This window comes from Corynebacterium kozikiae (assembly GCF_024580965.1).
Classification (GTDB): domain Bacteria; phylum Actinomycetota; class Actinomycetes; order Mycobacteriales; family Mycobacteriaceae; genus Corynebacterium; species Corynebacterium kozikiae.
In genome coordinates this window covers 1-56,839 of the sequence record NZ_JANIKJ010000001.1, presented here as the reverse complement: position 1 = coordinate 56,839, position 56,839 = coordinate 1, and the positions used below count along the sequence as shown (strand labels likewise).

Genomic DNA, 56,839 nt, shown 5'->3' with positions numbered 1-56,839 from the left:
ACCGTCCACCAGGTCTCCGTCGTCCTCGCGCCACCACAGCAGGACAATGTCGCAGGCCTCGTCAGTGTCCTCATCCAGCAATTCGGAGCCGATGATGTCCTCGATGGCCTCACTGATGGAGCTATCTGCATCCTCGTCCCAACCAACTTCCTGGACGAGCAGACCTTCCCGCACACCCAAGCGATGCGCGAGGTCCTCCACCGAACTTTTCTCCTTGTTACGTTGTGCGTTCATCACCAACGAAGAATATTGGAATCAACCCAACTTGTCCATGCAATCTGCACCCCAAGCCATGCATTCGGGGAGGAATCACCGAAACCACCCAAGCGCGCGTAAACTGATACCGAAACTGTGCCCCCAGCACCCCTGCGGGCAGATAACCACTATATGGAGGTGTGGAATGGCTGATCCCAACTTTGGAAAGCGCACCGGAGACACCAACTTCGCGATGATCCGCGACGGCGTGGCGTCTTATCTCAACGACTCTGACCCAGAGGAAACCCGCGAGTGGATGGAGTCCCTCGACGGCATGCTGGAAGACTCCAGCCCCGAACGCGCACGCTTCATCATGCTGCGCCTCCTCGAGCGCGCCTCCGCAAAACGCGTGCCACTGCCGCCGATGACCTCCACCGACTACGTCAACACCATCCCCACCACCATGGAGCCAGAGTTCCCAGGTGACGAAGAAATTGAGAAGCGCTACCGACGTTGGATCCGCTGGAACGCCGCCATCATGGTCCACCGCGCCCAGCGCCCAGGCATCGGCGTAGGCGGCCACATCTCCACCTACGCCGGCGCCGCCCCACTTTACGAAGTGGGCTTCAACCACTTCTTCCGCGGCAAGGACCACCCAGGTGGCGGCGACCAAGTGTTCTTCCAGGGACACGCCTCACCAGGCATGTACGCCCGCGCCTTCATGGAAGGCCGCCTCACCGAGGACGACCTCGACGGATTCCGCCAGGAAGTATCCCGCCCACAAGGCGGCCTGCCCTCCTACCCGCACCCACACGGCAAACCAGACTTCTGGGAATTCCCAACCGTCTCCATGGGCCTCGGCCCCATGGACGCCATCTACCAGGCACGATTCAACCGCTACCTCCACAACCGCGGCATCAAGGACACCTCTGACCAGCACGTCTGGGCCTTCCTTGGCGACGGCGAAATGGACGAACCAGAGTCCCGCGGCCTCATCCAGATGGCTGCGCTGAACAACCTGGACAACCTCACCTTCGTGATCAACTGCAATCTGCAGCGTCTCGACGGCCCCGTGCGCGGCAACACCAAGATCATCCAGGAGCTCGAGTCCTTCTTCCGTGGCGCAGGCTGGTCTGTGATCAAGGTTGTCTGGGGCCGCGAATGGGACCAACTCTTTGAAGCAGACAAAGACGGCGCCCTGGTGGAACTCATGAACACCACCCCAGACGGCGATTTCCAAACCTTCAAAGCCAACGACGGCAAGTACGTCCGCGAGCACTTCTTCAACCGCGACCCACGCACCGCAAAACTCGTGGAAGACTGGACCGACGAAGAGATCTGGCGCCTGCCACGCGGCGGCCACGACTACCGCAAGATCTACGCAGCCTACAAGCGCGCCTTGGAAATCAAGGACCGTCCAACCGTCATCCTCGCCCACACCATCAAGGGCTACGGCCTTGGCCACAACTTTGAGGGCCGCAACGCCACCCACCAAATGAAAAAGCTCACCCTGGATGACCTCAAGCATTTCCGCGACAAGCAGGGCGTGCCAATCACCGACGAAGAGCTGGAGAAGGATCCCTACCTGCCGCCGTACTACCACCCAGGCGAAGACTCCCCAGAAATCAAATACCTGCTCAAGCGCCGCGAGGAGCTCGGCGGCTTCCTGCCGTCCCGCCGCGAGCAGTACAAGCCACTGAACAGCCCAACCCCAGACGCGCTGCGCAGCCTCCGCAAGGGCTCCGGCAAGCAAGAAGTGGCGAGCACCATGGCTGTTGTCCGCGCATTCAAGGAACTGATGCGTGACAAGGAACTGGCCAAGCACTTCGTGCCAATCATCCCCGATGAAGCACGCACCTTCGGCATGGACTCCTGGTTCCCCACCCTGAAGATCTACAACCCACACGGTCAGAACTACGTGCCAGTGGACCACGATCTCATGCTTTCCTACCGCGAGGCGGCCGACGGCCAAATCATGCACGAAGGCATCAACGAGGCCGGCTCCACCGCCGCCTTCATTGCCGCAGGTACCTCCTACGCCACCCACGGTGTGCCGATGATCCCGCTGTACATCTTCTACTCGATGTTCGGCTTCCAGCGCACCGGCGACTCCTTCTGGGCCGCCGGCGACCAAATGGCACGCGGCTTCATCCTCGGCGCAACCGCAGGCCGCACCACCCTCACCGGCGAAGGCCTCCAGCACATGGACGGCCACTCCCAAATCCTGGCCTCCACCAACCCGGCCATCGTGTCCTACGACCCCGCCTTCGCATACGAAATCGCGCACCTTATCCCAGAGGGCATCGACCGCATGTACGGCGAGGGCCGCGGTGAGAACGTGATCTACTACCTCACCATCTACAACGAGCCAGTGCACCAGCCAGCCGAGCCAGAAAACCTCGACGTAGAAGGCCTCCACAAGGGCATCTACCTCTACGAGAAGGCCGAGGGCGACCTCCAGGTTTCCCTCCTCGCCTCCGGCATCGGCATGCAGCAAGCCCTGCGCGCCAAGGAGATCCTGGCCGAGGACTACGGCGTAGCCGCAAACATCTTCTCCGTCACCTCCTGGGTTGAGCTCGCCCGCGAAGGCGCAAAGCTGGAAAAGGAGCACCTGCGCAATCCCGGCAAGGAGCAGCAAGAGGCGTTTGCCACCAAGCAGCTCAAGAAGGCCGAAGGCCCATACATCGCAGTCTCCGACTTTGCCACCGACCTCCAAGAGCAAATCCGACGTTTCGTCCCCGGCGATTACACCACCCTCGGCGCCGACGGCTTCGGCTTCTCCGACACCCGAGCAGCCGCCCGCCGCTACTTCAACATCGACGCCGAATCGGTAGTAGTAGCAGCCCTCAACGGCCTGGCCCGCGCCGGCAAGCTTGACCGCTCAGTGGCCGCCGAGGCCGCCGAGAAGTTCAACCTCACCGACCCAACCAAGGCCTAAGGGCCTTAGAGCCCCTTGGGGAAGTCTCGGGGGAGCGCTGCGGCGCTCCCCCTTTTTTGGTGCCCAAGGACGGAAACCAGGACACCTTTGACAAAACTACGGCGCCGCGGGGGCGAAAGTGTCCTGAAAACCGGCGCTGCCCGCGTCGGAAGCGGCTCTTAGGACGGAAACCAGGACACCTTTGACAAAACAATGGCGCCGCGGGGGCAAAAGTGTCCTGGAAACCGGCGCTAGCGAAGCGCGCTCAAGATCGCTTTGTTGACGAGCGCGGGTTGTTCGAAGATGAGCATGTGGCCGGCGTCGCGGGCGAATTGGAGACCGCAGCCCCAGAGCTCGGCGATGCGCTCGGACTGCTCGGGCTCGGTGACGGCATCGCGCGTACCTACCATGACCACGCCTTTTATGCCGCGGAGGGCCTGCGCGCCCTCCACCTCGTTGTGGGACTGGAGCTCGTCCAGGAAGCCAACGTAGGTGTCCAGCGGCGTGGAATGGATGAGTTTCGCGTGAAAATTGATCACACTGGTGGGGAGCGGTGTCTGGAAGACGGTGGTCGCGAGCGTGGGCGCAACCAGACGCGAAATGCGCTTACGGAAACGAGCTACGTCCTTCGGTGAGGCTTCGGCGGCGTCGCGGATCTTCTCCACGATCGGCAACGCGAGGACCTGCGGAATCCCCTGGCTCGCAATCGAATCCACCGCCGTAGACACCAGGATCACACTCTGCACCCGCGCCCGCAGATCAGGGTAGCGCCGCAGCAAGTTCATCACCACCATGCCGCCCAACGAATGCCCCACGAACACCAAGGGCCCATCGACGCCTGCGTGAGTGAGTGCGGTGAGGACGTCGTCGGCGGCGCCAGTGATCGTGCACTCCGGGACCGGCCAGCGCCCCGTCTCACCGTGGCCGCGCAAATCCACCGCCAGACATCGAGCATGCGGAGCGACAGCCTCTACCTGCATAAACCATGCAGAAGCCGCCAGTGTGAAACCGTGCACGAACACCACGGTCGCAGGAGAATCGGTGGAAAGGCCGTACTCAAAGTAATGGACCCCATCGCCGCGCCCTTCGCGGTCAGGCGTCGGCAGCGAGGGCAAATCCTCCTCCTTGCGCTCCCCCAGCAGCGCGCGAGCACGGTCCAACCAATCCATTCACTCGATGATACCGATGCGGGTGTGCGCACATCAAAAGTGAACGGGTGCAAAATCCTGGAGAATCACATGCCAACGCCACACAGGATTCGGGCTGAGCTCAGGCAGGCGGCGCCGTGGATACCGGCTCCTGTGGTCCAAAATGCGCTTGATCGCGTCAATGAATGTGGACTCATGGATAGGTAAGCATTGATCAGTAATCCGCAAGGCAATCCAGCCGGAGGCCTGCGCCTCATTGGTTTTCCAGCGATCTTCAATGAACGGCTTCACACCGGGATCGAGGTGGAACTTCTCAGAATCAAGGTCAATCACGACCCTCGCCTTAGGGAAGCCGACATCCCACCGATACCCAGCGACCATGCACTGCGGCACAGGATTCAGGCCGGCCTTGCGCAAAGAACGCACAAACCGGCGCTCAAAAACACTGTCCGCCCCAATCACAGCATCCTCCTTACAAAAGCGCTTGACCTGCGCCTTCGCCGCCCGCCCCATTTCCTTCAGATCCTTTGCCAGGCGCTTTGGGCCAAACTTTCCGGCATAGGAATCATCCAACAACCCCATACACGTGCCATCCAGCTCGGGCGCGCCCTGCGCAGCATCGACCGGCAACACCACCGGCAAGCCCTCTACCAGCTCATAAGCCTTCAGCCTTGTGCGGCGCAAGCGTGCCACATGAGCAATCCCTTTCCGCAGATTCCCACTCCTCACCCTGGCCCGAAGCGGAAGCGTGACCTCCTGACCTCGGTAGAGCTCGATCGCCGTCCTGCCTTCAAACACAATGTCCGGGCGCACCAGCACACACGCAAACGCAATGACCAGCGGCGTCACCGGCACATCCGCGTATACGCCTCTGAACACCCGAAACAGCCTCTGCTTCCGCAGCGAGTGGCGAATCTTCGACTCCGTCCACCCCTGCCGCAACAACTGTGCCGTAGTGACCACATTGAAATCACGACCCATACCTTTCTTTGACTGCCGCGGCCAGCATTTGGTTCCACGCTTCCAAAAATCGGCCGGGAGTCAACGAGGTTGGGGCTTGTTTCGAAGGCGTTCCGACGGAAACCAGGACACTTTCCGGCCATATAGGGTGCTGCTGAGGTAAAGGTGTCCTGAAAACCAACCCTGTAGGTGCACCAGCCAGGGGAAAAGCCACCCAACGACGGAAACCAGGACACCTTCCGGCCATATAGGGCGCTGCTGAGGCAAAGGTGTCCTGAAAACCAACCCGGAGGGCAGGTAGGCTTAACCTCGTTGGCAATTGGCCAGGAAGCACAGCGGAAAGGACACTGATGGCGTCGTTGCAGGAGCAGCTCGCGGCACTGACCCAACACCAGCACCAGCAGGCCAGTCAGCAGGCCAAAGAGCAGACGGGCCGGGAAGATGTTGCGTCGGGGGAAGGAGGGGGCCGGAAGGCGGAGGCGGAGACGTCGGTACGCTTGCGGGCGCTGCTGCCGGAGGAAGTTTCGATGGGGGTGCCCCTGGAGGAGGCGGGGCTGGATTCGCTGGAGAGGATTGAGCTGGCCGTGCGCGTGCAGCAGGAGTTTCAGATCAGGATTTCGGAGGAGGAGTTTCTGGGGCTGAGGTCGCTGGATGAGTTGTGCGAATTGATTGATCGGCGAGGAGAGGGACAATGACGATCGCGTATTTGACGGACATGGATGGCGTGCTCATTCGTGAAGGGGAGATGATTCCTGGGGCGGATGCGTTTATTGGTGCGCTTGAGGAGCATGGGATCGAGTTTTTGGTGCTCACGAACAATTCGATCCACACGCAGCGCGATTTGGCCGCGCGCCTGCGTCGGACGGGATTGGACATTCCGCCGGAGCGGATTTGGACCTCGGCTACAGCAACGGCGGTGTTCCTTTCGCAGCAGGCCAAAGATGGCACCGCGTATGTTGTAGGCGAGTCCGGGCTGACCACCGAGCTGCACGATCACGGCTTTGTGCTCTCGGATTCCAACCCCGATTTTGTGGTGCTCGGCGAAACACGCACCTATTCTTTCGAGGCGATCACCACCGCGATCAACCTGATCAACGCCGGCGCGCGCTTCATTTGCACGAACCCCGACGTCACCGGCCCTGCCCCGCACGGCGTCCTGCCTGCCACGGGTGCGGTCGCGGCCCTGATCACCGCCGCCACCGGCAAGGACCCGTACTACGTGGGCAAGCCGAACCCGGTGATGATGCGCTCGGCGCTCAACGCGATCGGCGCGCATTCGGAGCATTCCGTGATGATCGGCGACCGCATGGACACCGACGTCCGCTGCGGCCTCGAAGCCGGCATGCGAACCATCCTCGTGCGCACGGGCATTTCCGACGAACACGAAATCAACAAATACCCCTACCGCCCCACCGACGTAGTGGATTCCGTGGCCGAGCTCAGCACGCGCATTCTGGACCCCTTCAGCGACGGCCACTACGGCCACAGCGCTTAGGCTGCTGCTGCGTCGAGAAAGGAGAGCTCGCAGCGAAAGCCCATGGCGTGGGCGAGGTCGGCGAGGGCGTCGTCGAGGAGGCGTAGCTCAGCCGGCGTTGCGTACAAAGGCTGGGTGCACGCTATCCGACGCGGCCAGCGCCCCTGGACTTCCCAACGGCAAAACGCCGCGTCCCACACCGAAGGGGCAAGAGAGTGGCTGCCACGAGGGTCCGGTGCGGTCGCGAAAGCAGCGCCCAAAGCCAGCGGCGGGGTGCTGCGCAACGTTGCGGCAATCGCGGCTTCAACCGCAGGGCGCGCTGCGGCAGGCGCATCTGCAATGGTGAGCAGCGCGCAGGAGAGCAACTCCATGGGGTGGCCCCTTTACTGAGTACCAACAGCAAAAACTGTGCTGTTGAGACGAGTTTCGTCTTCCCCAACGCCTCGTGCTTCAGCGGGAACATCCGCGGGAACATCCCTAGTGTTGCCCGCGATTCTGCCCCCTTGCGCATTCCCCCATCAACTCTCAATCACCACTTCACACCCCCATTTGCTCAAGTGCTCGTTGAAAGTTCTAGCCACTATTGGGTGGCGGTGCGCCACAGTTCGTCATTGGTGTCCGCCCACAGGGGCTTGGCCCAGTCGCCGAAGGCGCGGTCGGTGAGCACCACCGCGGCGTGCCCTGCCTTGGGCTCAATCCACAGGTACGTCCCCGACTGCCCAAAGTGGCCCACTGTGCCCTCCGGCATTTGGGTGCCGGTCCAGTGCGGCGATTTGCTCCCCTTAATTTCAAACCCGAGGCCCCAAGGGCAGGGCTTCTGATTACCGTAACCTGGTACAACGCCGGGGAGGTCGCCACCGTGGTTTTGTATGGCATTTCGCACGGTGCTGGGGTGCAGCAAAGTTGGGCGCAGCACCTCCTTGGCAAAAAGCAACAGGTCATTGGCCGTGGAGCGGGCCTCGTGCCCAGGCGAACCCCACAGTTCGGTGCGCCCCATCCCGAGCGGCTGGCACAGCGCCTCGTCGAGGTATTGAGCAAAAGGCATCCCCGCAGCCTGCTCGAGGTGCTCTGCGACTAGTTCGAAGCCATAGGAGGAGTACACCCGGCGCGTATTCGGCTCCCTCGTGCTGTCCTGGCGTTGGAATCCCACCCCGCCGGTGTGGCTGAGCAACTGAGCGACCGTCGCGTTAGTGGGGCCAATGCGATCCTCCAGGGCAATTGCTTCCTCTTCCACCGCAACGAGCACCGCGTACGCGCTGAGCAGCTTGGTCACGCTCGCCAGCTCATACACCCGATCCAGCTCGCCGTAGTGCACCCCAAACGTGCTCGCCGCGCTCACATGTTCACAGGGCCATTGCGCAAAGTCCGTCATGTGTGCCCATCATAGTGCCACCGGGTTTCTCGCTCGCCCCTCCCTCGCGAAACGCGCGTGCCGACGCCGCCGAAGTTCGCACGCTGGCAGCGTCGGCAGGCGCCTAGCGGCGTTCCTGGGCGCGGACCTTGGATGCGCACCCCAGCCAGTAGCCAACGAAACCAATGATCAGAGCAATGATCACGCCAATGTTGCCGTAGGCCCATTCGCCTTCCTTGCCGCCGATGAGGAAAAGGAGATACCCCTGCCAGTCATTGAAGGGTGCGTCGGAGTAGGTGTTGATCACCAGGCCCCAGCCAACCACGCACGCGATGGCCATCAGCGCCAGGGACACGCCGTTGAACGCGCCGTAGCGGCCCTCGCTGTCAAATAGTGCCTGTTCGTCGTAGGGTTGCTTGCGCAGAGCGATGTCCGCCATCATGATGCCCGCCCACGCCGCCAGTGGCACACCCAATGTGACCAGGAAGGATTGGAAAGGACCAATGAATGTTGGAGAGAAGAACACCACGTAGATTGTGCCGGCGGTGAGGATGAGGCCGTCGATGAGGGAAGCCAGCGGGCGCGGAACTTTGATTCCCAAGGTGAGAAGCGTGAGGCCTGAAGAGTAGATGCCGTTGATCGCACCGGAGAGAAGCGAAAGGATCGCGGTAAGCAGAAACGGCAGAAGGAACCACGTAGGCAGCAGCGCAGAAAGCGCACCAATAGGGTCCAGACCCACGTTTTCCGCAAGCTCACTTGAGGACCCGGCCAGCAGCAAACCGAAGGAAATCAGCACCGCAGGCCCCAGGGAGCCGCCAAAGGTATTCCAGAACACAATCGACGAATCCTTGGTGCTGCGAGATTGATACCGCGACCAATCCGCAGCGATATTCACCCAGCCCAGGCCGGTGCCGGTCATGACCAAAGTCATTCCACCGATCATGCCTGGCAGCGAACCAGATTCCATGCTGCCTACGGCCTGCCAGTCGATTGCCGGGAACACCAAAATCACGTAAATGATCGTGGTGAAACCCGTCAGCCATGTGAGCACGGACTGCATCCGCATAATGACGTGATATCCCGCCACCGCACCGAGGACGATCAGCACGGCCACTGTTACCGAAGCGATGACGTTCAGCAAGGTCATACTGTCCGTCATCCAGCCGAGGCGCTCAAAAATCGTTGCCGTAGCCAGCACCGCCGTAATTGCAAGTGAGGTTTCCCAACCAATCGAAACCAGCCAGGAAACGATGCCCGGAATCTTCGCTCCCTGCACACCAAATGCAGAACGCGACATAACCATAGTTGGCACCGACCCACGCTTGCCGCCGAGCGCAATCACACCGCACACAACAAACGACAAAATCACACCAAGCACCGCCACCACCGTGGCCTGCGCAACCGAAATGCCGAACCCCAAAACCCAAGCGCCATAGCTCATGGTGAACACCGAAATGTTCGACGCAAACCACGGCAAAAATAGCTGCCTCGGCGAAGCAGTACGCTGCTCCTCCCCCACAATCTCAATGCCAGTGCGCTCAATCGCGCCGACCTGAACCTGCTCCATGTTGCTACTGCACCTTCGCACTCAAAAACTAGGGACATTTACGCCTCCAGGCAGGCAGTTCCTCCCTAGCCCTTCGGCATTGCACAAAGCATAGCCCCTACCCCGGACACGCCCTCATCCGAGCCCGGCCCCAGGGGGTAGTACGGGGTTCGTGTTTTGGCGGGCACGACGGTTTTCAGGACACCTTCGGCCTGATTGCGCCATCTAGAACCGAAAGGTGTCCTGAAAACCTACCCTGGTGCCTCGCGGGGCTAGTTGTTGCACGTTCAACGACGGAAACCAGGACACCTTTGACAAACCCACGCCCCAAAATGGCGAAAGGTGTCCTGAAAACCGTCGCGAAAGCAACCCCTTAACCGGCGATGAGGCGATTGATGAGCCGCGCGAGTCGTTGCGGGGCGAAGCGCCCGGCGGTGGCCAGGAGGCGGTCGGTGAGGCTCACTCCGTAATGGATTTGGGTGCGCTGCCAGCGATTGGCCGGGTGGACTGCGCCCCAGACCGCGTCCGCAACTTGCTCCGGGGTGATGCGCACGCCGAGGCGCCGGGTGGAGCCAACGTCTACCTGCGCCAATGCGGTTTTGGCCCACAGCGGGTTGATGCTGACCACGCGGATGCCACGCCGGCGCCATTCCAGGTCGAGCGCCTCGGTGAGCCCTTGAACATAAAATTTGCTCGCGGAATACGTCGCGATTCCAGGCTGGCCGTAAATCGCGGAGGCGCTCCCCATGTTGACTAGTGTGCCGCCGGCCGAAAGGTACTCGCTCGCCGCCCGCGCGCCCAATGTGAGCCCCAAACAATTGACGTTGATCTGCAGCGCAACCTCATCTGGGCTCAGCTGAGCCAAGTCGCCAGCAACCAGGACGCCCGCATTGTTGTGCAGTACGTCAATGGGCTTGCCCGTCTTCCCCGTGAAGTCGGCGAGCGCTCGCTGCCAACCTTCGGCACTGGTGACGTCGAGAACTCCTGTGATCACCCGAGCCCCATGCTGCGCTTGGAGGGCTGTGACCTCGGGGGATTCGGGCGTGACGTCGTAAATTCCCACTGTCCAGCCCTCTTGGGCGAAGCGTTTGGCCACCGCCGCTCCGATTCCGCGGGCGCCTCCGGAAATAAAGATCGTGTGCATGGGGGTAATCCTAACCACGCGTGTCATGGGTGTGTTCTAGCCTTGTTTTCATGAGCAGCGCTGAGATCATCATCACGAATCCTCGCACCGGAGAGGTGCTGGCCACGGTGCCTTCCATGGGCATTTCCGACGTCGACGTCGCCTTCTCCCGGGCGCGGGCAGCAGCGAAGCGGTGGGCACAGACTAACGTGCGCGAACGCGCCGCGGTGTTTTTGCGGCTGCACGACCTGTTGCTCGAGCACCGAGACGAGCTGCTGGAGACGATCGTGTTGGAAACCGGCAAGAACCGAGCCAGTGCCTTTGAAGAGGTCATGGACACGGTGATCAACGCTCGCTACTACGGCAAAAAGGGCCCTAGCCTGCTGAAACCCCGGCGGGCCAAGGGGGCGCTTCCGGTGATCACGAGCACCGTTGTGGAGCATGTGCCTGTGGGCGTGGTGGGAATCATCAGCCCATGGAATTACCCGCTTACGCTCACGCTTTCGGACGCCATCCCGGCGCTTCTAGCGGGTAACGGTGTGGTGATTAAGCCGGATTCGCAAACTCCGATGTCGCTTCTTCTCGCCGAACGGCTCCTGCTCGAGGCCGGCCTGCCCGAAGACCTATTGCAGGTGGTCACGGGCCCGGGCAGCGTGGTCGGTGACGCAATTGCCCGCCAATGCGACTACCTCATGTTCACCGGCTCCACCGCAACCGGACGGGTCCTCGGCGCAATTGCTGGCGAGCGCCTCATTGGCTACTCCGCGGAGCTCGGCGGCAAGAACCCGCTGATCATCACCGAGGACGCCAACATGGCAAGCACCATCCGCGGCGCACTCAACGCTTGCTTTTCCAACTCGGGGCAACTGTGCATTTCGATTGAACGCATTTATGTTCACCAGGCGCGGTACCAGGAGTTTTTGGAAGGCTTCGTGGCCGCCGTGCGCAAGATGCGCATCGGTACCGGCGGATGGGCCGAGGACATGGGCTCACTTATCTCCGCCAAGCAGGTGGATGCCGCTATGGACTTTGTCAACAACGCCATTGACTCCGGCGCCACCCTGCACTGCGGTGGGAGGCTGCCGGACCTGGGGGCGTCGTTCATGGCCCCAGTGGTGCTCAGCGGCGTGAGCGAAACCGCCGACGTCCACAAACAGGAAGTTTTCGGGCCCGTGGTCTACGTTGAGCCCTATTCAAACGTTGAAGAGGTGATCTCTCGCGCGAACGCCACCGACTACGGCCTCAATGCATCCGTGTTCGGCAAGCCGGCCACCGCGAAGGCCATCGCGCGTCGCATTATGGCAGGTAGCGTCAATATCAATGACGGCTACGCCGCCACCTTCGGCAGTATCGACGCCCCCATGGGCGGCATGAAAGCAAGTGGGCTGGGGCGCAGGCACTCCAGTGTGGGGCTGCTGAAGTACACGGAAGCGCGCACCACAAGCATCCAGCGACTGACCCCAATTCAAGGGCCGGAAGAACTCAATCGCGAGCAGTACGCCAAACTGGTGAGCAAAGCACTCAAATGGGGCAAGCACCTCTTGTAGCTCGCTCAACACCCTCCGAGAAAGGCAAAACCCCTGGTCATGGGGCCAGGGGAAATGTGGTTTGTGGGGCCACCGGGGCTCGAACCCGGGACCAACGGATTATGAGTCCGCAGCTCTAACCGACTGAGCTATAGCCCCACGCCAGCGCGCTTAAACGATTACCACCGTTCGTGTCTACAACGACATTATGCAGGCAGGCTGTCTCAGTATAGGGCAAAGCGTTTGGCATTCCGAAACCCCACCACCGCCACCCTCGTTCCCGGCCCTGAACTGCCGGTTTGCGAAAGTTCGATGCATGCAGATATAGTTTCTTTTCGTTGCAAGGCGCAAGCACAAAGCAAGCGCAGAGCATCACATTCCGCCATAGCTCAGTTGGCAGAGCATTCGACTGTTAATCGAAGGGTCACTGGTTCGAGCCCAGTTGGCGGAGCAAAACAACCCACCTTGTTGCGGCAACTACGCAGCCGGGTGGGTTTCTTCGTGGATTGAGGCCGATTGCGACGGAAATCAGGACACCTTCCGCCCGGCCGCGCCCCACAACCCTCAAAGGTGTCCTGAAAACCCACCCAAGGCACACCCCACCACCAAGCCCACAGCCAACCACGACGGAAACCAGGACACCTTTCACAAAACCACTCCACCGAACAACCAAAGGTGTCCTGAAAACCTACGCGCAATACGCCCCAACCCGTGCCTCACTACGGAACAAGGCCTCGGGGCCTCGGGTACAGTGGAGGCGTCGTAGATGGGACGTGGATTGAGCGCAGCGGAGGCCTCCAGGTGCGCGAAGGCATCGTTCAGCAGGCATCGCTGGGCAGGCATCGCTGACGCAGACGTCACGGAACAGACATCGCAAGGCTAAGGAGAGCATTTCGCTGTGATTCAGTTTGTTGTGGGCGCCGCCGCTGGGTATGTCTTTGGCACGAAGGCCGGGCGCAAGCGTTATGAGCAGATTAAGAAGGGCTATAAGCTGGCGGTGGAGTCGCCGGTGACAAAGCAAGCTGTGAAGTTCACCCGCCAGACCTTGGCAAACAAGTTGGATCCGCAGCCTCGGATGAAGGAAGTCCGGAACCTGAAGCAGGATGATGGCTCCACGGTGCTGGAGCCCGACCAAGACTAGCCCCTAACATCGCGCACGTACTTCCATCACGGGGGTACGTTTTGCGTGAAAGTCCCCCAATCTAGTTGGCAGCTCACGTAGAATCTTTGGGTATGCGTGGGCGGCTTGCCTGCCCCCGATTCATCCGTTTTGCACGCTTGACTCTGTGGAAAGGTTGGAAGGCCCTTATGGCTTACTCCCGTCGTCGTTCGTTGACTTTGGCTGGTGCCGCACTCGTTGTTGGCAGCGCCCTCGCTGCTTGCCACCCACCAAGCGAGGTGGATTCCGAGTTGAAGGTAAACACCGCCACTGGTGTTGCCGCACCAACTCAGGCCTCCACCACCACTTCCGCTGAAGCCGAAGCCGAAGCTGAAGAAAACGTCGAGATCTCCCTGCCAAACGCGCAGCTCACGGAGGGCCAGCAGTTCAGCTTCACAGTCACAGGCCTGCTGCCCGACGGTGGCTACTATGCGGCGATTTGCTCGGCAGAAGATTCCGACGTCCCCGCGTGCACCGGCATCCAAACTGATCCAGCGAACCAGGCTTGGCTGAACAACGCCAGCGGTAACGTCGCGATTGACGCCACCGGCGCCGCTGCCGTCACCCTCACCGCAACAGCCACTGGCGAGGACCTCGACTGCACCACCGATGATTGCGTGCTCAAGGTCTTTGGCGACCAAAACAACGACTTCGAGCCAAAAGCGGAGGTCCCAGTCACCTTCACCGCCTAAGCAGGCGCTTATTTAAACACTCTGTCAAGGAGTTCGCGGCGGGCCTGCTCGAGTGCGATGAGGTCGGCAAACATGCGGTTGTACGTTTGCTCATCCTCGCTCGGGCGCATCCGCTGTAATTGGCCCTTCAGTAGTGCGATCTGATTGCCCACGCGCTGCTCATGCAGACGCGAGAGGGTGCGGTCAGTGTGCACGCGAAGGGCCTCATCTATCCCCTCCTCCAGGTCCATCTCTAGGTGGATTTGTTCCACCGCAAGCTCGGAGACCACGGACTGGGCGATCATGTCCCGCAGGCGGTCGTTCACTGCCGAAATCCACCCAGCCCCAGCGCCATTCACCGCGGCGGCGCAGCCACCCGCCTGGGCAATCGCGCCGCGGATCGCAGCGTAGGTGGGGTGGGTGAAGGCATCATCGGGGAGGCCGTCAAAGTAGTCCCCCGCTGCGGCCGGCTGCTGCAGGGCAAGTTTGAGGGCCTCGCGCTGGGGCCAGAGCTTGGGGTCGCGGCGGTCAGGCATCGGCAGCAGCGCCTGCGCCGTGGGAGTCTGGGCCGCGTCGGTACGCATTGCACGGCGCCGCTGCTCTTTGGGGCGTTGGCTGGCGGCGCGGACTTGCTGGAGGACCTCGTTGGGGTCAGGCCAGCCCACCAAGCCGGCGAGACGACGGGCGTATTCGGTGCGCAGGGGGACGTCCTTGATGTCGGCGACGATGGGGACGGTGCGGCGCAGGGCTTGGAGGCGGCCTTCGGCGGAGTCGAGGGGATAGTTGGCGATCATGCTGCGCAGCACGAACTCGATCATCGGTTGGCGGCGGGCCACGAGTTCGCGCACGGCGGCGTCGCCTTTGGCAAGGCGCAGGTCGCAGGGGTCCATGCCGTCAGGCGCGATGGAGACGTAACTTTGACCGGTGAATTTTTGGTCGCCTTCGAAAGCGCGCAGGGCGGCTTTTTGGCCGGCTTCGTCTCCGTCGAAGGTGTAGATGAGGGAGCCGGCGAAGAAGGTGTCGTCCAGCATGTAGCGGCGCAGGATCTGCAGGTGTTCCTCGCCGAATGCGGTGCCACAGGCCGCAACGGCGGTGCGGACGCCAGCCGCATGCATCGCCATGACGTCGGTGTAGCCCTCTACCACCACCGCTTGGTGTGACTCAGCAATGTGCCGCTTGGCGGCATCCAGGCCAAAGAGCACCTTGGACTTCTTGTAGAGCAGCGTCTCTGGGGTGTTCATGTATTTGCCCAGTTTGTCGTCGTCAAACAGCTTGCGTGCGCCGAAGCCGATCACATCGCCAGAGACGTTCTTGATGGGCCACAGCAGGCGGCGGTGGAAACGGTCAATCGGCCCCTGGCGCCCCATCGTGGAAAGCCCGGCGGCCTCCAGCTCCTTGAACGCAAAGCCTTTACGCTGCAGGTGCTTAGTCAGGGTATCCCAGCCGGCGGGGGCAAACCCGCACTCGAACTCGTGGATGAGGTCCTTGGAAAAGCCGCGGTCCAGCAGGAATTGGCGTGCGGGGGCGGCCTCTGCGGTCTCCAACTGCTCACGGTAGAAGGCGTGGGCAGCCCTGTTCGCCTCGATGAGGCGCTTGCGCGTACCGGGTTCCTCGCGCCGCCCGCCGGTGGTTCCGCCCTGGTAGTTGATCGTGTAGTTGATCTTTTCCGCTACCGCCTCCACGGCCTCTGGGAACGTCAGGTGTTCGACTTCCATGAGGAAGGTGAACACGTCGCCGCCCTTGCCTGTGGAAAAGCAGTGAAAATACCCATGGTTCGGGCGCACGTGGAAGGAGGGCGTCTTTTCGTCCTTAAACGGTGAAAGCCCCTTGAGGGAATCGGCGCCAGCCGGCTTGAGCTGCACATACTCCCCCACAATTTCCTCAATGGGGGCCTGTTCACGAATCGCCTGGATATCGCTGTCCGGAATCCTGCCCTTTGCTGCCATACCGGATATCGTACCGCCGCCGTCAAGCTTCGCGCCGCGCACGCAAAACGACGCCGCCAGGAGCGGACCTTGGCGACGTCGGCACGCGGGCTTGCGGCACTACTCCACAGTTACCGACTTTGCGAGGTTGCGTGGCTGGTCAACGTCATAGCCCTTGACCGTTGCCACCGCGCAGGCGAACACCTGCAGCGGCACGGTAGCCAGCAGCGGCTGCATCAGCGTGGGGGCCTGGGGGACGCGAATGACGTGGTTGGCGTATTGATTGACGGCGGTATCGCCTTCCTCCGCAATCACAATGGTCACGGCACCGCGGGCGCGCACTTCCTGGATGTTTGACACCACCTTGGAGTGCAGGGAATCGCGGCCACGAGGCGAAGGAGCGATAATGAACACCGGCTGCCCCTCCTCCACCAATGCGATCGGGCCGTGCTTCAACTCGCCGGCGGCGAAACCCTCTGCGTGCAGGTAGGCGATCTCCTTGAGCTTTAGCGCACCCTCCAGGGCAACTGGGAAACCAACGTGACGACCCAGGAACAGCACCGAGGAGGCATCCTTCATATTCTCTGCGAGCGCCTTGACCTCATCCTCGCGGTCGATGACCTGTTGCACCTTCTCCGGGATCTGGCGCAACTCGGCGAGGACGGCGTTGACTTCATCCGCGAACATGTTGCCACGCACCTGCGCGAGGTAGAGACCAAGCAGATAGGTGGCGGTGATCTGGGCGAGGAAGGCCTTGGTGGAGGCCACTGCGATCTCCGGGCCGGCGTGGGTGTAGAGGGAGGCGTCGGCCTCGCGCGGGATCGAGGAACCGTTGGTGTTACAAATGGCGATCACCTTTGCGCCCTGCTCGCGGGCGTGGCGTACGGCCATGAGCGTGTCCATGGTTTCACCAGACTGCGAAAGGGCTACAACAAGCGTCTTTTCATTCACAATCGGGTCGCGGTAGCGGAACTCATGCGCAAGCTCGACCTCGGTGGGGATGCGGCACCAGTGCTCAATCGCATACCGGGCAACCTGCCCGGCATAGGCAGCGGTGCCGCAGGCGATCACGATGATCTTATCGACGCTTCGCAGCAGCGACTCATCGATGCGCAGTTCATCGAGGGTGAGCTTGCCGTTTTCATCGAAGCGGCCCAGCAAGGTATCGCGGATCGCGGCTGGCTGATCGTGAATTTCCTTGTCCATGAAGGAGTCAAAGCCATCCTTCTTGGCGGCCTGCGCGTCCCACTCCACCGTGAAGGGCTTCCCCTCGGCTGGGTTGCCGTCAAGGTCCGTGATCTCGTAGCCCGCTGCGGTAACGGTGACCACGTTGTCATTGGCCATTTCCACGGCCTGCTTGGTGTAGTCAATGAACCCGGAGACGTCTGAGCCGAGGAAGTTCTCCCCTTCGCCAACGCCGATCACCAGGGGCGAGTCACGACGTGCCGCCACAATCCGGTCCGGTACATCCGCATGCACGGCGAGCAGCGTAAACGTGCCCTCGAAGCGCTTACAAACCGCGCGCATGGCGGCGGAGAGGTCACCGAGCTCCCGGTACGCCTCCGCGAGCAAAGCGGCCGCAACCTCGGTATCCGTCTCAGACACAAAGTTGTGTCCCTTAGCCACCAGCTCGGATTTCAGCTCAGAAAAGTTCTCAATGATGCCGTTGTGCACCAGGGCGAGCTTGCCACCATCTACAACATGGGGGTGAGCGTTGGCGTCGGTAGGCCCGCCGTGCGTAGCCCAGCGAGTATGCCCGATGCCCAGCACGGAATCCGGCAACGGTGCGGCCTCGATCTCCGCCTCGAGCATGGCTACCTTGCCCGCCTTCTTGCGGAAAGCAACCTGCTCATCGGCCACCACTGCCACACCTGCGGAATCGTATCCGCGGTATTCCAAGCGCCGAAGGCCCTCAAGCACGACGTCAAGCGCGAAGTAGCTGCGAGCCACCTCACCTGGGGCGGGTTGGGTACCTACAAAACCTACGATTCCACACATGTCCTAAAGCGTACATTGGTGTGTCAAGCCCCCACCGTTGCGCCACAGCTTTGCCTGCTTACGGGGTAAAAATGGGCGTGTCTTGCCCGTGTGCAACAATGTTGCCATGCCTTCAGAATCCGCATCACAACCCTCACCCCCAAAGGGAATCAAGACCCTCCTCGGGACGATCCTGGCCATCATTGGCGCCAGCATTGGCTTCGGCATTGGTTGGCCGCTGGGCGGGGAGGATTCCGCGCCTACCTCCAGTGCTGCCACCAGCACCTCCCCCAGTGCCGCTGCTTCCGCTGGGACGACTTCGCGCGCCGCTGCCGTGACGGACGGTGACACCTGCGCCGTGGATACCCTGCCCGCCGAGGCCACCGAGACGATCGAGGACATCCTCGCAGGCGGTCCCTATGACTACCCCGAGAATGACAACCGGCGATTTGGCAACTACGAGGGCCACTTGCCGCAGGAATCCCGCAACTTCTACCGCGAGTACACCGTGGAAACCCCTGGGCTGCGCCACCGCGGGGAACGCCGCATTGTCACCGGAGGCGGTACGGAAACCGATCCCGAAGTCTGGTACTACACCGATGACCACTACGAATCCTTCTGTGAGATCCCCGATGCCGAGTAACCGATTGATCGTGACCAACCCCCGCAGCACCGCGGACTTCGGCGCGAGCTTCACGCCCCAAGCGCGCAATATCGATGCGCTTATCGACGCCCTCCGGCAAGCGCAGGTGGGCACCGTTGTGATCCGGGGGCTCACCGAAGCCACGCCCCAAGTGCAGCGAGTTTGCGCCGCGCTGTGGGACAGCGGGCTGAGCGTGGAGCTGGAAATAGAGGACTGAGCCTAAGTGATGTGGCCAAAGTGCGGTGGCCTAGGTGCGGTGGCCTAGGTGATGTAGCCGACGAGCCCTGCTGCCTGCCCCACCAGGCGCTCGAGGCGGGATTCAGTCATGGAGGCGATCTGGTCCACCACCACTCGCTCGCGCTCCAAGTCGGTGTTCGCCTGCTCCCACCACAGGCGGAACATTGGGTCGAGGGCTCCGGGGGCGCCGCCCATGAGGTACTCATAGGCGATGGCGATGCGGTCGCGCTGGTGATCCTGCCGCTGCAAGTGAATGGGGTTGTCCATGACGTACAGCACGGCGATGGTCTTCAGCAAAGTGACCTCGGCGAGCACCTGCTCCGGGACCACCAAGTTGCCCTGAATCCGGCCGATCTGCCCAGAGTTCGCCTGGCGGGTGGCCTCCACCACCGCGCCCACGTAGCGCCCCACCAGCTCGGAGGTCATTGCCTTCACGTTCACAAAGCCGGTGAGCGTGGCATCAAAATCGGCGGCGCGCCCCACTACCTGCAGCTCGCGGAGGCCGTCTGCGGCAGCGATGAGCTGTTCCGGGGTCACGCCACCAAACGCGCGCGCACCTTTGTCCGCCAGCTCAGCCAACTCAACAAAGTCCCACAGCACGGACAGGTTGATGCGCCCGGAAACAATGCCGTCTTCAACGTCGTGGACGCTGTAGGCGATGTCGTCGGAAAAGTCCATGGCCTGGGCTTCCATGCTCGGGCGCTCGTCGCTGTGCCCTTGGCGGATCCAGCTGAGGATTTCTGCGTCTTCGTCGTAGCAACCGTACTTCCTGTTCACCTGCCCATCGGCGGCCGTGCGTGTGCGCGGATACTTGCAGGCCGCGTCCAGCGCCGCCCGGGTGAGGTTCAACCCAAACGACTCCGCCTCCAACCCCTTCCCCACCAGTACCTTTGGCTCCAACCGAGTCAGAATCCGCAAGGTTTGGGCGTTGCCCTCAAACCCGCAGTCGGAAATCTGATCCAGCGCCTTCTCCCCGTTGTGCCCATACGGTGGGTGGCCGATGTCATGCGTCAAACCAGCCATTTCACACAAATCAGCGTCAAGGCCGAGCCCTTGGCCAATGCCGCGGGCGATCTGCGCTACCTCCAGAGAGTGCGTGAGCCGCGTGCGCGGGGTGTCGCCATCATGCGGGCCCACAACCTGCGTCTTGTCCGCGAGCCGACGCAGCGCCGCCGAATGCAGCACCCGGGCGCGATCGCGCGCGAAAGGCCCCCGCCCATCGCCGCCTAGCCCACCGGGGGTGACCAGTTGCGAACCCTTCGGTCCCTCCTCGAACCTCCGCTGCCAATCCTGCGGCCCATACACAGCACTCATACCTTAATACTTGTTACCCTTCGCTCTGCTGAGACGTGCTGTGTTGCGCCTTGAGCACGTCGTAACGCTTCTGCCGCCTCGGCCACAGGGAAGCGGCGAGGTCGCGTAAACCAGACTCCACCATAACCCGCGCCTGCGTGCCAAAGACCCACGCCACACCCACCGCAACCATGCCGCCGCTTTCATGGAGGAGGTCTTTGAACCAGCGGCGGCTCAGCGGCTCCACCGGCGAAAATGGCGTGGGTGAACTGCGCACGCGGAGGCCTTCTTGGGCGCCGATGGCCTCGCAACGCAGTGCGTGGAGCGGGTCCGAGATCACCAGCAACTTCGCCCCAGGCTTACCCACCTGCTCCAGGTGCTTGCGCACGGCATCGAAGGAACCGCGTGTGTCATTGCCGACGGGCAACGCCGTGATCGCCAGCGGATCCACATGCTCGGTGATCAAAAACTCGCGCGCGACCTCGGCCTCCGTGTGGACGTCACCAGGCAATTTGCCCCCAACAGTGATCACTTCCAACCGACGGCACCCATCCCACAGCCGAGCCGCCCACTGCAAACGACCCGCAAACTGCTGCGAGGGGCGCCCATTGTATTGCGCCGCACCCATCACGACCAGCGCATACGTGTCCTTCCGCGGCCGGGAACGATAGGCGCCACGAGCGATCACAGCCAGCGCGGGGCTCAACAGCACCAAGGCAGCGAGCAGCGCGGCCCGGGTTTGGCTTGTTGAGCGCGGTTGGGTTTCTGCCGGGCTGGAGATGTTGGGGAGGCTGAAAAGCTTCATGCTCCAAAGTGTATGTGCGAAAAACCAGGCGCGCGACGACAACCAGGACACCTTTGCTGCTGGGGCGGCAGGAAATCATAAAAGGTGTCCTGAAAACCTACGTTATTGGCCACTGTCCTGGTCAACCACCAACCACGACGGAAATCAGGACACCTTTACCCAAACCGCGACGGGCAACAGCCAAACGTGTCCTGAAAACCTACGCTATTGGCCACTGGCCTGGTCAACCACCAACCACGACGGAAATCAGGACACCTATGCCCAAACCGCGGCACCCCAATTCAAAACGTGTCCTGAAAACCGTCGTGGATACGGCCAGCGGAGAACCACCCCAACGGACTGATAAGGCGAGCCGCTAAAGTGGTGGGCATGAAACTTTCGCGCTTTGCTGCTTCCGTCGCGCTCGCTGGGCTTCTGGGCGTGCCCGCCTTGGGAGCGTCGTTAAGTCCTCTCTTGCCGCAGGCTGCCGCCTATGAGGATTTGGCGGCATCGAACATTCCGGACCTCAGCCAGGCCGTGACAGATGAGGCTGGAGTGCTCAGCGGTACAGATGAGACTGAGATTGCGGCAGCCATCAATGAGCTGCAGAGCGAGACGGGCCTCATCCTGAGGGTGGTGTACCTTGATTCTTTCGGCGGGATTTCGCCGGAAGTGTGGGCTAACCAGGCACAAAGTAGCATGGGCACGCAACAGGGCGCAGTGTTCGTGGTGGCGGTGGGCGACCGCGAATTCGGTGTCAGCGGCGGCGAGGGGTGGTCGTCGGCGGCCCTGGACGCGGTGTACGACGAGTCGCAGCCGCTGCTCGGGGACTCGAACTGGGCCGGCGCCGCACTCGCAGCCGCGAGCGCACCCATCGGCGCAGGGAATGCAAGCGTCACGACGTCGCCCCAGACCTCAGTTGACGGCGGTGACCTGGCGTGGCTCGGCGCGGGCGGGGCGGCGTTGGTGGCTGCCGGCGGCGGCGCCTGGGCATACACCCGTAACCGCCGCAAGAAGCAGGATCAGGCCACGCTCGAGCAGGCACGTGCCATTACCCCAGGTGATCGGCAGTCGCTCGCAGCCCTGCCCACCACTACACTGGAGACGCTCGCGCAGGAGGAGCTGGTGTCCACGGATGAGTCGATTCGCGGCGCGCGCGAAGAGCTTGAGATCGCCGTGGCCGAGTTCGGCGCCGAACGCACCCGCAACTTCCAACGCGCCATGAATCACTCCACCACCACCTTGCAAAAGGCCTTCGCCGTGCACCAGCAGCTCGCATCTGGCCAGCACCAGGGCGAGCAGGAAAAGCGGATGATGCTCATTGAGATCATTTCCAGTTGCGCATCCGCCGACGACGCCCTGGAGGCCGAGTCCGCAAACTTTGCCAAACTGCGCAATCTGCTTATCAACGCGCCGCAAGCACTGGATACGCTGGTGGCCCAAGTGGTGGACCTGCGCTCGCGCCTGCCCAAGGCAGAAGCGGAACTACAACAGCTCAAGGCACAGTATTCGGAGTCCATGCTGAGCTCCATCGCGAACAATCCGGAGATCGCAGCGGCCGCGATCGAGCAGGCAGAACGCAACATCGACGCCGCTCGCGCCATCCAATCCAAGCCGGCCGGCGAGCAGGGTGCGATCGTAGACCTCATCCGCGCCGCCGAATCCGCAACCACCAACGCAGCAAAGCAAATCGCCGCGATTGAGAACGCCCAGGCGAACATCGCCGCCGCGACCGCAGGCATCGAACCACTCATCGCGGAGGTCCAAGCGGAAATCACCGAGGCCACTACCCTGCGCGAACAGGGCATGCACCAAGGCGCGCAGATGGATTGGAGTGCTCTTGACTCCGCCCTGGCCCACGCCCGCGAAGCCCTCGCCACCGCGCAAGAGACCAAGGGCAGCGACCCACTCGGGGCATGGACAGAGCTTACCGACGCAGACACCGACCTCGATGCCCAACTGGACCTCCTGCGCGATGCCGCCAATACGCAGCAGCGCCAACTCGCGCTCTTCCAGCAACAAGTGCAGGTGGCTCAAGCACTGATTCAGCAAGCCGCGGATTATATTGATACCCGCGGCCGCGTGGTGCGTTCCGGGGCACGCGGCCACCTGGCCAACGCACAGCGCCTGCACGCCCAGGCACTTCAAGATCAAACCAGCAACACCAAGGCAGCCACTGAATACGCACGCCAGGCAGCAGCAGCCGCCCGTAGCGCTCTACGCGCTGCCGAGCAGGATTTCAGCACCTACCAGCGCAACAACACCCCGCGCGGTGGTGGCTCGAACATGGGAGGAATCATCACTGGCATGGTCATCAACGAGATCCTGAACGGATCCGGCCGCGGCGGCGGTTTCGGCGGCGGGGGCTTCGGCGGCGGGGGCTTCGGCGGAGGTGGTGGTTTCCGCGGCGGCGGCTTTGGCGGCGGCGGTGGTGGTTTCCGCGGCGGATCCTTCTAAGCAAAAATGAGGCCGAAAGGCCTCATTTTTTATATCCGCAGCACCCGGTTTGGGGTATCCACCAGCATCGCGCCGTAGGTGAGGAATACGAGGTCAATGGTAGGGATGCTAGGGGCGTTGGGAGCCTCCGGGAGTTCGGCGAGGAGGGTGCCGTCGGTAAGCGCGCGGAGGCGGAAGACTACTTGATCGTCGGCGTCGAGGACGTCGCGGACCTTGCGCCAGGGGCTGGTACGCACCAGGCGGTAGCTGCGGCCGGCGCAAGAGGCGGCAAGTTCGTGGACGGTGAGACTCACTTTGTGAATAGTGAAGACCTCGCCGGTCATGCTTGTGGCGCGGGCACGGAAGCCGATCACCGTGCCTTGGGAGGTTTCCAGGAGGAGCCGTTGGTCGCCCACGTGAAGGATTTCGGCGCGGACAAAGGCAAGCACGCCGGAGGGGCCGTGCATTTCCTGCCCGCGCCACGTGTAGGTAGTCATCAGAGCAGCATAAACAGGATGATTGGGGTGAGCAGCAGAAGGCTCACCGTGAGGACCAGCGTGGACCCGCCCAGCTTTGCCTCCATCACGGTGCGCGACACCAAAGAGAGGAAGGCGGCTTGTTCAGGGCTCAGCGGCACTTCTTGCTCGAACTCGGTATAGGAGTTGCGGGCGCCGTTGTTGCCACCGGAGAATTGGCCCACTTTTTGGTCTGCGGCATCGTTGGTGGCGTATACCCAGTCCATGCGCTGCTCATTGATTGCTACGACGGGAATGCCCACGTTGATATCAATGCGGTGGGCTTTGCCGAAAGGCTTATCCACAGCCGCGGCCGTGTACACCGAGCCGTCTGGGAGGGTTGCGGTGAGCTGCTGTTTGGTGGCGTCGATACGCCACTGCTGCCCAAGCACGGTGACGTCCTCGCTGCCCAGCAAGTCCCTGGGAAACGTGCCCATGGTGAGAGACTTGGCGTCGTGGAGGTCTACGAGTACGCGGCCTTGTTCTTTGCGGCGATTGGTCCAGCCGGTGTAGGAGAGGTCGTACATCACTAACAACCAATCAGGCGTGCAGCCAGGTAGGACTGCAGGTCCTCAAGCTTCACGCGCTCCTGGGTCATGGTGTCGCGCTCGCGGACGGTCACGGCGCCGTCCTCCATGGTGTCAAAGTCCACGGTCACGCAGAACGGGGTGCCCACCTCGTCCTGGCGGCGGTAGCGGCGGCCGATGGCACCGGAGGTGTCGTAATCCACGTTCCAGAACTGGCGCAACTGCTCGGCCAGCTCGGTGGCCTTCTCCGTGAGCGGCTCCTTCTTGGAAAGCGGCAGCACGGCCACCTTGATTGGGGAAAGGCGGTAGTCCAGCTTGAGCACCACACGGGTATCCACGCCGCCCTTGGCGTTAGGTGCCTCCTCTTCGTGGTAAGCGTCCACCAGGAAGGCCATCATGGAACGACCCAGGCCAGCGGCGGGCTCAATAACGTAAGGGATCCAGCGCTCGCCAGATTCCTGGTCAAAGTAGCTCAGGTCCTCGCCGGAGCCTTCCGAGTGAACGCGCAGGTCATAGTCGGTGCGGTTGGCCACGCCCTCAAGCTCTCCCCACTTGGAGCCCTGGAAGCCGAATGCATATTCCACGTCCACGGTGCGCTTGGAGTAGTGGGAAAGCTTCTCTTGAGGGTGCTCGTACAGGCGCAGGTTCTCAGGGTTGATGCCGAGGTCCACGTACCACTGGTAGCGGGCGTCAATCCAGTACTGGTGCCATTCTTCGTCGGTGCCGGGCTGTACGAAGAACTCCATCTCCATCTGCTCGAACTCGCGGGTGCGGAAGATGAAGTTGCCTGGGGTGATCTCGTTGCGGAACGACTTGCCGATGTTCGCGATACCAAAAGGTGGCTTCTGACGCGAGGAGTTCAGCACGTTCTTGAACTGCACGAAGATGCCCTGAGCAGTCTCTGGGCGCAGGTAGTGCAGGCCCTCCTCATCATCCACGGGGCCAAGGTAGGTCTTGAGCAGGCCGGAGAATGCCTTTGGTTCGGTCCAGGCGCCTGGCTGGCCGGTTTCTGGATCGGGGATGTCTGCAAGGCCGTTTGCTGGTGGGTGGCCGTGCTTTTCCTCGTAGGCCTCAATCAGGTGGTCGGCACGGTAGCGCTTGTGCGTATGCAACGATTCCACCAGTGGATCCGTAAACACCTCAACGTGGCCGGAGGACACCCAGGTCTGGCGCGGCAGAATCACCGACGTATCCACGCCAACCACATCGGGGCGCGACGTCACCATGGAACGCCACCACTGACGCTTGATATTCTCCTTGAGCTCCACACCGAGCGGACCGTAATCCCAGGCAGAACGAGTACCGCCGTAGATTTCACCACTTGGGTACACCAGTCCGCGGCGCTTACAAAGGTTCACTACGGTTTCAATCACATTCTTAGCAGCCACGGGGGTCCACCAACTCCTTGCACTTCAACGATTCCTGTTCAGCGCCCGGCTGGCCCACACGCACGGCCCTGCCCAGACGCCTTCAACATACAAAGCCCTAGTGTAGCGTGCGCTTGCAGCTTTTCGCGTCTGACCGACCCCGGTACCTTTGGTGAGCATGTCCGACGCCGCCAGCACCCCAACGTCCCCAAGGTAGACCGCGGCGAAGCACCCTCGAGGTTGCCGGAGATTGCAGCGTTGTAGCTCTAGGGGAGTCCTAAGAATGGCTCGACGACCCCTTACTGAACATCATTTGACAACGCCAAAAAATGAGGATAAATATCGGCCCACCGCTGCCTTGATGTTCCGCTTGCAAGAATTTGCAGTACTCAGGCGAGGCGTTGAAGGAGTAGCATCCATCCGCGCCGAGCAGGACATATTCCTCCCCAGCACGCCCCACTCCGCGCGCCTATTGCAAGTTTTTGCAAGAATTTCAACCCTGCCCACTACACACTTAAATTCCCGAAAAGGGCCGATTCATGCACCATATTTCCCCCAGTTCCCCACGGTGATTTATAATTTTATTCATTAGATTTGTTTACTTATCCCAAAAACTGGGAATGTTGCCCAGAATATGGGTTCTTAATGGAAAAGGGCACGTTATTCACAGTACCCCAAAGTCATTACTGAGAAGCCTTAACTCATTTTCCTCAAATTCACCACAGTTCACGGGCTTCGCTTTTAGTTTTTCCATAGCCAATTTCATAGTCGTTCGTCCTAGGGTAAGCACCCGTAGAGAACTCCCAAGTCCCTAGTTCTGGGGTCTGGCATCACGGGTTTTCATGATCACGCACGTCCGTACCGTCCGTACCGTCCGTGCTGTCATGAACCGTTCATGTTGGGTGTCCGTCCGGCTCCTAAGAGCGCCGGTCGCGTCCCTCATTCCCGATGCCGCCAGGTCCTGGCACCCGCGCCACTTTGCAGATCCAGCGCAAGGTGCAGGTTTTCGGCCGCTTTGGCAAGATATTGGGAAAGAATTTGGAAGGTTGTTATGCCTCGATCAACGGATCTATCAGTACCCAAGCTCGGTGTACGGAGTACCCGCCAGCGCACCGCAGTGGTGAAGGTGTTGCGTGAATTGGACAATTTTGCGTCTGCAAAAACAATCCACCACGAACTCACGCGGCGTGACCAGCGAGTGGGCCTGACAACCGTATACCGCACCCTGCAATCTCTGGCAGATATCAAGGCAGTAGACGTATTGCACATCACCGGCGGGGAAACCCTGTACCGGCACTGCATCTCCGAGGATCACCACCATCACTTGGTATGCACCAATTGCGGTCGGACCGAAGAAATCGACGGTGGCCCAGTGGAACAGTGGGCCAAGGAGGTGGCTAGCCAGTTCGGTTACACGCTGACCGGCCATGACGCCGAGATTTTTGGGCTTTGCACCCAGTGCTCGGCCCGCCTTGACACCACCAGAAGCTCAACCGAATCGCACTAAGCCGCTCCCTCACCACCGCTAACCCACCACGGTGCCGAAGGCCAATCCCAAGAGATAGGTCACCACGGAGGCGCCGATACCAATGGCGAGCTGGCGCAACGCCCGCTTCAGCGGCGACTTACCCGACAATATGCCGGTGATCGAGCCGGTGAGCATCAATGCCAGGCTCACGAGCACCAAAGCGATCATGCCCGCAATTGAGGTGGCCAACCCGAACAGGAACGGCAGGATTGGGATCAGCGCCCCTGACGCGAAAAAGCAAAAGCTCGATACTGCCGCCGACCACGCACCACCCATTCCCCCGTTAGCCCCACTGAGGCCCTTGCCAAACTCCTCGCGGGAAATCTTTTGGCTCTGCTCAATCTGATTGAACAGCTTGGCGGCCTGAATTTCCGCCTCAATCTCACTCATGCCACGAGCGCGGTATACCAGCGCGAGTTCGTTCGCGTCTACATCAAGTTCCTGGATTGCCTCTGTAGCTTCTGGGTGCGGGCGAGAAGCCTCCAAGAGTTCATTTTGACTTTTCACAGAAATAAACTCACCGGCTCCCATTGACAGTGCGCCGGCAAGCAAACCGGAAATGCCGGTAAGCAACACAACGTTGCTCGGGACGCCGGAGGCCATCACACCCAGGACGAGGGCGAGGTTGGACACCAAACCGTCGTTGGCGCCGAACACCGCCGCGCGGAAGTCGCCGGAGATCTGCTCGCGCCCCCGCGCGGCGAGCCCTCGAACCACCTCGGCGTGGATGGCTTCGTCGGCCTTCATTTGTTCGGTGGCGTCCTCGTCGGAGGCGTAGGGGCTACGCGCCTCCGCGGTCTGCATCATTGCAAGGACAAACACGGAACCGAACCTGCGCGCCATCCAGGCCATAGCCCTGGTGGAGCGGTCGGGGCGAACCGGCATGCCCACCTCTGGGCCCAGGAGCTTCAGCCAGTGCTGCTCGTGGCGCGCCTCCGCATCAGCGATGCCCAGCAGAATCTCGCGCTCCTCGCCTTCCTTGCGTTTAGCCAGCTCACGGTACACCGCGGCCTCCGCACGCTCATTGGCTAGGTATTGCCGCCACCGCTTTATCTGCGCGTTTGTGGGGCCTTCAACTTCCCCTTCCCCTTCACCGCTATGAGCGATCACTTCACACCACCAAAACGTCGGTCTCGTTGCGCATACTCCAGCACCGCCGCACGCAGGTCTGCCGAGGTGTAATCCGGGAACAGTTTGTCCTGGTAGACCATCTCCGCGTAGGCCGACTGCCACAAAAGGAAGTTCGAGGTGCGCTTCTCCCCAGAGGGTCGCAGGAAGAGGTCTACGTCTGGCATATCCGGCTCGTCGAGGAACTGCGCGAAGGTCTGTTCGGTGATCTCCTCGGGCCGCAACTCGCCCGCGGCGGCTTTGCGAGCGATCGCCCGGGCTGCGTCGACAATCTCAGCCCTGCCCCCGTAGTTCACGCACATTGCGAGCGTCATGTTGGTGTTGTGCTCGGTGAGCTGCTCGGCGGCTTCGAGTTCGCGGATCACGGAGCGCCACAGACGGGGGCGGCGGCCTGCCCAACGGACTCGGACGCCGCGGGAATGCAGGTAGTCGCGCTGGCGGCGCAGGACGTCGCGGTTGAAGCCCATGAGGAAGCGCACCTCGGAGGCGCTGCGGCGCCAGTTTTCGGTGGAGAAGGCGTAGGCGGAAAGGTAGGGTACGCCCAGCTCAAGGCAGGTGTCCACCATGTCCAGCAGCACGGCCTCGCCGCGTTTGTGCCCCTCGGTACGCGGGAGCCCCCGCTCGGTTGCCCACCTGCCGTTGCCGTCCATCACCAGCGCGATGTGGCGCGGCAGGAACTCTGCAGGAATCTCGGCAGGAATCTCGGGGTTCGTTTGAGCATTCACCCCAGCAATTCTGCCACTTTAGGCTTGGTCAAGCACATTCAAGCTCAGCATCCGCCGCTCGCTGTGCCAGTGCAGATGATCGCGCACCATCTTCTCCACCTGGGCCAGGCGGGTGGGCGTGACCAGCGCTGCGGCAGCCTGATCCGCGCCCTGGAGAAGCAGCCACATGATGTGCAGTGCCTCCGGGTCGACTTCCCGGGTGCCCGCCGGGCGGCACATTACGCACACCGCCCCGCCAGCATGGGGGTGAAACGCGTGGTGTGGGCCCTCCGCGCCGCACTGCGCGCACTGATAGAGGCTCGGTTCCCAGCCGGTCACGGCCATCGCTCGAAGCAGAAAGCTTGCTACGTGGAGCTTGGGCATTTCCGACGCGCGCAGGGCTTTCAGCGCCCCTACCGCAAGGTCATAGAGCGCCGCGCTCTCCGCACCTTCATAAGCCAGCTTTTCCACGCCTTCCAAGACGGCGCAGCCTGCGGCGTAGCGGGCGAGGTCGTCAATAAGCTCCGCGCCGAAGAACTCCACGGTGTCAGCCTGCGTGATGGTGGACAGGCTTTTGCCCTGGTAAAGCTGCACGCTGAGTTCCACGAAGGGCTCCAGCCGGGAGCCGAAGCGGCTCTTCGCACGCCGCACCCCCTTGGCCACACCTCGCACGATGCCGAACTCCCGGGTGAGCAGCACGATCACCCGGTCTGCCTCGCCAAAGTCATAGGAGCGCACCACAAGAGCACGGGCGTGGACGCTTTGCCTGCGCATGACGCCTCCTTAGAAGCCCAGGCGCCCCAGGGACTTCGGGTCTTGCTGCCAGTTCTTCAGCACCTTGATCCGCAGGTCCAAGTAAATGTTTTGGCCCAGGATGTCAATAATCTGCTGCCTGGAGTTGTGCACGATCCGGGAAAGCCTGCGGCCCTGGTGGCCAATGATGATGGACTTTTGGCCGGGGCGTTCTACGTAGATCACGGCGTGGACGTCTAACACGCCCTCGCGGTCCTCGCTCGGTAGAATCTCATCCACCTCCACGGCCACTGAGTGCGGGAGCTCGTCTTTCAGGCCGGACAGCGCTGCCTCACGAATGAGCTCGGCGATGCGGGTGTTCGCGTCATCATCCGTCACGTGATCATCTGGGTAGAACTTTGGCCCCTCCGGCAGGTGTTGCACGATCACGTCCAGCAGCACGTCGCGCTGCTCACCGGTGACCGCGGACACCGGGACCACCTCGGACTCGCCGCCAAGGAGTTCGTGCAGCGCCATGAGCTGCGCCGCAACCTCGTCCCGCGAGACCTTATCCACCTTGGTCACAATGCCAAGGATCGGGGTCTTGGGGGCAAAGCGGCGCACCGCGTCCAAAATCCACCGATCACCTGGTCCGATCTTCTCATCGGCCGGGATGGTGAGCGCAATCAGATCCATGTCTGAATACGTTTCCTTCACCACCTCGTTGAGGCGCTCGCCCAACAGCGTTCGAGGGCGGTGCAGCCCTGGGGTATCCACCACGATCACCTGGGCATCCTCGCGGTGCACAATGCCGCGGATAGGGTGGCGGGTGGTCTCCGGCTGGTTCGCGGTGATCGCAATCTTTTCCCCAACCAGCGCGTTGGTGAGGGTTGATTTACCGGTGTTGGGCCTACCAACAAAACTTACAAAGCCAGAACGAAAGCCTTCTGGGGTGGCAGCAAAATCAGTCATTAGCGCCAATCCTAGCCCTGCTGGCAGGCAAAAAGCCAGTACACGCGGTTTCTCTTAGGCGATTTGCTCCACCGCGAAGGTATGGCGTGGCGCCACATACTGCTCCTGGGAATCCACCAGGGTAAGCTCGCGGGAGTCGGCGTGGAACGTGTCTTCAATCAGACCGAACACGCTTGCCGCCGTGTTGCCTAGGGCCTTGGCGGCGTCGAAATCGCGGATGTAGTGGCCGGTGAACAGGGCCGCAGTAACATCGCCGGAGCCGTTGCGCTTGAAGTCCAGGAATGGGGTCTGCACAATCCAAGCGCCGGACTCATTGACGGCGATCATTTCGATGGTGTTCTCCGGTGCGTCGGGGCGCAGTACCGACGTCACCAGCACGGTCTTCGGCCCCATTTCTTGGGCAGCCTTCGCGGCTTGAAGGGTCGATGGGATGTCGTGCGCCTCGATGCCGGTGAGGTAGCCGAGCTCAAACTGGTTCGGCGTGATGATGTCTGCAACCGGAACCACGCGGTCGCGCAGCAGAGGCGGGATGAGGTCAGACACAAAGCAACCGGACTTCGCGTTACCCATCACCGGGTCGCAGGCATACACAGCGTTGGGGTTTTCGGCCTTTACCCGCTGAACGGCGTCGATGATGACATCCGCGATGTCCGCCCCACCCTGATAACCGGAAATGACCGCGTCCACCTTGGGAAGTGCCCCGCGGGCGTCGATACCATCGATCACCTCGCGCACCTGCTCGGCCGGGATGAGCTCCCCACCCCATTGGCCGTAGCCCGTGTGGTTGGAGAAGTTCACGGTGTGCACCGGCCACACCTCATGGCCGATGCGCTGCAGCGGGAACACCGCCGCGGAATTGCCCACGTGGCCGTAGGAGACGTGCGACTGGATGGAGATGATATTCATTTAGTCTTCTTCTTGATCTTGTTGTTCCAATACCGTCACGAGCACACTGCTCACGCGGATTCTGCCACGGCGGTCGCGGCCGCCATCTGCACGCAGGCGCAGCCCGCACGTTTCTACCGTAGTCCCCGGCAGTGGCACACGCCCCATTTCATACGCGATGAGGCCGGCAACCGTGTCTACCTGATCCTCGATGTCCTCTGTGAACTCGATGTCCACGCCGAGCTCCTCGCGCAGATGCTCCACCAGGTCCTCCAAAGAGAGGCGCGACACCACGCGGTAGGCCGGTGGCTGATCCTCGATGCGTTCGATCGGGGCGATCTCGCGATCATCGTATTCGTCTGCGATCTCGCCCACGATTTCTTCCAGAATGTCCTCAATTGAGATCAGCCCGGCGATGCCGCCGTACTCATCCACCAGCATGGCGATGTGGTAGCGGTCGCGTTGCATCTCGTGGAGCAGGGCATCGAGGTTTTTGGAGTCGGGCACAAAGGTTGCCGGGCGCATCACCTCATCCACCGTGACGGACTTGCCGCCATCCGTGGAGTAGTACGTACGCTGGACCAGGTCCTTCAGGTACACCACGCCTAGGATTTCATCAACCGTCTCACCGATAACCGGCAGGCGAGAAAACCCGGAACGCACACACAAACTGGTGGCCTGGCCTGCGGTTTTATTGGATTCAATCCACACCATTTCCGGGCGCGGCACCATCACGGAACGCGCAGTCTGCGAGGCCAGGTCAAACACCGACTGAATCATCCGGCGTTCCTCAATCTCCACCACGCCGTGCTCTTGGGCGATGTCCACCATCTCCCGCAGCTCAACTTCGGTGGAATAAGGGCCGTCGCGAAAACCGGGCCCCGGCGCGATCACGTTACCAATCTTGATGAGCACCTTGGGGATGGGGCCCAAGAATAACGCAAACACGTTGAGTAAACCAGCGCTGTACTGGGAGATCGTGTAGGGATTCTTCTTGCCCATGGTGCGTGAAAACACGCCGATCACCGCGAAGGTAATCAACGAAACACCAGCGATCGCCGCTACTAATGCCCAGCGCTCATCCTGGACGAATTCCAAGGCGAACACCGCAGCGAATACGGCGGCGGTGACGTCCAGAATGGTGCGGAAAAACACCAGCAGGTTGATGTGTTCCGCGCGGTGGTCCAGCACCTTCAGCAGACCGCGCGCCGCCGGGGCGTCCTCTTCCTTGGCCATGTGCTCCACGCGTGCGCGGGACACTTGGCTCACCGCGGTTTCCACGGTGGAGATCACTCCCGACGCCAACAGCGCGACCATAGTCACCAGCGCCACGATCAAGGGGCTCACCGCTGGCCCCGATCAATCTCCCCGATGGCGGGGATCCCGCCGCCAGCACCGTGAGCACCGCCAGCACCGTGAGCGCCGTCCCCGGAAGAATCGAGCACCCGCTTGTCCAGCTCCGCGCGCTCCGCCGCCGAGGGAAACGCCCCAGGGTTGGAGGGCCGAGATCCGAAGTTGATGCCCTGGCGCTCGTTGTCTGCGTACCAGTCCCGCAAAAGCTCGTTTTGCAGGGCGAACATCTCCTGCTCCTCCCGCGGCTCAATGTGGTCATAGCCCAGGAGGTGGAGGCAGCCATGGATGGTGAGCAGGGCGAGCTCATGGCCAAGATCGTGGCCGGCCTTCTCCGCCTGCTTAGCGGCGAACTCGGGGCACAAGATGATGTCACCAAGCATCGCCGGGCCCAAAGGCTGAGCGTCGGGGCGGCCCATGCCCGGGGTCAGCTCATCCATGGGGAAACTCATAACGTCGGTGGGGCCCTCCAGGTCCATCCACCGCACATGCAGGTCACTCATAGTGGGGATATCCACCACGGAGATGGTCACCTCTGTATCGGGGTGGACATCCATCTCTTGCAGGGCGAACGACGCCGCGCTGATCAACGCCTCCTCGTTAACCCCATCAAAACCGGACTCGTTGATCACCTCAATGCTCACTGCGAATCCCGCCCTTCTTCCTTCACTGTTTGCTCTTTACTCCGCCGCGCCTTTTCCTGCTGCTCCTCGTAGGCGTCATATGCATTCACGATGCGCCCCACAAGCTGGTGGCGCACCACGTCCTGAGATCCCAGCTCGCTGAAGTGCACTCCCTCCACGCCGCGGAGAATGTGGCGCACCAGGCGCAGCCCAGACTTCTGCCCGCCGGGTAGGTCTACCTGCGTGATGTCGCCAGTAACTACCATCTTGGAACCAAAACCAAGGCGGGTGAGGAACATCTTCATCTGCGCCGGGGTAGTGTTTTGGGCTTCGTCGAGGATCACGAAGGCGTCGTTCAGCGTGCGCCCGCGCATGTATGCCAGCGGCGCCACCTCAATAATGCCGGCTTCCATGAGCTTCGGAATGACCTCCGGCTCCACCATGTCCCGCAGCGCGTCGTGCAAAGGGCGCAGGTAGGGGTCGATTTTCTCATTCAACGTGCCGGGCAGGAAGCCCAGCTTCTCCCCCGCTTCAACGGCTGGGCGGGTCAAGATGATGCGGCTGACCTGCTTCGCCTGCAGGGCTTGGACCGCCTTGGCCATCGCCAGGTAGGTTTTGCCGGAGCCCGCGGGCCCGAGGCCGAACACGATCGTATGCTCATCAATGGCGTCCACATATTCGCTCTGGCCGAGCGTCTTGGGGCGAATCACCTTGCCCCGGCGCGCCAAAATCTCACCAGCCAGGATCTGTTCCACCGAATCTGGCGCCTTCGTAGTGACCACCTCCAGGGTGTGCTTCACTGAGTCCGGCGTGATCACATGGCCACGCCGCGCCATTGACTGCAGCTCCTTCAGTGTGCGCACGGCCCTGGCCACAGCGATCTCTGAGCCAGAAATGGTGACCTCGTTGCCACGCGCAAAAACGGCGAGGTCAAGGAGGTTTTCCAGGATGAGCAGGTGCGCATCGTGCGTGCCGAGGACGGTGTTGGCGTGGGCGGGGTCAAGCTCAAGGGTGCGTTTCATCATTGAGTTCGGTGCCGGGGTCTTTTCCGGGGTCTCTTCCGGGGTGGGTGCAGCGCTCAAGGGTGCGGATCAGCTCTTTTCAGCTTCTAAGTTGGCCGGGCGTGTTCTCGCACATCTTACCAGCGAGCGGTAGCCGAGCCGATCACCGCGAGCGCCGCCAGCCCGGCCGTAGCGGTCCTCAGCACCTCCGGCCCCAACTTGATCGCGGTCGCCCCTGCTTCTTGGAGCACGGCAACTTCCTGGGCACTGAGTCCCCCTTCGGGCCCGATGATCACGGCGATGCGTGCGGCCTTGCCGACGTCGGCAGTGCTCAGCGCGGCACGGATGGGATCGGCTGCTTCCTCGTGAAGGATGAGGGCCAGGTCAAAGGTGGTAAGTGCTGCGGCGACCTGTGCGGTGTTCATGGGGCCGGTGACCTGCGGGACCGTGGCACGGCGTGACTGTTTGGCGGCGGCGATCGCGGCCTGGCGCCATTTTGTCAGGCCTTTGTCCCGCTTGCTGCCCACCCATTTAGCTACGCAGCGCTCGGCCTCAAAGGCCACGATCTCATCCGCGCCTCCTTGGGTGAGCAGGTCCACGGCAAGCTCGGAGCGCTCGGCCTTAGGCAGAGCCTGGAACACCGTGACCGTGGGGGAAATCTGCGTGCGCGTGATTTCCTCCACTTGGCCGCTGAGGGCATCCTTCCCCGAAGTGCCTGTGACCAGCACTGTTGCGAGGGACCCGTAGCCGTCGGAAAGCAGGATCCGCTCCCCTTGCGCGATCCGCTTCACGCTCACCGCATGGCGCCCCTCCGGGCCGCTGAGGCGCACCTCGCCACTTTCGGGGAGTTCGGGCGTGCCGCCGGCGAGGAGGGTTTCGAGGTCGTAGATGAACAGCGGAAGCGACATTTAGCGGCGGAACTTCCTACGGATGCGGCCGAAGAGGGTGTCCTGGCCGTCGTCGGCGTGGGAGACTGCGGTGGCCTCGTGGCTGCGGTGGGTGCGCAACTGGGTGAGCAACTCGCGGGAGCGATCGTCGAGGTTCGTGGGGACAGTGACGTCCACATGCGCGATGACGTCACCTTTACCCTGGGACCGCAGGTGAGGCATGCCGCGCTCCGCGATCACCACTCGCTCCGCCGGCTGGGTGCCCTCCGGGATTGTGATTTCGATGGGCTCGCCACCCAGGTCTTGTACCTCGAATGCGGTGCCGAGCGCGGCGTCCACCATGGGCACGTGTACCGTGAAGTGCAGGTCATCACCCTCCCGCTGGAACACAGGGTGCGGCAGTTGCTGGACCTCAACGTAGAGATCGCCAGCGGGGCCGCCGCCGTGCCCAACCTCGCCCTGGCCAGCCATGCGGATGCGCATGCCATCGACGATACCCGCAGGCACATTCACCACAACATCACGCTGCGCCGCAACGCGACCATCACCGCCACAGGTATCACACGGATCAGGGATGACCTCGCCGTATCCCTGGCACACCTGGCAGGTGGCGGTGGTCATCACGTTGCCGAGGAACGAGCGCTGCACCTGCTGCACCTCGCCCGTGCCGCCACAGTTGCTGCAACGGTCTGGCTTTGACTTAGACTTCGAACCAGTGCCGGTGCAGGTCTCGCACACAATGGCTGTATCAATAGTGACCGGCTTCTTTGCGCCGGCGAACGCCTCTTCCAAAGTGATCTGCATCCGCAGTAGGGCATCCGAACCTGGCTGCACCCGCGAACGCGGGCCGCGCGAACCGCCGGCGGCGCCGCCGAAGAATGCCTCAAAAATGTCACCGAGCCCGCCGCCTGCACCGAAGCCCCCACCGTAGCCTGCGCCAGGGCCGTAGCCACCGCCCGACGCCATCGGGTCCCCGCCGCGATCGACAATCGCGCGCTTCTCAGGGTCGAGCAGCACCTCCTGGGCCATGCTGAGCTCGTTGAACTTCTCCGCAGCCTCCTCGGTGTCATTCACATCCGGGTGATACTTCCGAGCCAGCTTTCGGTACGCCTTCTTAATCTCCGCATCACTCGCGTTGCGGTCTACGCCAAGAATGCCGTAATAGTCTCGAGCCACGGTTCCTTCTTCATCCAACTTTGTCTAATTGATAACTGTCAGTACTAGTAGTGCTGGGCTATGCCTTTCAACCGTTATGTCTAACGATTCCCGCCCCTGCAAACATTCCCCTGCTCGCTCAGGGCGAACGAGGGTAGGCACAAAACCAGACAATTTTAACGCACCCCAAGCATGGCGAAAACTCTGCGGGGCACGTTTCTGGCGGGGGTAGCGACGGCGGCTCTGGCAATTACTCCAAAACCCTACTGACGTAACGAGCCACCGCATGCACCTTGCTCATCGTCCCCGAATAGTCCATGTGCGTGGGTCCCACCACCCCGAGCCCGCCAAGCGTAGCACCCGCGGAACCGTAGCCTGCGGCAACCACCGACGCATTATTGAGCTGATCATCCTGGTTTTCCTCGCCAATGAGAACCGAGACATGCCCAAGATCAGCCACGTTCGCCAACAGCTTCAGCACCACCACCTGCTCCTCCAACGCCTCGAGCACCCCGTGCAGACCCGAGGGGAAATCACGAGCAATCCGGGTGAGGTTCGCCGCCCCAGCGAGGATCAAGCGATCATTCGGCTGCTCCACTAGCGTCTCCAAAAGCACGGTTGAGCAGCGCAAAAGATGCCCCTGTACCTCACTGGGAACACTCGGACTTAGCGGCAATTTGGCCAACTCAACGGACGCATCGGGGAGCGTTTTGCCCTCCAACGCGCGATTCAAAATGTCACGCAACAGCACCACATGTTCGGGCTCACACAACTCTGTGAGCTCCACGTTCCGCTGCTCCACTCGACCCGAATCGGTGATCAGCACAAGCAACAACCGCACCGGTGATAGGAGGACTACCTCGCAATGCTTCACCCGAGACACCTTCAAATTGGGCATTGCCACTACCGCCGCCTGCCTGGTGAGCTGGCTCAAAAGCTGCACACTCCGGCGCAGCACATCCTCCAAGTCAACGCCGCCCTCCAAGAAAGTAAGAATCGCGGTGCGCTCAGGTTCAGACAAAGGCTTGACTTCATGGAGCGAATCGACGAACGCCCGATACCCCTTCTCCGTAGGGATACGCCCTGAACTGGTATGCGGCTGCACGATGTAGCCTTCTGACTCCAACACCGCCATATCATTGCGAATCGTTGCCGAACTCACGCTCAACTTGTGGCGCTCAAGCAACGCCTTCGAGCCAATCGGCTCCTGCGCCGCAATATAGTCAGCCACAATCGCCCGAAGGACTTCCTGCCTACGTTCCTGTGCCGCTCCAGCCATGCACACCATCCTAGCGACGCACCCCACCACGGCACATCCAGCATCCCGTGCCTTCTGCATCCACCTGGCCGCTGGCGCTTTGGAGGCCGGCGGTGCCGCAGTACGGATTGCGACGGAAACCAGGACACCTTCGCCGAGAGCACGGCAGGAAAAACCAAAAGGTGTCCTGAAAACCGTCGCGGCAAGCCACCAACCACACCCCCAGCACCAACAACAACGGAAACCAGGACACCTACGCTGCAAACCCGGCACCAAACACCAAAAGGTGTCCTGAAAACCGTCGCGGCAAGCCACCCCTTCAACCTCGGGGACGCTTGGACCTTAAGGGAAGAGGAGATCGGCGATGAGGGCGTCGGCAAGCAAGCGGCCCTTGTCGGTGAGCGTCACCCTACTGCCCTCGTGCTTGAGCAGCCCCAGTGCAACCTTGGATGCAACAACTGTCTCGTTGAGCTCGCTCGTGGGGAGGCCCTCTTTGAGCCGGAGGCCGAGCATCACTCGTTCCTCGTAGCGCTCTTGGGGGCTGAGGGTTTCGCGGGCTTCGATGGGGAGGTCGCCGGCGGCGAGGATGCTGGCGTAGCGCGCCGGGTGTTTGACGTTGAAGAAGCGCTGGTCGCCGATGTGTGAGTGCGCGCCGGGGCCGGCGCCCCACCAGTCGCCGTCGCGCCAATAGCCCAGGTTGTGCTGGCATTCGCCGCCTTTGAGCGCCCAGTTGGATACCTCGTACCAGTGGTAGCCGGCGGAGGTGAGGGCAGCATCGATCATCCAGTAGCGGTCGGCATACACGTCCTCGTCCGGCGGCGGCAGCTCCCCTTTGCGCACCTTGCGGGCCATCGCCGTGCCGTCCTCCACGATCAGCGAGTACGCGCTCACATGATCCACCCCCGCATCGAGGGTGCGCTCCAGGGTGAGCTTGAGCTCGTCGTCGGTTTCCGTGGGAGTTCCGTAGATGATGTCCAGGTTGACGTGCGCAAACCCTTCCTTGCGTGCCTCCTTGGCGGCATCGAAGGCGCGGCCCGGCGTGTGCCTTCGCTCGAGGATCCGCAGCACGCGTTCCGACGCAGACTGCATCCCCAAGGACACACGAGTGAACCCGGCCGCACGCAGCGCCGCAAAGAACTCAGGGGAGGTGGACTCAGGGTTTGCCTCGGTGGTCACTTCGGCGGTGTTCGAGATACCGATGGTGTTGCGCACCGCGTTCAACAACCGGGTGAGGCCATCCGCACCGAGCATGGAGGGGGTCCCGCCCCCTACGAACACGGTGTCCGCAGGCCGCACGCCCGGGCTGGCCGCCGCGAGTTCCAGTTCCACCTCCAGCGCGTCGAGGTAGCTTTCCGGGGAGGCCGAGCTCCCCAGCTCCCCTGGGGTGTAGGTGTTGAAGTCGCAGTAGCCGCAGCGGGAGGAGCAGAACGGGACGTGGACATACACCCCAAATGGTGTGAGTTTAGCCTGCATATTCCCCGGCGGTCTGGCGCTTCTTCTGTGCAACACGCGCCACAACCTCAGCGATCCGCGCGCGTTCGGCCAGGAACTCCGGCGGGTTATTGCCACGCATCGAGCGGGTGTACGCGCCATGCGCCGCGGCAACTACCTCAATCCAGGCCTGCACGGCCTCGGCGGCAAACTGCCCTGCTTGTTCGTAGAGCTTGGGCAGACGCACCGCGTCCAGGTCCCGCGCACCGTATTCGGTGTACGCGAGCACCCAGTCCACCACATGCAGGAGGTATTCCTCCACCAGTTCGGTGCGGGCGTTCAGCGACTGACTCAACTCCCCCACGATCACCGGGGTGTTGAGAATGGGGAACCGGTCGCGCAGCGACGCCGCCGTCATAATCACCGGCGGCGCCACCTGCGGCGCTTCGACGGACTCAAGGCTCATGCTTCCCGACGCGATCCCGCTGGTCAGTGCCGTGCGCAGACCCGCGAGTTCGGCGTGGATTCGGCGGGCGTCGAGGCGGGCGTCGGCAACGATTTCCTCAAGTTCCACCAGGCAGTCTTCGGCGAGTTCCTGGTCCCAGTCCGCAACTGCTTGGGCAAGGTTTTCCAAGTACTGCGCCACCTCATCACCAATGTTGAACAACTCTTGGGTGAGCTCACGGTGGCGCGAGGTAGCTGCCAAAGACTGCATCCGTGGCTCCTTCCAAGTTGTAGTGATGAGGGGTGTTCACAATCCGCTAGGGACTGTACGGCAAGGCGCCCTTCATGACAGCGCGCCCCGCCGAAAATCAAGGAAAGTATTTTCTCACTACTTGCCCTTGTAGATTTGCTCGATCGCGTCCGAATAGCGGCGGGTGACCACGTTGCGCTTCACCTTCATGGTTGGCGTGAGCTCGTCCGCTTCCTCAGTGAGGTCCTGGTCAAGCACGTAGAACTTCTTGATCGCCTCAGAATGGGACACGGTTGCGTTGACCTGATTCACGGCATCTTGGATTTCCGCGCGCAGCACTGGGTCGTGTGCCAGCTCGGAGATCTTCTTTGCCTCCGGCACGTTGTGGGCGCTGCGCCAGCGAGCCAATGCGTCCTCGTCCAGCGTGACCAGCAGGCCTACGAACGGTTTGCCATCCCCCACCACCATTGCCTGGCTGATCAGCGGGTGGGAGCGCAGCATATCCTCCATTGGGCCTGGAGAAACGTTCTTACCGCCGGCGGTCACGATGAGGTCCTTCTTGCGGCCCGTGATCACCAAGTGGCCGGTGTCCAGCAGTTCGCCGAGGTCACCGGTATTGAACCAACCGTCCTCGGTCATGGAAGCAGCTGTGGCGTCTGGATTGTTCCAGTAGCCGTCAAAGAGTACGTCGCCGCGGACCATGATCTCGCCATCTTCATTGATCCGGATCGCGTTGCCGCCAACAGGCAAGCCGACGGTACCAATACGCTGATTACTGAAATCCACACACACTGCCGCGGTGGTTTCCGTCAGACCGTAGCCTTCGTACACCGGCACGCCGATGCCGCGGAAGAAGTGCAGTACATCGGGGTTCATGGCGGAACCTCCGGAGATGCAATACTCCACCTCGCCGCCCATTGCGGAGCGAATCTTGGAGTACACCAGGCGGTCAAAGGTCTTATGGCGCACACGCAGTGCACGGTTTGGCCCCTCGGCAGTATCCAGAGCTCGAGAGTATTCCACCGCCACCTTTTCAGCGGCAGCGAACATGGCAGCCTTGACGGGACCGCCCTCGGCCGCGTTGGCGGCAACACCGTTGCGCACCTTCTCAAACACGCGCGGCACGCCCAGGATGAGATGTGGTTGCGCGCGCTGGAACTGCAGGACCAGCGTGGAGAAATCAGACCAGTGCGACTGCGTAGCGCCCGCAATCACGCAGGCCAGCGACACCGCACGGGCCAGAACGTGGGCAAGCGGCAGGAAGGTAAGCACGCGGTTGCCTGGACGGGCCACGCCACCGATCTCATTGGTAAGCAAGCCCATAACCTCCGCCAACCAGTTGTGGTGAGTCAGGCGGCAGCCCTTAGGGCGGCCCGTGGTGCCGGAGGTGTACACCAAGGAGGCGAGGTCAGATGACTTTGTGGCGGCAATGCGACGGTCCACTTCGGCGTCATCTACTGGCCGGCCTTCAAAGCGCAGGGTTTCAATCGCGGAGGAGTTGATCTCCAGGATGCGGCGCAACTGGGAAGAAGAGCCGCTGAGCGCTGGCTTGCCGTCCTCGCCGAGCACGAGGTGGCGCATCAGCTCGGTGTGCTCAGGCTTTTCCGTGACCGCGAACACCGCCCCGGAATCCTCAATGATCCACTCGATCTGGGACAGCGAGGAGGAATCATAAATGGGCACGGACACGGCACCCGCGGCCCAGATGGCAAAGTCCAGCAGGGACCACTCGTAGCGCGTTGCGCTCAACAGGGCAATGCGATCGCCTTGCTGCACACCAGCGTTGATGAAGCCCTTGGCTACCTCATACACTTCCGCCACAAACTCCGCGGCGGTGACGTTGATCCACTCATAGTTTTGCGGGCGGGTAAACACCACGCCGAAAGGGCGGGCCTTCGCGGAGCCAAGCATGGCGGTGAGGCAGGTGTCATGCTCACCGATGGTGAACTTCGCTGGCGTTGCAACTTCTTGCATTGGATTCCCCTTCCAAAGTCTTTATTCGTTCCTGCCTGCCCAATCACGGGTGCAGTCACGGTGCTGTTGCCTGCCCAATTTACCGTCTCGGTCCGACACATGGCTGCATTCGGGACCGTAACTTCCCCAGCGGGCGTGGACGGAGTGCGGCCTTGGGGGCGTCGGAACGCGTGAATGTGAGGTTTATCTTGAGGGCTTTGTTACGTGAAAACCGTGCCTAGATGGCACAATGTCCAACGTGGGTTACATTGATACGCTGCGGCAATTGGCCGCCTCATACGCAGTCACAACGTCCTACCAAGGGTTCGGCGGCAAGACCGTTGAAGTCAGCGAAGACACCCTGGTGAAAACCCTGCGCTCCCTCGGCGTGCGGTTCGGCAACGAGGATCAGGCGCCTGAGCAGCCAGAATTCTTGCCTATCGACGCCCCCATGCCCAGCGAAGAGCAGATTCAACGGGCGATCACCCGCCGCGAGGACGAAGAATTCTCCCGCCCGCTCCCACGCACCCTCGTGGGTGTGGCCGGCACCGATACCTACGTCAATGTGCACGTGCACGACGGGCAGCCAGCCGAACTGGTGGTCACCCTGGAAGACGGCGCCGTGCTTAACCCCGAGCAGGTGGAAAACTGGACGCAGCCGCGCGAGATCGACGGCGTGACCTGGGGCGAAGCAACCTTCCGCATCCCGGGCGACACGCCGCTCGGCTGGCACACCCTCACCTTGACCTCCCCCAACCTCACCTCAAGCTGCACCTTTGTGAACACCCCAGCGCGCTTGAGCACCACCGACGCACTCATCAACTCCCCCGTGGCCGGCATGATGGCACAGATTTATTCAGTGCGCTCCAACGACTCCTGGGGCATCGGCGACTTCCGCGACATGGCCAACCTGGCCACCGTGGCAGCAAAGGACGCCCACTGCGACTTCCTCCTGGTCAACCCCATGCATGCCGCAGAACCCTTCCCACCCGTGGAGGACTCCCCGTACCTACCCACCAGCCGCCGGTTCACAAACCCGCTCTACATCCGCGTTGAGGACATCCCGGAACTCGAAGCACTGAGCGAAGACCTGCGCGAAGACGTCTTTGACATAGCCGCCGAGTTCACCGCCCTCAATCGCGAGGCCGAAGAGATCGACCGCAACCCCATCTACGCCGCAAAGCTCCAGGTCCTCCGCGAAATCTACGCCGCCGGCCGCGAGCCAGCCCGCGAACAGGACTTCCAGGACTACATCGCCCGCGAAGGCCACGGCTTGGCTGATTTTGCCCTGTGGTGCGCCGCTCAGGAATCCGCGCAGCAGGCCTCCGTAGGTGACCACGCCATCGTGGAAGACCCACAAGACCTCGCAGAATTCTACATGTGGCTGCAGTGGATCTGCGACCAGCAGCTCGCCGCCGCACAATCCGCCGCGAAGGACGCAGGCATGCGGATCGGTATCATGGCCGACCTCGCGGTAGGCGTGCACCCCGCAGGTGCCGACGCCCACAACAATGCTCCTGTCCTCGCCCCATCCTCCTCCGTGGGCGCCCCACCGGACAACTACAACCAACAAGGTCAAGACTGGTCCCAGCCTCCATGGCACCCAGACAAACTGGCCGAATCCGGCTACGTCCAATGGCGCGACCTCCTGCGCACCGTCCTGCGCCACTCAGGCGGCATCCGCGTGGACCACATCCTGGGCCTTTTCCGCCTCTACTGGATCCCACGCACCCAACTGCCAACCACCGGTACCTATGTAAATTACGACCACAACGCGCTCGTGGGCATCCTGGCGCTCGAGGCCGAGCGGGCAGGCGCCGTGGTGATCGGCGAGGACCTAGGCACCTTTGAGCCATGGGTCCAAGAATTCCTAGCGCAGCGCGGCATCATGGGTACCTCCATCCTCTGGTTTGAAGCCAACCCAGAGGGTGAAGGCGCACGCCACCAGCACCAGTACCGCACTGCGGCGCTGACCAGCGTGACCACCCACGACCTGCCGCCCACCGCGGGTTTCCTGGCCGGTGAGCACATCACTCTGCGTGAGCGCCTGGGTATCCTCACCACCGACGCCGCCGAGGAAGAACAACAAGATGCCGCGTGGCAGGCTGAGGTTCTAGACCGGGTGCGTCAGGAAGGCGCGTTCGGCGACGCAGGATTCTCCTTCGGCTTCGACTCCTTCCAGGGCCGCGCCCGCGACGAACGCGGCGACACCAAGACCCTTATCGAAGGCCTCCACCGTTTCGTGGCCGGCACCCCATCCGCCCTGACCTGCGCCTCCCTCGTTGACATGGTCGGCGACCGCCGCGCCCAAAACCAGCCCGGCACCACCAAGGACCAGTACCCCAACTGGTGCATCCCGCTTACGGACTACGAAGGCAAAGCCCTGGTCATCGAAGACCTCCCCACGCACCCCTGGTTCCGCGACATCGCCGAGGCCGCCAAGCGGTAAGGGTTTGGGGCTTGGGGCTTGGGGCTTGAGACTCGGGGCTTGGGGCGCTAGACCAGCGAAATGACCCAGGCCACCACAACCAGGAGAATCAGCAAGTACAGGGCCTGAGTCACCCGCGACTGCGGGTACTTACGGCTCTGCTTGGGCAGTTGCTGGTCACGCTTCCGCAGCTCCTCAGGGTTAGCCATGGTTATACCTTCCTAAACTTCACGCATTGCCCGTCTAACAATAGCCCCAACTTCAACCCTCTACCCCATACGGGGTTTGGGGGTTTTCTTGTTGGCTCCCCTGGGGGCGGGGCGCCACACCCTCACCAAGACCGATCGCACCCAGGGCCTTCAGCACAACGACGCCCACCCGATCCACAATCCGTAGCCACACCAAAGCGAGCACCCCACATCCCACACAGGCCGCCAAAATCAGCAGCGGTGCCTGCACAACTAGCGGAGCTTGTGCCAAAAACTCAGCAAAGCCATTCCACGCACCTTGGAGAGGAAACTGCGATTTGGTCATGCAAGAATCCTACCCCTCCGGTTTGGCGCTCTTCCACGACGGAAACCAGGACACCTTCGCAGCAAACCAGGCAGGAAAACACCAAAGGTGTCCTGAAAACCGTCACTGAGCCAACCAACCACACCCCAACACCAACCAACGACGGAAACCAGGACACCTTCGCAACAAATCAGGCAGGAAAACACCAAAGGTGTCCTGAAAACCGTCACTGAGCCAACCAACCACACCCCAACACCAACCAACGACGGAAACCAGGACACCTTCGCAACAAACCCGACAGGAAAACACCAAAGGTGTCCTGAAAACCGTCACTGAGCCAACCAACCGCGCCCCGGCGCATACTGAGCACTAGATTGGGGAGGTATGAGTTTAGAATTGCGCCGCGGACAAAAAGGCCAGTGGGTTGGCACGGTGGATCCGAGGGCTGAGCACATGGCTCTCTTCGCACCAATTGTGTACGCCACCATGGAAAATGCTTTCCAAAACGCGCAACTAGCCACCCAGGCTACACAGGCTACACAGGCCACCGCTACAACACGACCCCCGAATCCGAGCGCCAACCGATCCACGGAGCTGCACCTCAGCGTGAGTATGCCCGTTGATGCTCAGCCGGGCGATGATTTGCCAGTGGTCGCGTTTGTCCATGGGGGCGCGTTCATTGCCGGCTCGAGGACGGAGGGCTGGTTCCATGGGTCGGGTTTCACGCGAGACCAGGTTGTGTTGGTCACGATCGACTATCGGCTCTCCGCGCCAGGTTTCCTCCCGTTCGGCGATGACCTGCCGAATCACTACCGAGGGGTGGATGATGTCCATTTGGCGCTCGCGTGGATTCAGCGCAACATTGAGGATTTTGGTGGGGATCCTACGAATGTGACGTTGATGGGACAGTCGGCGGGCGGCGGCATTGTGCTGTGGCTTTCGCGCGCGGACCACTTTGACGGCATGTTTCGTCGCGTTTGGGCGATGTCCCCTGGGCTGCCGCGCGATCATGTTGCGGCGCACCAGACGTCGTTACGCGCTGCTTTGGGGATGCCTTTGACCCGCAGTGCCCTTGCTAAAGCCAAGCCTGCGAAGCTACAGCGGGGCCTGGAAAGGTACCATAAGCTGCGCTTTTCCGGCATTCCGTTTGGTCCGGCGCCGCTGGATCCGCAGGATTTGGCGCGGGTGGATATGGTGCTTACGTCTACGTCGGCTGAGTTTTGGCACGCGCCGCGGGGGCGGAAGGTGGATGCGTCGCGGTTTGGGCAAAGCGCGTTTGGGCGGCGCCAGATTGCCAAGATGTATGGCGCTACCAGCAAGTATGTGGACTATGTGGAAGCAAACGGCAGGCAGATGGCGGCGAATGTTGTTGGCGATGCTTTCATCCGCAGCACCGTGGCCAAGGCGGCGCTGGGCGCGAACCCCGACGTGTGGGTGGCGCAGTACGAGGGCCGCAACGCCTTCCATTGCGTGGACATTCCCCTGGTGTTCGATTCTGCAGTGTTTGTGCAGCCTGGCAAGATCGAGGTGATCCCCAACCCGCCTGAAGCGTTGGTACAGCGTGTGCACGGTTTGGCAGTGGACTTCGCGCGTGGAAACACCCCTTCGTGGCCACGCTATCAGCAGCACCGGCAGGCTCTTTCCATCGCAACTGAGTCGCCCGAAGCCGGCGCCATCACCCTCAAATCTGGCACCCTCGACTACCTAGACGGAGCCTTCGCATGATCACCTGGGATCTCAGCAGAGACGACGACCTGCTGCATCAACGAGTCCGCGACCCCCAAGGCAGGGATGTCATGCGTACCGACGTCACCCTGTCCACAATGATCGCAGCCTGCCTCGCTGGCCGCTACGGCGAATACAGGTTCCATACCCATGGAAACCTCTCCTCTACCCCGCAGGTCACGGCCCTTTCCGGGGAGCAAACCAACGCCACGGCGATCACTGGGGATGCGATGTGGAAGTTTTTCCGCACCAGCCCGCGCGGCGCCCACCCTGACGTAGAGTTGCCAAGCGCATGTACCCGGCACGTAGCGGAGGTGCTGGGTTATGTCACCTACCAGGATTTCACGATTGCCGCCGTGACCAGTCGAATCGCCGGAGCGCAGGACGCTTGGCGGACCGTCACCGAGCAGCCCGAGCGGGTAGTCACGGCCGCTGGAAACATCGGTGCTGCGCTGGCGCACCTGCACGGCGAGTTGGCGCAGGCTTTCGGCACCACAACGCTGGATCTCCAGGCCAAGGCGCGGGCGGATTTGGACGCATTTGTGCATTCCACAGGTGGACGCCAGGGCCTCCTCGCCCCTTATGCAGCCAAGGTGGAAGAGGCCGTCAACGCGCTGTCCAGCAAGTCTCTTGCCCAGCGGATTCACGGCGATCTCCACCTGGGTCAGGTGCTGCTCGCTGAGACGCAAGAAGGAGTAGTATTCCTGGACTTTGAAGGCGAGCCCGGCGCACCGGTGGGCATGGCCAGTGCGTTGTATGACCTGGCGGGGCTGGTCCGCAGTTTCCACTACGCAGGCCTTGAGGCGCCAGAAGCGCTGTGTACCGCCTATGGCGTCTCCCCCGATGATCCCCAGCTCAAGGCTATGATCGCTCTGCGATTTGCCTACGAAGTTTCCTACGAGGCCCGCCACCGCCCCAATTGGGTCCAGGTGCCTTTAGATACTGCTCGATTTGTGTTCTAGCAGCACTTCGCGCAGCTCGGGGTGGCTAAGTTGCTCCACCATCCACGGGGAAAACGCAAATGGGGCGGCGTCTATGGCGGCGAGGAGCTGGCTTGGGCCTACCCAAGCGTGTTCCTCAACTTCGTCGGCACGCGGTGAAATTTCCTGGCCCGAAAGCTGCGCCACAAACACTGGGCAGAGCTCCCACTCCACAATTCCCTTGGAATCCACGGCCCGGTAGGAGAAGTGGGGCAGGATTTCGCGAACATCAGTGAGTGCCTCCACGGCAAGCCCCAGCTCATGGGGCACCCTACGGCGCAGTGCCTGATATGCGGTTTCCTCCGGGGCGAGGTGCCCGCACGCGGAGTTCGTCCAGACGCCAGGCCAAGTGAGTTTGCCCAAGGCACGCCGGGTAAGCAGTATCTCGCCCTGCGCATTGCGGAGGTAGCAGGAAAAGGCAAGGTGCAACGGGGTATTTTCCGTATGCACGGTTGCCTTCTCTGCTACCCCGGTGGGGGTGCCGTGTTCGTCAACGAGCACTACCAGTTCAGGTTCTTGGGCCATAGCCACCTAGCTTAACGGCTTTGGTTATCCCTGCCGAACCCACGCCCCAATCACACCAGGAACCACCGATGGCCGTTCGCCCAGCAAAGCCGCGACATTCCCCTCCCGCTCAGCAGGGCTGGTCACACTCTTCACTTTACCTTGCTTGGATTGCTGCCCCGCGGCGCCTGCCATCGGAGCCCCGCCCATCATCATTGCCCCGCGACCAGCCGGGCGCGCGTCGGCACCCTTTGCGTGTGCCATGGGGGCGGCGGCCATCGGAGCGGCCCCAACGGCGTTGCCGGGGATTCCCTTTCCGACGCCACCAAATCCACCTGCTCCAGCAGCCTTCCCAAGGCCGCCTGCTTTTCCGCCGGCACTGCCGATCCCGCCGATCCCGCCGGACCCTACGGCACCAGTAGCTCCTGGACCTGCACCGATGCCAGGCATCATGCCGGCGCCCACTGCGGAGCCCAGGCCTGAATTGCCAACTCCAGAAATGCCGTTCAGGGCAAGTGTTTTAGCGAGGCCACCGGAAAGTGCGGAGCCCTTGGGGAGCGAGGCGGCCGTCGAGGCACCTGCCGCGGTTGCCGTTCCACCCATCTGCGGTGTGCGCTGACCGTTGTTCACACCGTTGAATCGAGGTCCGGATGTAATGGTGCCCGAGGTGAGCCCACCCGGGTTGAGGGCGCCAGGTTTGAAATTGCCGGGGATCAATGCAGTGCCGCCTGCCGGCAGGCCGCCTTGCAACCCCGCCGGAGAGGTGAGCTGCCCGATGTTGCCGAGCGTGCCCAAGCCGCCAAAACCCGGCAGGGAGCCTAAGCCACCCACACCGGATGGACCCATGAACTGCGCGGCGTTCGTGGCGATGTTTCGAGCCTGCGCCACCGCCGCCTCCGGGGAGCTTGCCGACGTCGCCGCCGCCACAGCAGGTGCTGTGGTCCCGCCGGCTTGGGCGCCGAGGGCTTTGGCCTTGGTTCCCTCGGTGCCTGCGATGCTGTCCATACCCACGGTGACCGAGCCCCCGCCGCCACCGGAGGAACCTGCGCCCTCTACCGTGACTAAGTTGTTGATGGTGGGCACCATGGTGGGGATGGTGCTGGTGAACACTGCATTTAATGATTGAGTTGCTGCGCGTTCTGCGCTGACTTTTGCGACGGGGTCGATGATCGAGTTCACGTAGGCCTGCACGGCGTTGGCGTGGGATTGCAGCGCTTGGATTGTCGCCTGGCCTTGCTGCAGATTTGCCGCCATCATCTTGCTGCGCTGAGAGAAGGAATCCAGGGAGCGAGCAACTTCTTGGACTCGCTCGGTGGCGATCTCGAAGACATCACCCGACGTTGAGCTCGCAATGCTGCCGGCTAGCTCATTCAAGCGGGCCGAAACATTCTCTGCGCGCTGTGAAAGATTGTTCCAAGTGGTGGTGGCGGCGCTGATCTGCCCCATATCCGTGGTGTTGATCTCACGCACAAGCTGAGCCAACGTCACCGCAGGCCAGTGCTCAGGGGTGCGGAACTCAAAGTTTTCCGTATGCGCCACCGGCCGGGTGGGAAACGGCACTTCCTCCTGCCCCACCGAACCGCCCTCGTCAGCGATGTCCATGCCCCGGCGCATAAACTCATTCTGACCAGTAAGCGCCGCGAGGCTCGCGCCGAAGGCCTCGGAGAGCCACTGGATCTGCTCCTTCAAAGACTTAGAAATTGCCTGCGCAGACCCCGATCCTCCATAGAGGACCATGCTCTGTGCAGCGCCCCATTTGGAAATACCTGTGTTCATCGAAATCGAACCGTTGATGCTCTTGACGGCACCATGCAAATCAAATCTGGCGATTGTAGAAGTCAAATCGCGAAGGTCGTCAAAAATCTGCCTCGCCTTTTCCACATCAAATTGAATATTCATTCGTCCCCCTTATATGTAAGAAATTAATTTCGAGAGATAATTTTCTGCATCATTGCAGAGTTCATCTGTGCTTCGATCATCGAAATATCCTTGGAATACCACTTGAACTCGCCCGCGATATGTCGAGACAGAAGCAATGCAGTTTTTGCTGTCGACCTGATCAAGTCTGTAAAGAACCCACTCATCGGGTTCTGAGTTCATATCACCCCTTATAAAAACAACTTTCCCCTCCAGATCTGCCAACGGAACAGCATCGTTAGCCAGCCAAACTGCACCCTGCTCCCCGTTGGGAAGCTCAATCGTGAAATCACAAAGCGCATACGGAATCTCATACATTACGTCCGCGTATTCATATTCCCCCGGCAACCCCATCGCGATTTTTTGTTCCGGCGTTGTGCCGTCGCAGGGGTCGAAGAAGTCGAAGTTGGGGTCGTTTGGATCGAAGTCCACCCCAACGCCAGACGTTTCGTTGCCAGACCCCGCGTTTCCCCCCTGGTTTTGCCCCGATTGTTGGCCCTCGCCCGCTAGCCCTGATTCCCCTGCTTGACTTTGTTCGCTGCTGGCCGACTTTTCCGTCAATACGTCGGCCGCTCCCATAAGTGCCGTTTGCCCCGGTGAACATGCTGCGATTGTTCCCGCGACAATTCCGACTGCCGCCCCCTTCATCATCGTTGGCACCACCCCCAGTCCCCAACTCGGCCCAACGTTCAACCCAGCTCCGCTTGGAGCATCTCCTGCTTGTATTCCCCCGCGGCTAGCGTCTGTATACAGTGTGGCTCCACTCGATGTGGCCCCGTTCAACATCCCCCGATTCAATTCCCCCCGATACAGTGTGGCTATCTTCCCATTTCCATTCCTGGCGCCGCCCCCAGCGCCAGCCCAGCTCTTTGCCCGGGCCCCAATCCTTTCTAACAGCCCGCTCAACATCACGCTCAGCACCCCAATCCAATGCAGCATCAAACCAACCAACCCACCAAACCCATCGCCCGCTCCCCTGCTCACCCCAGCAGGCGCGCCCTGCGCTGCGGGGTGGGCGCTGGGCTCGTCGGGAAGTTGCGCGCGGGTGAGCGCGTGCTCGGTGCTGATGTCGCTGAGTTTTGGGCCCTGGTTCATGTTGAGGTTTCCCTTCACGATTGCGGTTGTGTATCCCGTGTGGAGCATGCTGGCTGGCACCAAGAGATGTGAAAAACCTGGTGCCAACCGCATGCCCCGAGGGATGCACCCTTGCGGGCGCTCCGGCATGTTCGCAGGCTACGAGCCCTTTCTGCAGCGGCGCGACGCGTGAACGCACACCCCTACTGCCCTCACGTCAGGCCACCCTGTAGCGCCTTTCGCACCCCAACACCCATTCTCGTTGGGGCTATTCGGCCTGGCGGACAAACCCTGCTCGTGGTGGGAGAGGGGATTTCCGGCCGTCGCAAGCCCGGGAATGAGGTGGTTTCCGGGTTGCGTGAAAGCCCGCTGCGTTGTGTGGCCTCGTTGCCTGCGCGGCAAGCCGTACACAAATTATTAGACGGTTGAAGTCCCCCACGCGGTTCCATGAAGGAGAAAACTTTTTCACCCCCCCGCCGCCACAAAGGTTTGCATAACCTTCAACGTAACCCGAAAATAACCAACAGCCAGCAAGAATGCTAACTGCCTCTACGCACAACAAAATGTACAAGCCACCCCAGCACCGGGGGTAGCGCCAAAAAGTACCGTTTAACTAGGTGTTTACAAGAATTTAAACGTTGTTCAGATTGCCGTTGAACTCTACGTTGCCAATTCGGAAGGTGGCGTCCCATAGATTGCCGGTGGAGGTGTCAAAAGCGAACTGCAGGTTCGTGGAGGCCAGTGGTCCGAGCGGCAGGTCCAGCGGAATCGTGCCCGCGTCTATTGGGGAAACTTCAGTGCCGCTCACTCTGAGGGAGGTAGTGATGGCGTCGGTAGGCAGGGGGACCTCGTTGAGGTTGTGGACCAGCACGTAAATCACGCTGCCGCCGCCCTCGTTGTTGTAGCCTGCGCCTTGCAGCTCGTACTCCACGTTGAGGCCCTCGTCTTTGACCCGCTCAGTGAGGCTCGGGGCGGTGATGGTGTCCACCTCTTTGGCCTGGAACGCCGGCGCATCCGTGGTGGTCGGGGCCACGCTGAGCTCGGCCACCGCCGGGTCCTCCTGGGAACACGCGCTCAAAGTGGTTGTGGCCAGCGCGGCAGCGGCAACCAGGGCGGTCATCTGTGACGAAAGTCGAGCAAAGCGCATGTGGTGAGATTCCTCAAATCGTTGGAAATACCCAACAAGGGCATAGTTACTGTAAGTTTAGTCCGCTTGGCCGCGGCATCGAAAAACGGCACAACCTGACGTTGCAACGCTTGCATTTCCGACGCCCCCAAGGCCGCACAGTGAAAGGTGGTCTCGGGAGTGCGGGACTACCTGCGCCGCGCCGAAGGAGCGCAATCAGAAGCAGCCAAGCCGCACACTCGCCCAACTCCACACAAGCCGCCGCTTGGGCGCCGCGTCACCTACAGCGCATGCCGTAATACGCAGCATCCAACCCTTGGCAGCATTATTGAAAGCTCGATTGTTCATGAAAGCCCTCGGAAAGATCTTGCGCAGCGCTGCAACGCTGTGGCCCTACTACCTTGGCGTCGTCGTTTCTGCTGTCCTTGTGGCGGGCCTGGCCCTGGTCACGCCGTTTATTTTGAAGGATGCAACCGATTCCATCGTGGCCGCTGTCACTGGCGAACGCTCGGTGGCGGAGGTTTCCGGGCACGTTGTGTTCCTGGCATTACTGCTGCTCGCGGCACAACTGGGCAATACCGTGCTTCACAATGTGGGTGGGTATATCGGCGACGTCATGGCAGCGCGCCTACGCCAAATGCTTTCCACGCGCTATTTTGCCAAGCTCCTCGGGATGCCGCAGCGCTATTTTGATACGCAGGTGACGGGCACGATCATCGCGCGCCTGGATCGTTCAATCACCTCTATCACCCAGGCTATGCAGGCGCTTTCCAACAACTTCTTCCCGATGATCGTCACGGTCATCGCCGTCCTGAGCATCTCCGCGTGGTACTACTGGCCGCTGGCGATCCTGCTCGCAGTAATCATCCCGATTTACATGTGGCTCACCGCGATCACCAGCAAAAAGTGGCAGCGCATTGAGGGCAAAAAGAATGAACAAATTGACCTCGCCGGTGGCCGCTTCGCGGAGGTGATTGGGCAGGTAAAGGTTGTCAAGAGCTTCGTTGCCGAGATCCGCGAGCTCAGCACTTTCGGCCGCAGGTTCGGTGACACCGTTGTGTTTACCCGCGAACAGTCCCGCTTCTGGCACTTCATGGACGTGCTGCGCGGCGGCACCATGGACCTCATTTTCTTTGGCATCTACCTGATGCTCTTCTACCGCACGCTGCACGGCTTCTTCACGCTGGGCGACATGGTGCTGCTCATCCAACTGGTGAACATGGCACGCATGCCAATGACCATGATGAGCTGGGTAGTAGACACCTCCCAACGCGCCATCGCAGGTTCCAAAGACTACTTCGAGATCATGGACAAGGAGCTTGAGGCAACGGTCAACCCGCAAATTGCCGCGGCAACAACTGCTTCCGACGTGCCCACGCTGGATCTCACCCCTGCCACCCCGCTGGTTCCGGTTGCAGGCAAAAATATGCTCAGTTTCCAATCGGTGGACTTTGCCTACGATGCCGGTGAGCAGGTGCTTCACAACGTCACCTTCCACGCCAAGGAAGGCGAAAAGATCGCGTTGGTTGGCGAGTCCGGCGGCGGCAAATCCACAATTGTGAACCTCCTTTTGGGCCTCTACCAGCCACAGGGTGGCGTGCTTGAAGTGTGCGGCCACAACGTGGCTGAGGTTTCCGCGGAGGCCTTGCGCGCCTCGGTGGGCGTGGTGTTCCAGGAGGCCAGCCTATTTTCCGGCACGATCCGCGAAAATATTGCCTACGCCATCCCGGACGCCACCGAAGAACAGGTCATTGAGGTGGCAAAACGCGCCAACGCTCACGAGTTCATCTCCCAGTTCCAGGACGGTTACGACACCCTCATTGGCGAACGCGGCCTGCGGCTTTCCGGCGGCCAAAAGCAGCGGATTGCGGTTGCCCGCGCCATGCTCAAAGACGCCCCAGTACTGATCCTTGACGAGGCCACCTCCGCCTTGGACACCAAGGCAGAAATCGCAGTTCAGGAAGGTCTGGAACTGCTCATGCACGGGCGCACCACGGTGATCATTGCCCACCGTCTTTCCACCATCGCCGGGGTAGACAAGATCATTACCCTCAAGGACGGTCATGTGGATGAGATTGGCTCCCCTGCCGAGCTGGCGGTTTCCGGTGGCATCTACTCCGAACTCCTGGCGCTGACCCGTGACGCCAACGAGGCAAGCAAAGAGCAGCTCAAGCGCTTTGGTTTCTCCGGGCTTTAAACCCCTGCTCGTTCGGCGGTGTGCGCCGCTTTGTATCTCCACCCGGAAAACCTGTTTGGCCTGAGGTTTTCGAATGATTCGGGCGGCGTGTCCTAGGGTGCGCGTATGGTGTGGGTCATGGAATTTCCTTCACTTGCAGAGCTGAAAAATCGCAACACCATGAAGTGGACGCGCTACCCAGACGACGTACTGCCGTTGTGGGTAGCCGAGTCCGATTTCTCCACCTGCCCCGCTGTGCTAAAGGCGGTGCGCGGCGCGGTGGAACGGGAATCCTTTGGGTACCCGCCGGATGGTTCCCTGATGACCGCCGAGACAGCGGCGTTTTACCAACGCAGGTACGGCTTCCAGGCCAAGCCCGAGTGGATTTTCCCGCTGCCAGACGTAGTGCGCGGTGTCTACCTAGCCGTGGAACACTACACACCAGCGGGTTCCCCGGTAATCGTGCCTATCCCCGCATACCCGCCGTTCTTCCAAACACTCGCTGCCGCTGAGCGTGAAGGCATCTTTATCAACGCCACGGGTGCTGAAAGTGGCACAAGCGGGCTCTCATTGGAGGAAATCGAGCAAGGCTTTGCCGACGGCGCGCGCTCAATCATCCTGGCCAGCCCCTTCAACCCCCTGGGCATGGCGTTTTCCGAGCAGTGGCTGCGTGAGCTCGTGGAGATCGCCGCAAAGTACCACGCCCGCGTGATTGTGGATGAAATCCACGCCCCATTGGTGCTGGATGGAAGGCACGTGGTTGCCGCCGGGGTGAGCCCACTAGCCGCAGAAGTCTGTATTACCGTCACCGCTACCTCAAAGGCCTGGAACACCGCCGGGTTGAAGTGCGCTCAGATGATTTTTAGCAACCCCGAGGACGTGAAGGTGTGGAACAACCTCAGTGCCGTGCACAAGGACGGTGTATCCACCCTTGGTTTGGTTGCTGCAGAGGCTGCATACCGCGATGGCGAGGACTTCCTGGACAAAGAAATTGCTTACCTCAAATCCAATAGAGACTACCTTCTGGAAGCACTCCCAAAGGCCGTCCCAGGCATTGAGGTTGTGGCCCCCGAAGCAACGTTCCTCATGTGGCTCGACTTCACCAACGCCCACAACGCCGAACTCGCCGCCGCCCCATCCGAGTTCCTACTCAAGCATGCCAAGGTGATGCTCAACGACGGCTCCTGGTTTGGCCCTGAGTTCTCCCACTGTGCACGCCTAAACTTTGCCACCAGCCGGGAAATCCTTGAGCAAGCAGTCCAGCAAATCAAGGAGGCAGTGCAATGAGCGATCACGCAGCACTCCCAAAGCCCCAAGGCAGCCCTTTGACCCTTTCCATCCTGGACTTGGCGTTTGTGTATGAAGGTGAAGCCCCAGCACAAAGCTTCAAGCGTTCAGTGCAACTTGCCCAAAACGCCGAAGCGCTCGGATTCTCCCGAGTCTGGTACGCCGAACACCACAACATGCCCAGGATTTCCTCATCCGCACCGGCAGTGCTCATTTCCCACGTAGGAGCGCATACATCCACCATTCGCCTGGGCTCCGGTGGCGTGATGCTGCCCAACCACGCGCCCTACACCATCGCCGAACAGTTTGGCACCCTGGCTGAGCTGTACCCAGGGCGTATTGACCTAGGACTTGGCCGTGCCCCCGGTACTGACCAGACCACCTTGGGCCGCGCTCTGCGCCGCGACCCTCGCGCGGCTGACTCCTTCCCCCAAGACGTAGTGGAACTGCAGCAGTTCCTCGCCGGAAACTCCCCCATCCCCGGTGTGCAGGCAGTTCCTGGAGCAGGCACCAACGTGCCACTGTATATCCTCGGCTCCTCCCTGTTTGGTGCCACCCTTGCCGCCAAGTTGGGATTGCCCTACGCCTTTGCCTCCCACTTTGCCCCCACACACTTGGAGCACGCTGCCAAGGTGTACCGAGAGGAATTCACCCCTTCAGAGGCATTGTCCGAGCCTTACTTCATTGCCGCGGTGAACGTGACGGCTGCTGACACGATGGAGCAAGCGCAGGAGGACTTCACCCAGGTGGCACGCGCATCAGTGAAGGCCATGGCTGGGCGTGGCCGGGAGATGACCGAGGAACAACTCGATCACCTGGTGGATTCCTACGCAGGCCAGCAGATCATTTCTATGCTGAACTACACCGCAATCGGAACGGCTCCGGACGTGGCGGAGTACCTCGAGCGGTTTGCAGCCATGGTCAACGCGGATGAGCTCATCGTGTCCCTGCGCAGCCCAAACTGGGACAAGGCGCTGCACGGACTGGACATCCTGGGCAACGCCTGGAAGTAGCACCCCCTCCCCCCTCCGCCC

Annotated in this window: 50 protein-coding genes and 2 tRNA genes (1 of these 52 cut by a window edge); 17 read left to right on the top strand and 35 right to left on the bottom strand. The window is 61.5% G+C overall.

Going from position 1 to position 56,839, the window contains the following annotated elements; translation table 11 throughout:
- A protein-coding gene (locus tag NQ018_RS00260; RefSeq protein WP_257053192.1) for a DUF3052 domain-containing protein crosses the window boundary here: on the bottom strand, positions 1 to 234 show its 5' portion. The gene continues 192 nt to the left of window position 1, outside the view; 234 of the gene's 426 nt are visible here — the first part of the coding sequence; it begins with the start codon at positions 232 to 234; its stop codon lies beyond the left edge, outside the window.
- A 166-nt stretch (positions 235 to 400) separates the two neighbouring features.
- On the opposite strand from NQ018_RS00260, the gene aceE reads away from it, so the two are divergent.
- Positions 401 to 3,133, top strand: coding sequence for a pyruvate dehydrogenase (acetyl-transferring), homodimeric type (gene aceE, locus NQ018_RS00255; RefSeq protein WP_257057366.1), 2,733 nt, complete (start codon positions 401 to 403; stop codon positions 3,131 to 3,133).
- A 230-nt stretch (positions 3,134 to 3,363) separates the two neighbouring features.
- Here aceE and NQ018_RS00250 read toward each other — a convergent pair whose 3' ends face one another.
- Both NQ018_RS00250 and NQ018_RS00245 read right to left on the bottom strand, forming a co-directional pair.
- Positions 3,364 to 4,281, bottom strand: a complete 918-nt coding sequence (locus NQ018_RS00250; RefSeq protein ID WP_257057364.1) for an alpha/beta fold hydrolase — start codon at positions 4,279 to 4,281, stop codon at positions 3,364 to 3,366.
- A 33-nt stretch (positions 4,282 to 4,314) separates the two neighbouring features.
- A complete protein-coding gene (locus tag NQ018_RS00245) occupies positions 4,315 to 5,241 on the bottom strand; it encodes a type IV toxin-antitoxin system AbiEi family antitoxin domain-containing protein (protein WP_257057362.1) in 927 nt (308 codons plus the stop codon).
- Positions 5,242 to 5,570: 329 nt separating this feature from the next.
- Between NQ018_RS00245 and NQ018_RS11465 the strand changes: the two genes are divergently transcribed.
- A complete protein-coding gene (locus NQ018_RS11465; protein WP_306428833.1) occupies positions 5,571 to 5,915 on the top strand; it encodes an acyl carrier protein in 345 nt (114 codons plus the stop codon).
- Positions 5,912 to 6,715, top strand: a complete 804-nt coding sequence (locus NQ018_RS00235; protein ID WP_257057359.1) for an HAD-IIA family hydrolase — start codon at positions 5,912 to 5,914, stop codon at positions 6,713 to 6,715. Before NQ018_RS11465 ends, NQ018_RS00235 begins: the two co-directional genes overlap by 4 nt.
- Here the strand turns inward: NQ018_RS00235 and NQ018_RS00230 are convergent.
- The 4 genes from NQ018_RS00230 to NQ018_RS00215 form a co-directional block, all read right to left on the bottom strand.
- Positions 6,712 to 7,065 carry a hypothetical protein gene (locus tag NQ018_RS00230; RefSeq protein WP_257057356.1) on the bottom strand — a complete coding sequence of 118 codons (354 nt, stop codon included), beginning with the start codon at positions 7,063 to 7,065 and terminating at the stop codon, positions 6,712 to 6,714. The genes NQ018_RS00235 and NQ018_RS00230 overlap by 4 nt on opposite strands.
- Positions 7,066 to 7,274: 209 nt before the next feature.
- On the bottom strand, positions 7,275 to 8,066 hold the full coding sequence (locus tag NQ018_RS00225) for a serine hydrolase domain-containing protein (RefSeq protein WP_257057354.1): 792 nt from the start codon (positions 8,064 to 8,066) through the stop codon (positions 7,275 to 7,277).
- A 103-nt stretch (positions 8,067 to 8,169) separates the two neighbouring features.
- The gene (locus tag NQ018_RS00220) at positions 8,170 to 9,612 is read right to left on the bottom strand and encodes a purine-cytosine permease family protein (RefSeq protein ID WP_257057351.1); all 1,443 of its coding nucleotides are present in this window, start codon (positions 9,610 to 9,612) and stop codon (positions 8,170 to 8,172) included.
- Between the two features lie 352 nt (positions 9,613 to 9,964).
- Positions 9,965 to 10,735 (bottom strand): SDR family oxidoreductase, encoded by a 771-nt coding sequence (locus NQ018_RS00215; protein ID WP_257057348.1) that lies wholly within the window; start codon positions 10,733 to 10,735, stop codon positions 9,965 to 9,967.
- Positions 10,736 to 10,785: 50 nt separating this feature from the next.
- Between NQ018_RS00215 and NQ018_RS00210 the strand changes: the two genes are divergently transcribed.
- Complete coding sequence (locus NQ018_RS00210) at positions 10,786 to 12,261, top strand: succinic semialdehyde dehydrogenase (protein WP_257057346.1); 1,476 nt, start codon at positions 10,786 to 10,788, stop codon at positions 12,259 to 12,261.
- 64 nt (positions 12,262 to 12,325) lie between these two features.
- On the opposite strand, the gene NQ018_RS00205 is transcribed toward NQ018_RS00210, so the two are convergent.
- Positions 12,326 to 12,399 (bottom strand) — tRNA-Ile (locus tag NQ018_RS00205).
- 219 nt (positions 12,400 to 12,618) lie between these two features.
- Here NQ018_RS00205 and NQ018_RS00200 point away from each other — a divergent pair.
- From NQ018_RS00200 to NQ018_RS00190, 3 genes are all read left to right on the top strand, one after another.
- Positions 12,619 to 12,691, top strand: a tRNA-Asn gene (locus tag NQ018_RS00200).
- A 447-nt stretch (positions 12,692 to 13,138) separates the two neighbouring features.
- Complete coding sequence (locus tag NQ018_RS00195) at positions 13,139 to 13,381, top strand: hypothetical protein (RefSeq protein WP_257037948.1); 243 nt, start codon at positions 13,139 to 13,141, stop codon at positions 13,379 to 13,381.
- Between the two features lie 167 nt (positions 13,382 to 13,548).
- On the top strand, positions 13,549 to 14,091 hold the full coding sequence (locus NQ018_RS00190; RefSeq protein ID WP_257057344.1) for a neocarzinostatin apoprotein domain-containing protein: 543 nt from the start codon (positions 13,549 to 13,551) through the stop codon (positions 14,089 to 14,091).
- An 8-nt stretch (positions 14,092 to 14,099) separates the two neighbouring features.
- Here the strand turns inward: NQ018_RS00190 and dnaG are convergent, their stop codons facing one another.
- Positions 14,100 to 16,016, bottom strand: coding sequence for a DNA primase (dnaG, locus tag NQ018_RS00185; protein WP_257057338.1), 1,917 nt, complete (start codon positions 16,014 to 16,016; stop codon positions 14,100 to 14,102).
- 99 nt (positions 16,017 to 16,115) lie between these two features.
- Positions 16,116 to 17,993: a glutamine--fructose-6-phosphate transaminase (isomerizing) gene (gene glmS, locus NQ018_RS00180; RefSeq protein ID WP_257057336.1), complete on the bottom strand. Its 1,878-nt coding sequence runs from the start codon at positions 17,991 to 17,993 to the stop codon at positions 16,116 to 16,118.
- A gap of 106 nt (positions 17,994 to 18,099) precedes the next feature.
- Between glmS and NQ018_RS00175 the strand changes: the two genes are divergently transcribed.
- A complete protein-coding gene (locus tag NQ018_RS00175; protein ID WP_257057335.1) occupies positions 18,100 to 18,615 on the top strand; it encodes a guanyl-specific ribonuclease in 516 nt (171 codons plus the stop codon).
- A 10-nt stretch (positions 18,616 to 18,625) separates the two neighbouring features.
- Complete coding sequence (locus tag NQ018_RS00170; RefSeq protein WP_257057333.1) at positions 18,626 to 18,832, top strand: hypothetical protein; 207 nt, start codon at positions 18,626 to 18,628, stop codon at positions 18,830 to 18,832.
- A 44-nt stretch (positions 18,833 to 18,876) separates the two neighbouring features.
- Here NQ018_RS00170 and NQ018_RS00165 read toward each other — a convergent pair whose 3' ends face one another.
- Complete coding sequence (locus tag NQ018_RS00165; RefSeq protein WP_257057330.1) at positions 18,877 to 20,166, bottom strand: deoxyguanosinetriphosphate triphosphohydrolase; 1,290 nt, start codon at positions 20,164 to 20,166, stop codon at positions 18,877 to 18,879.
- Positions 20,167 to 20,179: 13 nt separating this feature from the next.
- Entirely contained in the window at positions 20,180 to 20,950 is a 771-nt protein-coding gene (locus NQ018_RS00160; RefSeq protein WP_257057327.1) for a YdcF family protein, read from the bottom strand.
- 369 nt (positions 20,951 to 21,319) lie between these two features.
- Here NQ018_RS00160 and NQ018_RS00155 point away from each other — a divergent pair, with 369 nt between their 5' ends.
- Positions 21,320 to 23,386, top strand: coding sequence for a TPM domain-containing protein (locus NQ018_RS00155; RefSeq protein ID WP_257057324.1), 2,067 nt, complete (start codon positions 21,320 to 21,322; stop codon positions 23,384 to 23,386).
- Between the two features lie 29 nt (positions 23,387 to 23,415).
- Here NQ018_RS00155 and NQ018_RS00150 read toward each other — a convergent pair whose 3' ends face one another.
- From NQ018_RS00150 to NQ018_RS00140, 3 genes are read right to left on the bottom strand one after another with little or no spacing between them, the layout of a single operon-like run.
- Positions 23,416 to 23,862, bottom strand: a complete 447-nt coding sequence (locus NQ018_RS00150; protein WP_257057322.1) for a hypothetical protein — start codon at positions 23,860 to 23,862, stop codon at positions 23,416 to 23,418.
- Positions 23,862 to 24,407: a hypothetical protein gene (locus NQ018_RS00145; RefSeq protein ID WP_257057320.1), complete on the bottom strand. Its 546-nt coding sequence runs from the start codon at positions 24,405 to 24,407 to the stop codon at positions 23,862 to 23,864. Before NQ018_RS00145 ends, NQ018_RS00150 begins: the two co-directional genes overlap by 1 nt.
- A gap of 2 nt (positions 24,408 to 24,409) precedes the next feature.
- Positions 24,410 to 25,795 (bottom strand): glycine--tRNA ligase, encoded by a 1,386-nt coding sequence (locus tag NQ018_RS00140; protein WP_257057318.1) that lies wholly within the window; start codon positions 25,793 to 25,795, stop codon positions 24,410 to 24,412.
- Between the two features lie 1,030 nt (positions 25,796 to 26,825).
- On the opposite strand from NQ018_RS00140, the gene NQ018_RS00135 reads away from it, so the two are divergent.
- The gene (locus tag NQ018_RS00135) at positions 26,826 to 27,281 is read left to right on the top strand and encodes a Fur family transcriptional regulator (RefSeq protein ID WP_257057315.1); all 456 of its coding nucleotides are present in this window, start codon (positions 26,826 to 26,828) and stop codon (positions 27,279 to 27,281) included.
- A gap of 18 nt (positions 27,282 to 27,299) precedes the next feature.
- On the opposite strand, the gene NQ018_RS00130 is transcribed toward NQ018_RS00135, so the two are convergent.
- The 14 genes from NQ018_RS00130 to NQ018_RS00065 all read right to left on the bottom strand — a co-directional run bounded on the left by NQ018_RS00130 (position 27,300) and on the right by NQ018_RS00065 (position 42,096).
- Positions 27,300 to 28,409, bottom strand: coding sequence for a VIT1/CCC1 transporter family protein (locus tag NQ018_RS00130; protein WP_257057879.1), 1,110 nt, complete (start codon positions 28,407 to 28,409; stop codon positions 27,300 to 27,302).
- Complete coding sequence (locus NQ018_RS00125) at positions 28,409 to 29,131, bottom strand: isoprenyl transferase (RefSeq protein ID WP_373566875.1); 723 nt, start codon at positions 29,129 to 29,131, stop codon at positions 28,409 to 28,411. Before NQ018_RS00125 ends, NQ018_RS00130 begins: the two co-directional genes overlap by 1 nt.
- Before the next feature lie 42 nt (positions 29,132 to 29,173).
- On the bottom strand, positions 29,174 to 29,908 hold the full coding sequence (recO, locus tag NQ018_RS00120; protein ID WP_257057310.1) for a DNA repair protein RecO: 735 nt from the start codon (positions 29,906 to 29,908) through the stop codon (positions 29,174 to 29,176).
- Between the two features lie 9 nt (positions 29,909 to 29,917).
- On the bottom strand, positions 29,918 to 30,838 hold the full coding sequence (gene era / locus NQ018_RS00115) for a GTPase Era (protein ID WP_257037934.1): 921 nt from the start codon (positions 30,836 to 30,838) through the stop codon (positions 29,918 to 29,920).
- Positions 30,839 to 30,892: 54 nt separating this feature from the next.
- The gene (pdxY, locus tag NQ018_RS00110; protein ID WP_257057307.1) at positions 30,893 to 31,744 is read right to left on the bottom strand and encodes a pyridoxal kinase PdxY; all 852 of its coding nucleotides are present in this window, start codon (positions 31,742 to 31,744) and stop codon (positions 30,893 to 30,895) included.
- Positions 31,745 to 33,040 carry a hemolysin family protein gene (locus tag NQ018_RS00105; RefSeq protein ID WP_306428844.1) on the bottom strand — a complete coding sequence of 432 codons (1,296 nt, stop codon included), beginning with the start codon at positions 33,038 to 33,040 and terminating at the stop codon, positions 31,745 to 31,747. It lies immediately after the preceding gene.
- A 26-nt stretch (positions 33,041 to 33,066) separates the two neighbouring features.
- The gene (gene ybeY, locus NQ018_RS00100) at positions 33,067 to 33,717 is read right to left on the bottom strand and encodes an rRNA maturation RNase YbeY (RefSeq protein WP_257057302.1); all 651 of its coding nucleotides are present in this window, start codon (positions 33,715 to 33,717) and stop codon (positions 33,067 to 33,069) included.
- A complete protein-coding gene (locus NQ018_RS00095; protein ID WP_257057877.1) occupies positions 33,714 to 34,721 on the bottom strand; it encodes a PhoH family protein in 1,008 nt (335 codons plus the stop codon). Before NQ018_RS00095 ends, ybeY begins: the two co-directional genes overlap by 4 nt.
- A 113-nt stretch (positions 34,722 to 34,834) precedes the next feature.
- The gene (locus NQ018_RS00090) at positions 34,835 to 35,605 is read right to left on the bottom strand and encodes a 16S rRNA (uracil(1498)-N(3))-methyltransferase (protein WP_257057292.1); all 771 of its coding nucleotides are present in this window, start codon (positions 35,603 to 35,605) and stop codon (positions 34,835 to 34,837) included.
- Entirely contained in the window at positions 35,606 to 36,760 is a 1,155-nt protein-coding gene (gene dnaJ / locus NQ018_RS00085) for a molecular chaperone DnaJ (RefSeq protein WP_257057289.1), read from the bottom strand.
- Positions 36,761 to 36,989: 229 nt separating this feature from the next.
- Positions 36,990 to 38,018 (bottom strand): heat-inducible transcriptional repressor HrcA, encoded by a 1,029-nt coding sequence (gene hrcA, locus NQ018_RS00080; RefSeq protein ID WP_257037928.1) that lies wholly within the window; start codon positions 38,016 to 38,018, stop codon positions 36,990 to 36,992.
- Between the two features lie 321 nt (positions 38,019 to 38,339).
- Positions 38,340 to 39,470: a radical SAM family heme chaperone HemW gene (gene hemW, locus NQ018_RS00075; protein ID WP_257057286.1), complete on the bottom strand. Its 1,131-nt coding sequence runs from the start codon at positions 39,468 to 39,470 to the stop codon at positions 38,340 to 38,342.
- Positions 39,460 to 40,143: a hypothetical protein gene (locus NQ018_RS00070; RefSeq protein ID WP_257057283.1), complete on the bottom strand. Its 684-nt coding sequence runs from the start codon at positions 40,141 to 40,143 to the stop codon at positions 39,460 to 39,462. The genes hemW and NQ018_RS00070 overlap by 11 nt, the downstream gene beginning before the upstream one ends.
- A gap of 117 nt (positions 40,144 to 40,260) precedes the next feature.
- Entirely contained in the window at positions 40,261 to 42,096 is a 1,836-nt protein-coding gene (locus NQ018_RS00065) for an AMP-dependent synthetase/ligase (protein ID WP_257057280.1), read from the bottom strand.
- Positions 42,097 to 42,334: 238 nt separating this feature from the next.
- Here NQ018_RS00065 and malQ point away from each other — a divergent pair, with 238 nt between their 5' ends.
- A complete protein-coding gene (gene malQ / locus NQ018_RS00060) occupies positions 42,335 to 44,524 on the top strand; it encodes a 4-alpha-glucanotransferase (RefSeq protein WP_257057277.1) in 2,190 nt (729 codons plus the stop codon).
- A gap of 47 nt (positions 44,525 to 44,571) precedes the next feature.
- Here malQ and NQ018_RS00055 read toward each other — a convergent pair whose 3' ends face one another.
- Positions 44,572 to 44,712, bottom strand: a complete 141-nt coding sequence (locus tag NQ018_RS00055) for a hypothetical protein (protein WP_257037923.1) — start codon at positions 44,710 to 44,712, stop codon at positions 44,572 to 44,574.
- Positions 44,713 to 44,764: 52 nt separating this feature from the next.
- Positions 44,765 to 45,037 (bottom strand): hypothetical protein, encoded by a 273-nt coding sequence (locus tag NQ018_RS00050; protein WP_257057274.1) that lies wholly within the window; start codon positions 45,035 to 45,037, stop codon positions 44,765 to 44,767.
- 363 nt (positions 45,038 to 45,400) lie between these two features.
- Between NQ018_RS00050 and NQ018_RS00045 the strand changes: the two genes are divergently transcribed.
- The gene (locus NQ018_RS00045) at positions 45,401 to 46,741 is read left to right on the top strand and encodes a carboxylesterase family protein (RefSeq protein ID WP_257057271.1); all 1,341 of its coding nucleotides are present in this window, start codon (positions 45,401 to 45,403) and stop codon (positions 46,739 to 46,741) included.
- Complete coding sequence (locus NQ018_RS00040) at positions 46,738 to 47,703, top strand: phosphotransferase (protein WP_257057269.1); 966 nt, start codon at positions 46,738 to 46,740, stop codon at positions 47,701 to 47,703. The genes NQ018_RS00045 and NQ018_RS00040 overlap by 4 nt, the downstream gene beginning before the upstream one ends.
- Here NQ018_RS00040 and idi read toward each other — a convergent pair.
- The 4 genes from idi to NQ018_RS00020 form a co-directional block, all read right to left on the bottom strand.
- Positions 47,677 to 48,246, bottom strand: a complete 570-nt coding sequence (idi, locus tag NQ018_RS00035) for an isopentenyl-diphosphate Delta-isomerase (RefSeq protein ID WP_257057267.1) — start codon at positions 48,244 to 48,246, stop codon at positions 47,677 to 47,679. The genes NQ018_RS00040 and idi overlap by 27 nt on opposite strands.
- A gap of 24 nt (positions 48,247 to 48,270) precedes the next feature.
- Positions 48,271 to 50,124, bottom strand: a complete 1,854-nt coding sequence (locus NQ018_RS00030; RefSeq protein ID WP_257057266.1) for a hypothetical protein — start codon at positions 50,122 to 50,124, stop codon at positions 48,271 to 48,273.
- A 9-nt stretch (positions 50,125 to 50,133) separates the two neighbouring features.
- Positions 50,134 to 50,802 carry a hypothetical protein gene (locus NQ018_RS00025; protein ID WP_257057264.1) on the bottom strand — a complete coding sequence of 223 codons (669 nt, stop codon included), beginning with the start codon at positions 50,800 to 50,802 and terminating at the stop codon, positions 50,134 to 50,136.
- Between the two features lie 1,045 nt (positions 50,803 to 51,847).
- On the bottom strand, positions 51,848 to 52,363 hold the full coding sequence (locus NQ018_RS00020; protein WP_257057262.1) for a hypothetical protein: 516 nt from the start codon (positions 52,361 to 52,363) through the stop codon (positions 51,848 to 51,850).
- Between the two features lie 325 nt (positions 52,364 to 52,688).
- Here NQ018_RS00020 and NQ018_RS00015 point away from each other — a divergent pair, with 325 nt between their 5' ends.
- The 3 genes from NQ018_RS00015 to NQ018_RS00005 all read left to right on the top strand — a co-directional run bounded on the left by NQ018_RS00015 (position 52,689) and on the right by NQ018_RS00005 (position 56,818).
- Complete coding sequence (locus NQ018_RS00015) at positions 52,689 to 54,539, top strand: ABC transporter ATP-binding protein (protein ID WP_257057260.1); 1,851 nt, start codon at positions 52,689 to 52,691, stop codon at positions 54,537 to 54,539.
- A gap of 117 nt (positions 54,540 to 54,656) precedes the next feature.
- Positions 54,657 to 55,805: a MalY/PatB family protein gene (locus NQ018_RS00010; RefSeq protein ID WP_257057258.1), complete on the top strand. Its 1,149-nt coding sequence runs from the start codon at positions 54,657 to 54,659 to the stop codon at positions 55,803 to 55,805.
- Positions 55,802 to 56,818 carry an LLM class flavin-dependent oxidoreductase gene (locus NQ018_RS00005; RefSeq protein WP_257057256.1) on the top strand — a complete coding sequence of 339 codons (1,017 nt, stop codon included), beginning with the start codon at positions 55,802 to 55,804 and terminating at the stop codon, positions 56,816 to 56,818. The genes NQ018_RS00010 and NQ018_RS00005 overlap by 4 nt, the downstream gene beginning before the upstream one ends.
- The last annotated feature ends 21 nt before the right edge of the window (positions 56,819 to 56,839 follow it).

Excerpts from the sequence above, each read along its gene's own strand:
- aceE (WP_257057366.1), top strand. The coding sequence starts at position 401 with ATGGCTGATCCCAACTTTGGAAAGCGCACCGGAGACACCAACTTCGCG.
- NQ018_RS00250 (WP_257057364.1), bottom strand. The coding sequence starts at position 4,281 with ATGGATTGGTTGGACCGTGCTCGCGCGCTGCTGGGGGAGCGCAAGGAG.
- NQ018_RS00245 (WP_257057362.1), bottom strand. The coding sequence starts at position 5,241 with ATGGGTCGTGATTTCAATGTGGTCACTACGGCACAGTTGTTGCGGCAG.
- NQ018_RS11465 (WP_306428833.1), top strand. The coding sequence starts at position 5,571 with ATGGCGTCGTTGCAGGAGCAGCTCGCGGCACTGACCCAACACCAGCAC.
- NQ018_RS00235 (WP_257057359.1), top strand. The coding sequence starts at position 5,912 with ATGACGATCGCGTATTTGACGGACATGGATGGCGTGCTCATTCGTGAA.
- NQ018_RS00230 (WP_257057356.1), bottom strand. The coding sequence starts at position 7,065 with ATGGAGTTGCTCTCCTGCGCGCTGCTCACCATTGCAGATGCGCCTGCC.
- NQ018_RS00225 (WP_257057354.1), bottom strand. The coding sequence starts at position 8,066 with ATGACGGACTTTGCGCAATGGCCCTGTGAACATGTGAGCGCGGCGAGC.
- NQ018_RS00220 (WP_257057351.1), bottom strand. The coding sequence starts at position 9,612 with ATGGAGCAGGTTCAGGTCGGCGCGATTGAGCGCACTGGCATTGAGATT.
- NQ018_RS00215 (WP_257057348.1), bottom strand. The coding sequence starts at position 10,735 with ATGCACACGATCTTTATTTCCGGAGGCGCCCGCGGAATCGGAGCGGCG.
- NQ018_RS00210 (WP_257057346.1), top strand. The coding sequence starts at position 10,786 with ATGAGCAGCGCTGAGATCATCATCACGAATCCTCGCACCGGAGAGGTG.
- NQ018_RS00190 (WP_257057344.1), top strand. The coding sequence starts at position 13,549 with ATGGCTTACTCCCGTCGTCGTTCGTTGACTTTGGCTGGTGCCGCACTC.
- dnaG (WP_257057338.1), bottom strand. The coding sequence starts at position 16,016 with ATGGCAGCAAAGGGCAGGATTCCGGACAGCGATATCCAGGCGATTCGT.
- glmS (WP_257057336.1), bottom strand. The coding sequence starts at position 17,993 with ATGTGTGGAATCGTAGGTTTTGTAGGTACCCAACCCGCCCCAGGTGAG.
- NQ018_RS00175 (WP_257057335.1), top strand. The coding sequence starts at position 18,100 with ATGCCTTCAGAATCCGCATCACAACCCTCACCCCCAAAGGGAATCAAG.
- NQ018_RS00165 (WP_257057330.1), bottom strand. The coding sequence starts at position 20,166 with ATGAGTGCTGTGTATGGGCCGCAGGATTGGCAGCGGAGGTTCGAGGAG.
- NQ018_RS00160 (WP_257057327.1), bottom strand. The coding sequence starts at position 20,950 with ATGAAGCTTTTCAGCCTCCCCAACATCTCCAGCCCGGCAGAAACCCAA.
- NQ018_RS00155 (WP_257057324.1), top strand. The coding sequence starts at position 21,320 with ATGAAACTTTCGCGCTTTGCTGCTTCCGTCGCGCTCGCTGGGCTTCTG.
- NQ018_RS00150 (WP_257057322.1), bottom strand. The coding sequence starts at position 23,862 with ATGACTACCTACACGTGGCGCGGGCAGGAAATGCACGGCCCCTCCGGC.
- NQ018_RS00145 (WP_257057320.1), bottom strand. The coding sequence starts at position 24,407 with ATGTACGACCTCTCCTACACCGGCTGGACCAATCGCCGCAAAGAACAA.
- NQ018_RS00135 (WP_257057315.1), top strand. The coding sequence starts at position 26,826 with ATGCCTCGATCAACGGATCTATCAGTACCCAAGCTCGGTGTACGGAGT.
- recO (WP_257057310.1), bottom strand. The coding sequence starts at position 29,908 with ATGCGCAGGCAAAGCGTCCACGCCCGTGCTCTTGTGGTGCGCTCCTAT.
- era (WP_257037934.1), bottom strand. The coding sequence starts at position 30,838 with ATGACTGATTTTGCTGCCACCCCAGAAGGCTTTCGTTCTGGCTTTGTA.
- pdxY (WP_257057307.1), bottom strand. The coding sequence starts at position 31,744 with ATGAATATCATCTCCATCCAGTCGCACGTCTCCTACGGCCACGTGGGC.
- NQ018_RS00105 (WP_306428844.1), bottom strand. The coding sequence starts at position 33,040 with ATGGTCGCGCTGTTGGCGTCGGGAGTGATCTCCACCGTGGAAACCGCG.
- NQ018_RS00095 (WP_257057877.1), bottom strand. The coding sequence starts at position 34,721 with ATGATGAAACGCACCCTTGAGCTTGACCCCGCCCACGCCAACACCGTC.
- NQ018_RS00090 (WP_257057292.1), bottom strand. The coding sequence starts at position 35,605 with ATGTCGCTTCCGCTGTTCATCTACGACCTCGAAACCCTCCTCGCCGGC.
- hrcA (WP_257037928.1), bottom strand. The coding sequence starts at position 38,018 with ATGGCTGGAGCGGCACAGGAACGTAGGCAGGAAGTCCTTCGGGCGATT.
- hemW (WP_257057286.1), bottom strand. The coding sequence starts at position 39,470 with ATGCAGGCTAAACTCACACCATTTGGGGTGTATGTCCACGTCCCGTTC.
- NQ018_RS00070 (WP_257057283.1), bottom strand. The coding sequence starts at position 40,143 with ATGCAGTCTTTGGCAGCTACCTCGCGCCACCGTGAGCTCACCCAAGAG.
- NQ018_RS00065 (WP_257057280.1), bottom strand. The coding sequence starts at position 42,096 with ATGCAAGAAGTTGCAACGCCAGCGAAGTTCACCATCGGTGAGCATGAC.
- NQ018_RS00055 (WP_257037923.1), bottom strand. The coding sequence starts at position 44,712 with ATGGCTAACCCTGAGGAGCTGCGGAAGCGTGACCAGCAACTGCCCAAG.
- NQ018_RS00050 (WP_257057274.1), bottom strand. The coding sequence starts at position 45,037 with ATGACCAAATCGCAGTTTCCTCTCCAAGGTGCGTGGAATGGCTTTGCT.
- NQ018_RS00045 (WP_257057271.1), top strand. The coding sequence starts at position 45,401 with ATGAGTTTAGAATTGCGCCGCGGACAAAAAGGCCAGTGGGTTGGCACG.
- NQ018_RS00040 (WP_257057269.1), top strand. The coding sequence starts at position 46,738 with ATGATCACCTGGGATCTCAGCAGAGACGACGACCTGCTGCATCAACGA.
- idi (WP_257057267.1), bottom strand. The coding sequence starts at position 48,246 with ATGGCCCAAGAACCTGAACTGGTAGTGCTCGTTGACGAACACGGCACC.
- NQ018_RS00030 (WP_257057266.1), bottom strand. The coding sequence starts at position 50,124 with ATGAATATTCAATTTGATGTGGAAAAGGCGAGGCAGATTTTTGACGAC.
- NQ018_RS00020 (WP_257057262.1), bottom strand. The coding sequence starts at position 52,363 with ATGCGCTTTGCTCGACTTTCGTCACAGATGACCGCCCTGGTTGCCGCT.
- NQ018_RS00015 (WP_257057260.1), top strand. The coding sequence starts at position 52,689 with ATGAAAGCCCTCGGAAAGATCTTGCGCAGCGCTGCAACGCTGTGGCCC.
- NQ018_RS00010 (WP_257057258.1), top strand. The coding sequence starts at position 54,657 with ATGGAATTTCCTTCACTTGCAGAGCTGAAAAATCGCAACACCATGAAG.
- NQ018_RS00005 (WP_257057256.1), top strand. The coding sequence starts at position 55,802 with ATGAGCGATCACGCAGCACTCCCAAAGCCCCAAGGCAGCCCTTTGACC.